Source organism: Bartonella sp. AC535YNZD (genome assembly GCF_042196625.1).
GTDB lineage: Bacteria > Pseudomonadota > Alphaproteobacteria > Rhizobiales > Rhizobiaceae > Bartonella.
This window is the reverse complement of sequence record NZ_JBHIQP010000011.1, coordinates 7,863-52,394: the sequence shown is the minus strand read 5'-3', so window position 1 is coordinate 52,394 and position 44,532 is coordinate 7,863. Positions and strand designations below refer to the sequence as shown.

At 40.0% G+C, this 44,532-nt stretch carries 33 protein-coding genes and 1 pseudogene; 11 read left to right on the top strand and 23 right to left on the bottom strand.

What is annotated here, in order from left to right; all coding sequences use genetic code 11:
* Positions 1-1,351 precede the first annotated feature (1,351 nt).
* The 11 genes from ACFIM8_RS07170 to ACFIM8_RS07120 form a co-directional block, all read right to left on the bottom strand.
* Positions 1,352-2,356, bottom strand: coding sequence for a phage tail protein (locus ACFIM8_RS07170; protein WP_375614718.1), 1,005 nt, complete (start codon positions 2,354-2,356; stop codon positions 1,352-1,354).
* Entirely contained in the window at positions 2,353-3,492 is a 1,140-nt protein-coding gene (locus ACFIM8_RS07165) for a tail fiber domain-containing protein (protein ID WP_375607021.1), read from the bottom strand. Before ACFIM8_RS07165 ends, ACFIM8_RS07170 begins: the two co-directional genes overlap by 4 nt.
* Positions 3,489-3,941 carry a hypothetical protein gene (locus tag ACFIM8_RS07160; RefSeq protein ID WP_375607088.1) on the bottom strand — a complete coding sequence of 151 codons (453 nt, stop codon included), beginning with the start codon at positions 3,939-3,941 and terminating at the stop codon, positions 3,489-3,491. The genes ACFIM8_RS07165 and ACFIM8_RS07160 overlap by 4 nt, the downstream gene beginning before the upstream one ends.
* A 370-nt stretch (positions 3,942-4,311) precedes the next feature.
* Positions 4,312-5,775 carry a hypothetical protein gene (locus tag ACFIM8_RS07155; protein WP_375608194.1) on the bottom strand — a complete coding sequence of 488 codons (1,464 nt, stop codon included), beginning with the start codon at positions 5,773-5,775 and terminating at the stop codon, positions 4,312-4,314.
* Between the two features lie 781 nt (positions 5,776-6,556).
* Positions 6,557-7,252, bottom strand: coding sequence for a hypothetical protein (locus tag ACFIM8_RS07150; protein ID WP_375607023.1), 696 nt, complete (start codon positions 7,250-7,252; stop codon positions 6,557-6,559).
* 83 nt (positions 7,253-7,335) lie between these two features.
* Positions 7,336-8,454, bottom strand: coding sequence for a N4-gp56 family major capsid protein (locus ACFIM8_RS07145; protein WP_375607024.1), 1,119 nt, complete (start codon positions 8,452-8,454; stop codon positions 7,336-7,338).
* 274 nt (positions 8,455-8,728) lie between these two features.
* The gene (locus ACFIM8_RS07140; protein ID WP_375614717.1) at positions 8,729-9,505 is read right to left on the bottom strand and encodes a hypothetical protein; all 777 of its coding nucleotides are present in this window, start codon (positions 9,503-9,505) and stop codon (positions 8,729-8,731) included.
* Positions 9,506-9,684: 179 nt separating this feature from the next.
* Positions 9,685-9,834, bottom strand: coding sequence for a hypothetical protein (locus ACFIM8_RS07135; protein ID WP_375614716.1), 150 nt, complete (start codon positions 9,832-9,834; stop codon positions 9,685-9,687).
* A 109-nt stretch (positions 9,835-9,943) separates the two neighbouring features.
* Complete coding sequence (locus tag ACFIM8_RS07130; protein ID WP_375614715.1) at positions 9,944-11,767, bottom strand: portal protein; 1,824 nt, start codon at positions 11,765-11,767, stop codon at positions 9,944-9,946.
* Complete coding sequence (locus tag ACFIM8_RS07125) at positions 11,767-13,128, bottom strand: PBSX family phage terminase large subunit (RefSeq protein ID WP_375607027.1); 1,362 nt, start codon at positions 13,126-13,128, stop codon at positions 11,767-11,769. Before ACFIM8_RS07125 ends, ACFIM8_RS07130 begins: the two co-directional genes overlap by 1 nt.
* A gap of 1,142 nt (positions 13,129-14,270) precedes the next feature.
* The gene (locus ACFIM8_RS07120; RefSeq protein ID WP_375614724.1) at positions 14,271-14,600 is read right to left on the bottom strand and encodes a hypothetical protein; all 330 of its coding nucleotides are present in this window, start codon (positions 14,598-14,600) and stop codon (positions 14,271-14,273) included.
* 795 nt (positions 14,601-15,395) lie between these two features.
* Here ACFIM8_RS07120 and ACFIM8_RS07115 point away from each other — a divergent pair.
* From ACFIM8_RS07115 to ACFIM8_RS07105, 3 genes are all read left to right on the top strand, one after another.
* The gene (locus ACFIM8_RS07115; protein ID WP_375614714.1) at positions 15,396-15,764 is read left to right on the top strand and encodes a helix-turn-helix domain-containing protein; all 369 of its coding nucleotides are present in this window, start codon (positions 15,396-15,398) and stop codon (positions 15,762-15,764) included.
* 550 nt (positions 15,765-16,314) lie between these two features.
* A complete protein-coding gene (locus tag ACFIM8_RS07110) occupies positions 16,315-16,683 on the top strand; it encodes a helix-turn-helix domain-containing protein (protein WP_375614713.1) in 369 nt (122 codons plus the stop codon).
* 1,387 nt (positions 16,684-18,070) lie between these two features.
* A complete protein-coding gene (locus tag ACFIM8_RS07105; RefSeq protein WP_375607029.1) occupies positions 18,071-18,442 on the top strand; it encodes a helix-turn-helix domain-containing protein in 372 nt (123 codons plus the stop codon).
* 1,274 nt (positions 18,443-19,716) lie between these two features.
* Here the strand turns inward: ACFIM8_RS07105 and ACFIM8_RS07100 are convergent.
* The 3 genes from ACFIM8_RS07100 to ACFIM8_RS07090 form a co-directional block, all read right to left on the bottom strand.
* On the bottom strand, positions 19,717-20,112 hold the full coding sequence (locus ACFIM8_RS07100; RefSeq protein ID WP_375607030.1) for a hypothetical protein: 396 nt from the start codon (positions 20,110-20,112) through the stop codon (positions 19,717-19,719).
* A gap of 271 nt (positions 20,113-20,383) precedes the next feature.
* Positions 20,384-20,515: a hypothetical protein gene (locus ACFIM8_RS07095; RefSeq protein WP_375607031.1), complete on the bottom strand. Its 132-nt coding sequence runs from the start codon at positions 20,513-20,515 to the stop codon at positions 20,384-20,386.
* Between the two features lie 263 nt (positions 20,516-20,778).
* Positions 20,779-22,014 (bottom strand): MFS transporter, encoded by a 1,236-nt coding sequence (locus ACFIM8_RS07090; protein WP_375607032.1) that lies wholly within the window; start codon positions 22,012-22,014, stop codon positions 20,779-20,781.
* Between the two features lie 1,155 nt (positions 22,015-23,169).
* Here ACFIM8_RS07090 and ACFIM8_RS07085 point away from each other — a divergent pair.
* Positions 23,170-23,541 carry a helix-turn-helix domain-containing protein gene (locus tag ACFIM8_RS07085; protein ID WP_375614723.1) on the top strand — a complete coding sequence of 124 codons (372 nt, stop codon included), beginning with the start codon at positions 23,170-23,172 and terminating at the stop codon, positions 23,539-23,541.
* 380 nt (positions 23,542-23,921) lie between these two features.
* Positions 23,922-24,294: pseudogene (locus ACFIM8_RS07080) on the top strand (helix-turn-helix domain-containing protein).
* Between the two features lie 186 nt (positions 24,295-24,480).
* Here ACFIM8_RS07080 and ACFIM8_RS07075 read toward each other — a convergent pair.
* Both ACFIM8_RS07075 and clpB read right to left on the bottom strand, forming a co-directional pair.
* Entirely contained in the window at positions 24,481-25,608 is a 1,128-nt protein-coding gene (locus ACFIM8_RS07075; protein ID WP_375607034.1) for a hypothetical protein, read from the bottom strand.
* A gap of 873 nt (positions 25,609-26,481) precedes the next feature.
* Positions 26,482-29,061 carry an ATP-dependent chaperone ClpB gene (clpB, locus tag ACFIM8_RS07070; protein ID WP_375607035.1) on the bottom strand — a complete coding sequence of 860 codons (2,580 nt, stop codon included), beginning with the start codon at positions 29,059-29,061 and terminating at the stop codon, positions 26,482-26,484.
* 457 nt (positions 29,062-29,518) lie between these two features.
* Here clpB and ACFIM8_RS07065 point away from each other — a divergent pair, with 457 nt between their 5' ends.
* Entirely contained in the window at positions 29,519-30,550 is a 1,032-nt protein-coding gene (locus tag ACFIM8_RS07065; protein WP_375614712.1) for a DUF3472 domain-containing protein, read from the top strand.
* 1,387 nt (positions 30,551-31,937) lie between these two features.
* Complete coding sequence (locus ACFIM8_RS07060) at positions 31,938-32,309, top strand: helix-turn-helix domain-containing protein (RefSeq protein WP_375614722.1); 372 nt, start codon at positions 31,938-31,940, stop codon at positions 32,307-32,309.
* 867 nt (positions 32,310-33,176) lie between these two features.
* Here the strand turns inward: ACFIM8_RS07060 and yacG are convergent.
* The 6 genes from yacG to ACFIM8_RS07030 form a co-directional block, all read right to left on the bottom strand.
* Entirely contained in the window at positions 33,177-33,389 is a 213-nt protein-coding gene (gene yacG / locus ACFIM8_RS07055) for a DNA gyrase inhibitor YacG (RefSeq protein ID WP_375607039.1), read from the bottom strand.
* Between the two features lie 83 nt (positions 33,390-33,472).
* On the bottom strand, positions 33,473-34,195 hold the full coding sequence (locus ACFIM8_RS07050; RefSeq protein WP_375614711.1) for a Maf family nucleotide pyrophosphatase: 723 nt from the start codon (positions 34,193-34,195) through the stop codon (positions 33,473-33,475).
* 269 nt (positions 34,196-34,464) lie between these two features.
* Positions 34,465-34,683, bottom strand: a complete 219-nt coding sequence (gene infA, locus ACFIM8_RS07045; protein ID WP_004857577.1) for a translation initiation factor IF-1 — start codon at positions 34,681-34,683, stop codon at positions 34,465-34,467.
* Positions 34,684-36,066: 1,383 nt separating this feature from the next.
* A complete protein-coding gene (locus ACFIM8_RS07040) occupies positions 36,067-36,306 on the bottom strand; it encodes a hypothetical protein (RefSeq protein WP_375607041.1) in 240 nt (79 codons plus the stop codon).
* Between the two features lie 877 nt (positions 36,307-37,183).
* The gene (locus ACFIM8_RS07035; RefSeq protein WP_375607042.1) at positions 37,184-37,759 is read right to left on the bottom strand and encodes a disulfide bond formation protein B; all 576 of its coding nucleotides are present in this window, start codon (positions 37,757-37,759) and stop codon (positions 37,184-37,186) included.
* A gap of 10 nt (positions 37,760-37,769) precedes the next feature.
* A complete protein-coding gene (locus tag ACFIM8_RS07030) occupies positions 37,770-37,922 on the bottom strand; it encodes a DUF5993 family protein (protein ID WP_273790835.1) in 153 nt (50 codons plus the stop codon).
* Between the two features lie 825 nt (positions 37,923-38,747).
* On the opposite strand from ACFIM8_RS07030, the gene purE reads away from it, so the two are divergent.
* Together purE and ACFIM8_RS07020 are read left to right on the top strand one after the other, a co-directional pair.
* A complete protein-coding gene (gene purE / locus ACFIM8_RS07025) occupies positions 38,748-39,245 on the top strand; it encodes a 5-(carboxyamino)imidazole ribonucleotide mutase (RefSeq protein WP_330168079.1) in 498 nt (165 codons plus the stop codon).
* A 1-nt stretch (position 39,246) separates the two neighbouring features.
* A complete protein-coding gene (locus tag ACFIM8_RS07020; protein WP_375607043.1) occupies positions 39,247-40,425 on the top strand; it encodes a 5-(carboxyamino)imidazole ribonucleotide synthase in 1,179 nt (392 codons plus the stop codon).
* Positions 40,426-40,869: 444 nt separating this feature from the next.
* On the opposite strand, the gene ACFIM8_RS07015 is transcribed toward ACFIM8_RS07020, so the two are convergent.
* On the bottom strand, positions 40,870-41,124 hold the full coding sequence (locus ACFIM8_RS07015) for a hypothetical protein (RefSeq protein WP_375607044.1): 255 nt from the start codon (positions 41,122-41,124) through the stop codon (positions 40,870-40,872).
* A 2,332-nt stretch (positions 41,125-43,456) separates the two neighbouring features.
* Here ACFIM8_RS07015 and ykgO point away from each other — a divergent pair.
* Together ykgO and ACFIM8_RS07005 are read left to right on the top strand one after the other, a co-directional pair.
* Complete coding sequence (ykgO, locus tag ACFIM8_RS07010) at positions 43,457-43,582, top strand: type B 50S ribosomal protein L36 (RefSeq protein WP_004863016.1); 126 nt, start codon at positions 43,457-43,459, stop codon at positions 43,580-43,582.
* A gap of 157 nt (positions 43,583-43,739) precedes the next feature.
* On the top strand, positions 43,740-44,525 hold the full coding sequence (locus tag ACFIM8_RS07005) for a tetratricopeptide repeat protein (RefSeq protein ID WP_375607045.1): 786 nt from the start codon (positions 43,740-43,742) through the stop codon (positions 44,523-44,525).
* Positions 44,526-44,532: the final 7 nt, after the last annotated feature.

The window sequence follows — 44,532 nt, the reverse complement described above, 5'->3', positions numbered from 1 at the left end:
GACAACCTCAGACAACCTCAGACAACCTCAGACAACCTCAGACAACCTCAGACAACCTCAGACAACCTCAGACAACCTCAGACAACCATATGAAAGGCTTTAAAAAAAATTTCCTCATCGAAAATTTTTACAAGGTATTTTTTTAGATTATACTCTATTTTCCACCTAAAATGTTGACTTTATCACCTGATAATCAAAGAAAAATGTTTGATCACCTTGCATGCTGTATCAACCTTTCCCAAAATGACAACGCCCACACCGGTCTTTAAATAATGCCAATCAATAAACAATAGTTTGTAAACAATCTGGCTTCTTATCTAACAGATTTAACTTGGCTTTCCCCTTCAAATGCCTCTTTGTAATGCGTCCCTATTTAGAGTTACTCTACAAAAAAAACACTGCTTTAGGAATACTCACAGACGAAAAACACCCTATGCATAAAATTTTAACCGCATCTCAAACAATGGTATTTTACAACACAACGAAACAAACTATTGTCTTACAGATTTTCTCGTATCACTCTCATCCTGTTTCAAGAAGTTTCCTGATAAGCACAAAATGCCATCTCAGAGAGTTCAATGCCTCACCATACGTTACAACGCATCACCAACCTGCTGCTTCTAGCCAACAGTACACCCATTTTGAAAGCAAAGAGGAGCCTTTTTTCCTACATGCTTTGCCAAAAAAGGGAGTGCTTCATTTTGCCTTTTCTCACTTTAAATAAACATATCCGTTGACCTCTTCCCACCACCCTCAAAGGACAAAGGTTTTAGCCCCACATCGGTTTGTAAACAATCCAACTCCTCTGAAGGAGCTCCATATCTGCTCATTATTTATATGATTCACTTGCATAATACTTAACCAAGCAAATCCTCCCCAGAACAGTTGCTAATGTATTAAATACTTTAAGCTATCTTACTGATATCACCACCTTCAATAATAGTGTTTTAATGACGGTACTTTACGCTATAATAGGATAAAATTATCTAGGGGCTTTTTGTCATCGCACAGCAGCGGTTTAAACCCAGCACTTGAAACAATGGATCACGATACCACAAGAGAGAGGCATTTGGGATAAAATCTTTATTCCTCAGCAAAAAACGCCATGAATAAAGAAAGTTTTTTGTTCTTTCCCTATCTTTAATAATCACTGTCTTGATCCTCTAAAGAACAATAGATAAACTCACCTTTAGGCATCCAACAAAGGCAGCACAAAAAATAAAAGAATAAAGAGAGTTGAGTTTTTTTTCTAAAGCGCCTCAAAACTTTCTGCACAATATATTCTATAAGACTTTTTTCATAACAAACATTTTGCAAGCATTTTTATCTTTCTCTCACACAGCTTTCATTCTCAGGCTTTGACAGCATAAACCACCGCCACATTGACAGGACGTGTTTCATCTCCCCCTGTTTTTTGCAACAAGACCTTATGTTCATGCTCTCCCGCAGGACCTGTCAACAAATTTTTATTGTAAATTTGAGCCAGATTTCTATAATATTCACCGTGATTCATATCCCAAACTACCTTTTCAATCATGGGGTAACTATGCTGGTGGTTACCTGTTGAATTTGTTTTTCCTTCATGGGTATGAGATTTAAAAGACTCTTCTTGTCGACTTCCCAAGCGACGTCCTTTATCAATTGCTTTTCCACTATCGAGCCCCCGTAAAAACATTCCACGCAAATCGGGAACATTGAATGTTGTTCTCCCATCTCCTTTTCCCCATGTTTCTCCCAAAACAGCAAAGAGATTAGCATAGTTCCTACGCGAATATTCTTTACCATCACACAGCAGCCATCCAGAGGGTATTTTTTCTGTAGCAAAAGTCCCAATAAATCCAGAAGAAAAAGTTTCAGGCAAAGGAGGAAAGGGAGGGATTTCAGGAAGTTTTATAGTAGGATTGGTTAAAAACCAGCCATCAGCATTTTTTCCGGCAATATCACGCGTATAGACGACTTCATAAAGCCCCCCCTTTTGAATTTCCTCCCCTTTTAAAGGCATGATACCCTCTGGCGTTGCCATATAAGTTGGTCGTGGAAGTAATTGATTCAAAGAAATATTTGTCTTTCCTCTATTGACGCCTTGTGCTTTAAAGCGCACAACAATGCCATCCATATAAGTCTCAAAAAAAGACTTTGTTGCCAAACGAAGTGATGTCCTCTCGTTTTCCACATCGACAGTAAACTGTGTTTCAATCCCGCCCCCATTATCCAACAAATATTCTTTAATGCGTTGCATCATAGCGCGAGCACTATCATTGACTGTGCTTGGCGGTTGCCCTTCTGCCCAGTTTATACTTTCATCGGCATAAGCATTTTCTGATGCAACAATTGACCAATCATAAATCGAACTCATAGAAGATACTCTTTTTTCAAAAAGGGAAAACGAGCAAAAAATGAAGAAAAGAAAGCCGCAACTTTATTTTTAGATGCCGGTATTTTTTCCATTTTCACTTTTTCCATTTTCAAACCTATTTTGTCATAATCAACATGCAATAACTTTGTTTTTGCATTGACATAAACAGCTTCAGGCTTCACACACAACACATCTTGCGCCATAACGCCCTGATAACGTTGTGGATTTCCTTTATAATTAAAGGTATAAAGTGGATATCCCTTTTTCTGCCCCACAGGGATAATATTTTCTTTTGCTCTTACGTCACAAAGCCCTAAAATTCCTCCGACCAATCCAAGCACTTGCTGCGCATCACGCAACGGATCTTTTGTCACAGAAGGTATTGTTGTAGATTTTCCTGAAGTTGTTCCGTAATTTCCAGCGGCCTGTGTTCCTACCTGTAACAAGCGTTCTAAGCGATTCCAATCTTGATTATCTTTTTCTGACCATTTTTGGCGCTCCGCATCTAAGACATTTTGACGATTCATATCTTGAATCATTCCTCCTTTCAAAGCATTGCTTTGCGCATTACTCTGTCCTTGATAATAGCTATTTGCTGCATTAACCTGATCCTGCTGAGAGCGATCAATCATCTGGTTCGCGTTCATCATATTATTAATATCTTGATTATACTGCTGTACCGCAGCATTTGTTGCCAAGGCGCCTAACTCATCGGCCAGCACACCAGTATGAGCGCCAGAACCATAACGTCCTGCCCCAGACATAGATTGATTAATCGCATCAGAAGTTTTATTCAGAGCATTTTGCAATGCAGTATTAAATTTACTATTGCTTCCAATCCAGCTTCCCTTAGCCATACCGGAAAGATTTGTAGCGCTGTTGGTTGGTGCATTCAACCATTGCGTTACCGTTGGATTATTATAGAGCCCTGCTGCTTGTTGTAAACCAGTTAGCGCATTTTTTGTCATATCGCTAAGACCGGCAACTCTCTCTCCCTGATAAACGTTTCCACCAATTCCTTTATTATAAAGTCCAAGCGCGTTAGCACTGGCTTGTTTAAGAATATCAGCGGCCCAAGCGGGTGGTGCATTTGTTTGTGTTGTTGTCTGTACTTGAGGTGTTTTTTTTCTACTCATGAACCCAGAACCTTTCTATATTGAATAAGATTACGAGAATATCCGTGATGAGCGAGCTTTTTCGCCCATCCAGTTCTTCCAAACATGTGCATTTCGTCCGCATTGATTGTTCGCGCCCATTTTTCGACTTCATCAATCAACTTGACCAATTTCAGCCCTCCCTCTCCCGCAAGATCTGAGAGAACGACGCATTTTTTTCCCGTATGGGTTATTTCAACTTTGGTAATTGCAAAAGCACTAAATTGGATTTTATTTTTTAAGACCAGCCACAATTGTGCTTGTCCTGTAGCGATTTCTTCAGCAATTTTTTCCAGACAAACATCATCCGGAAAGCGCTGCGCATATTTTTTCAATGCAGCATTGAGTGCCTCTTGATAGGGAGCTATTTTTTCCCATGGCCACTGCTCTGTCAGATGAGCAGAATATAAATCTTGACTCTCAAGCATCATAATTTGGGCTCTTTTAGCTTTGTCACCCCCTCTTTGAGCAATACGCATCCCCATGCATACTTCACGCATTCGTGCTTACCGCACAACTTTCAAAAAGAAGAAGAGAGACACCACAACAAAAAATAATCCCCCATCATCCCTTGTAACAAGAAATAGGGAATACGCCATTCCTACTTTATAGAAACCATGGTGCAGCCTATTTTTCCTTTATTGCAGAAAAGCATGAAACATAACGCACCACATTGTTCTTTGATATTATAAAGGCTTGGGAAGCCTATGGGGCATTTGTTCTTTAATAATAGAGGCTTTGAGCCTATCGCATGGTATTACAAAGGGCATGCCTATCGCATGGTATTATAAAAGGGCATGCCTATCGCATGCCGGCAGACGTCAATTCCACATCAAATCCGGTGACATGAGTCCAATTCACCCCTTCAGGAATACGCAATTTAAAGCGATAAAACCGTGCCCTTGCGCGACAATGAATTTGTCCAGTATTATAAGAGGGTTGTTTTTCTGGCAACCAAACAGTTTCCTCTTCAAGAGATTGTCGAAAGCGCATTCCCACAGACAAATAAAACTTTCCACTATTGACTTGAGGCATAATATTTTTCACGCGTGTTATCATGCCATTTGTCTGTCCCATTTCTTGTGATGTCACGACACAAGCCATAGGACACCCAGAAAACGACCCCAGTCTGCCCTGTTGATCAAATGCCCCCAGCATAGGTGATTCATTTCTCCACACTTTACTATCAAGAGAAAAGGACAAATCGTCAATATTCTTAGTCACAAAATCAAGACCTTCTAGGGTTGTTCCGGCTAAGAAAATAGGCAATATCATTTTGATATCGACGAGAGCTTTTGTCCATTTTTGCAATCCCCAATCATAAATGAGCAAGATCCGTTTATGAATGTTCTCATCAGAATCAACCATCCAATAAACACGATTATACACCCCATCGATAGCAGCCGACAGGGTGTACAGATTATCCTTCCTTGATTTTGCTGTCATCGTTCGATCCACTTTTTCGAACCCAATAGGGATAATCTGTCCCTCATTTGTTATTTGATAAAAACCGCCCTCATCGGCAAAGAATGCTAAATCGCCCCGACAAACGATTGATTCAGCATTTTTAGCGCCTCGTTTATCGTGGATTTTTTGGAAACTAAAAATAATCTTTGATCCAGGGATAAAAGAACCGGCATAGATTGCAGAACGCATAAAGATAATTGGATTTGTTGTCTCGGTTGCCCCTTGGACGAATCCGCCATCAGGAAAATCTTGATAATCACAACTTTTTTTCCCCACGGTCCAAAATTCAGCATCATTCAATCCAGACCAATGAACCCGTCTTGGATTTTCGGTTAATTTCATCAAACAAACGAAATCTCCCCAGATTCGAACAATCCCCGCTTGTGGCGGATTACCTCCTAAATTTCTAAATGTTTTATCATGGTTAATATCGATCACTTGTGGTCTATCATTGGCATTAACAGCAATGATCAAATCACCAAACAAAGCAAAAGACCACGGAGCATCGATATTAGCAAGATAAGATTTTCCTTTTTGGCTAATATCCCTCCACTTCATTGTTGTATTATCAAGCAAGTAGATTTTTTCTCTTGTCCCAGCAATAATAGAAACCCCATTTTTTGTTTTAACCGCAAGAGCGCCTAAAATTGGCTCCGGACAAGGCTCTGATAAAGGTTCAAAACTTGGCATAGGAATATAGGAGCCATCAGCTGGAAGCACATTAACAAGTTCATCGGTAAAAATTCCATTGATATCCGCCACATCGGGTCGATAATCAGCGATTGGGAAAAAAGCCATCAAGACCCCCATAAAATCTTTGAAGAGCCCAGTGCCATTCAAGACACCAAGGCTTATTAATAATAAAAAAAACTACAAAAGCCTTTAGAACAAAACTCTAAAGGCATAAAATTTAAGAAAATAAACAACCTTAGGTTGTTTAATGCATCAAAAAAACGATACCATCAATAATAGCCACCCCAACGCCATCCACCAGCGCCAAACCAAAATCAACTGCCCGCAATCACCCACAATGACGGGGGAAAAAGCCATTAAGGCCCCCATAAAATCTTTGAAGAGCCCAGTGCCATTCAAGACACCAAGGCTTATTGATAAAAACTATAAAAGCCCTTAGAACAAAACTCTAAAGGCATAAAATGCAAGAAAATAAACAACCTCAAGTTGTTTAATTCATCGAGCAAAATGTGACCATAAAGAATGGTGGAGCCCAACGCCATCCACCAGCGCCTAACCAAAACCAACCGTCGTCACCAATCCCCATGATTGGGAAAGAGCCTTAAAACCCTTCATAAAATCTCTAAAAGAGCCCAGTGCCATTCAAAACACCAAGGCTTATTGATAAAACTAACCATAAAAGCCCTTAGAACAAAACTCTAAGGACATAAAGTACCATAATACACAACCTCAGGCTGTCTCATTTATCGAGCAAAATGTGACCATAAAGAATGGTGGAGCCCAACGCCAAACACCAGCGCTTCACCATCAACACCCAACGCGCATCCAACCATAAAGGACAAACCAACCTTCAACGCCCGCCATAAACGATTTCGAAAAAAGCCTTTTAAAAACGCATTGGACGAATTTTTGAAGAACCTTTTCGACGCGATGTTTCAATACGCAAAGCTTGAAGCTGTTCTTGAAAATCTCTGAAAGAAACGGCGGCATATTCAGGATCTTTAAGGATATTTTTATACAATTCATATTTTGCCCGCGCTTTAATAAGATCAAAAGCATGAAGCAACCAAGGATTATCATCTTCTCTCAGCTGTTCATCCGCAATATGAATAGGAGCATACGAGAGCTTTACGGTTTCCACATGTTCTGGTGTTGGAAAGAGACCTATTTTTTGATCAAGGTACGTATAAAAGAATGGCGTTCCCAGTACAGGATGCGCGCCATATTGTTGATGCAACACTTCCAAGGGCTTAAAGAACAATTTTGTTGGTGTTTCATCGTTTGTTGCTAAAAAGACGCTCTCTAAAACCTTTTCTGATTTAATACAAATTCCCTCTTCTTGCCCATACCATGTTTTACCACTTTGTGTTTTAAACGTCCTTTCTCTTTTTTCATTAAAGAAAAAGGGTTCGCGTTCACACAAACGCAAAGCCGTAAAAATTGAATCTTGAATTTGCAGGGAATATTCCGCTGTTGTATCGTCAATTTCATCTTGAATAAGCGCGACCATATAAGCAAAAGTTTTAGAATGGTCTGAATGTGTAAGGTTTAGATTTTGGGGATCAGTGGATAAAGTGGTCATAAGCCTGTCCTTGTTTCTGGAAGCATTTTAAATTTTTCCCCCAACAGATCCCTCTTGTTGGGGGAAGAGAGCAAACATTCGCTTTAAGCGGGCGCTCCATAAGTTGGGATGACGATAGTGCCAAAATCCTGAGCCCCTTGCGTACTTCCTGGCAAGGTAAAGCAAGTTTTTTTCATACCGATAATGGTTTTTGCCGCGACCCCGAATTCTCTTTCATAGTCGAAGAGTTCTTCCACCAATTTATAGCGTGTTGCTCCTCGATCTTTACCAAAAGCAATCACAGCACTCTGCGCACCAAGCAGAACAGCCCGCCGCACATTTGGTACAGCTTTATTTGCCGTCCCAGATTCAACCCCTTCGGTAATATGTTCAGCTTCGCGTAAAACCACACCATTATACATGCCCAAAGACCCATCATAGAGCGGATTTTTGATACGACTTCCACTATAGATTGCCTTAGTAATGTCGAGCCATTGCCCCGCATCTGTATTGGTTCGCAATTGCGTCACTTGGGTTGGATGGAGATAAAGCACATAGACATTTTCGCCATCAATCCGCACAGGTCTAATTTTAGGATTTGCCAATTTAGCCCGTTCGACAGCTTTATCAATGAGCTTAAGATCAAAAACATCGCCTTCTTTTAAGTCCTCATCTTTTGCTTTATCGTTAGGACGTACCACGCGTTTATTGGTTGGTGCCGTTGGCGCATTAAACCCATAATGGACAGGTTTAAGAGTAATCGTACGTCCCTCAAAGTTAATAGCTTTTGCGGTATAACCACACACTTGAATGAAGAACATCATACTCAGACGATCTGCATACCAATCAACCAAACCATTTTTTGCCTCGGTGCGCAAATCATGGAGAATTCGTTGCTGATCAATTGTTCCCTCATTTTTGACACGCACAGCATGAACGAGTTCATTAATTGCCAAGCGATCATTGAGAAACTGTAAAGCTTCTTCATTGCCTTCCAATGTCTGCCCTTCACTCACCCCATCGCCTAGCAACTGCACACGCAAATTAAAGCTAATGGCATCCCCACTTGCTTTCGTGGTTTCATCCTTTAATTGTACGATACTGTTTGAATCATTTCCAATCAACGGTGCAATTGGAAGTGCTTTTGAGACTTCTTGGTTTAATAATTTAGACCATGTGCGCACTGCCATTGGGTCATTAAGTCCGATATAAGTTACAGTCATTTTGTCCTCTAAAAGTTTTATTGACATAAAAAACCCGGCAAAGCGCCGGTTGTTAAAACACCACATTTTATTTCAAATGGTGAATAGTTTGTTCGTGAGTTTTATCTAATTTCTGTTAGCGTCTGCCTCCTCCTTATAAGAGCTCTCCTCACCGCATCCGTGCTTTGAGAAATCCCCACTCCCCCCGCCCCTGTTCCCTCAAAAAACGCCTGCCACCTTCACGCCCCAAAAGCCGCTCCACGTTCCCGCAAAAGACCCTGCCACATTTTTGTTTTTAAAATTCTCTTCCCCCCATTAAACGATTAAAAGCAGCTTTATTTTTAGGATCAGCAACCCAAGCGCTAAATTCTGCTTCTGACATTTTATCAAGCATATCCAAAGAAATCGGCCCATTTGGCGTTAAACCGTTATAAGCAGCAAGAGTACGCGCAGAATTGTGTCTTTCCTGTAAATTTTCATCCATGTTATTGGGAACATTTGTGTAGCCAATTTTTTGTGCAATCGTGTAAATCACTTCAGCAGGGTTTTGATTTTTTTGCGCACAATCGTGCAAGATCTGCTTCAACTCATCACCAATTATCGCATCAATATTTTGGGGATCTGCCATCTCAGGATAGAGTGAAGCACAAGCAGCCAACTGTTTAGCCCGCGTTTCATAAATAAAATCGGCGGCTTGATCAAAATCATGATGTTTTTGTTTAACACTGGCAACAGACTGTTGATAGAATGCGTGCAACTGTTCTGCTTCACAAACAGTCGGTTTATCTTGGGGTTTTTCATGTAAAAGCCCTTGTTTTTGGAGTGTTTTTCCCAACCATTGCATATAGCCCATAAAGTCTTTTTGTGGATCTGGTGGAACATCTTCTCCTCCTTGAACCTCTTTTTCTACCTTTTGCGAAGAGGACTGTTTTTGATGCGTTTGCCCTTGGAAATTATCTTCAAGAGTTTTTTCTTCTCTTGCAATTTCACCATCTTCTCCCTCTTGTGTTGAGACCAGAAAATCTTGTTTTAATTGGTTTTGTTCTGCCGGCGTTAAGTGTTCTTGATCCATGACATTAGCCTTTTCTTTTTTTTAACAATAAAATTAAATTTTTCAGATAAAACAGCCTGTGAGCATTTATTCCCTCAATGCTCTCCCATCACTTGGGCTCCACCATTCCCCACCATATTCACCCCACATAACGGCAAGACTCCCTCTCTCCACCTCGATTTTTCCCCAACAATCCTGCCCTATAAAACAGTTCTTTTAAGAAAAGGGAGCCCATGCACACTATGGAAATCGATAAGCCCATTTTGCGCCCACCATTCCCCACCATATTCACCCCACATAACGGCAAAACTCCCTCTCCACCCTGTTTTCCCCAACAGGAATAGTCCCATAAAACAGCTCTTCGAAGATAAAGGAAGACGACATTATGCTATGGAAATTGTATCGATAAGCAATTTCTGGTAGATGGAATTTATCAGAAGTCGCGCATGACAAAGCGTCCTATTGTTGAGCCTTTACTGTCTGCAACATCTGCATTATCTGCTCTGTTCCCACATTACCCCCCATCTGTGCTGAGGCATTTTGCTCTTCTTGGAGAGCGTTTTGCGCCTTTATAGCGATTTTATGAATGAGTGAAGCGGGTAAAGGCGAATAGCGTAAAAGATCGAGCATAATCTCTGGCGTTGCAAAATTTTGCATCAAAGGAAGCAATTGCATGATCAATGCAAAAGTACGCTCTTTTTCATTAAGACTTGTTGGCGCATCATCCACGACAATATCATATTCCAAACTTGTCACCATTTCGCGTGTCAGTGGAACATATTGAGCATTTTCATCCCCGGCAATACGGACCAACCGCCCATCGGAGAGATAATTTTGAATAAGATAGAGAATAATTTTTCCCTGTCGTTGCCGATATCGACGCAACCCATCAAAAAAGGAAGCCAAAAGATTAAGTGACGATTGTCGCCGTTGTTGTTCAAGAATGCCAGGCTGATTGACAGCTCGTGTCCCAATAAATTCAGAAGACAACCCCGTCACCTGTTCGAGAGCACTCTTTGCTTCATTAAACAATTGAAAAAAACCTTGCGGAAATTGTGCCACGGGTTTAGGCTGGATTCTTCCGCCAGAGACAGCCCCACTTTTCAACCAAGTAATGCTATCGGCTCTAGCCCAACTCTCGACGGCTTGTCGATCATCATCAAAAGCATCGCGTTCTGCCATAATGCCGCCTTTTGATTGGCTATTGAGCAAATGCATCACTTGACTAAAATATTTGTTTGCCCACCGTTGCGGATCTTTTGTTGGCTTAACAATTCCGTAAAATTGTCGGCTTAACTTATCAAAAGTACCGGTAATACACTCCCATCCCAATTGATTGGGTGGAACCAAGGGCTTATCAGGCGCTTCGAGCAGCTTTCTGCCCAAAAATGCCCGTTTGACAATTTTTTTGGTCAACTTTGTTGCTTGAATATGAGGAAAGGTTTTGCTTAAATTTTGGAAATCCTGCTCTGAATAATCGATAAATTTTCCACTTTGCGGCTCAAGGACTTTATAAACCACCTCGCGTTCAAACCAGCGACATTCTGCCAATGTCACCATTTTAGGACGTTGATAACAGCTTGCCTCTTCTCCCTCTACCTGATAACTTTGTGTTATCCCATTGCTGGTTGGCTGTAAAAAGCTCTGATGTTTCACCCAATCAGCATGAAGATCGCTCCAATGAACATTGGGAAACATTTGCTGCGCTACGGCAAGAGGTTTTTCATCAATATACCATAAGCGTTGAGCATCAATGAGATTAGACTTAACAGCACTTGCATCCCACACCATTTTCATAGGGTCCAGCCGCGCAATGATTGGTTTTCCTTGTGGATCTTGTTCATAATCAAGGCGTGTATCTGTCCAGCCCATGCCGCAAATAATTGCATCTTGAAAAGCATCGGAATCTTCGTATTCGCCGTCGGCTTCATCGCGAAACCATTCGGCTGCTCCTGTCAGAATCTGATTAGCAAAAGCTGCACCTTCTTGTCGTGGAATAAATTGGACTTGTCTTTTATTATTGCGCTCAGCACCGATCACAGCATTAATTAAAGGTGCAATACGGTTAAAAGTCATCACCGGTCTGTTTTGTTCGTGCAAGACGGCAAGGTCTTGCTCATTCCATTGCCGCCCATTATAAAAATCGTAATCTTCTTGGGCATTTTTTCGCCATTTTTCGACATGGGTAATATCATCCTGATACCAACCCACGAGTTTTTTAAAAAGAGCTTGATTTTCAAGCGTTTCGATTTGATCAAAAGAAGAATTTGTAGACATATTCATTAAAAAGCCATCCATGAAGTTTGAGAATGGTGAGAAGAGCGATAAGTTTTTTTTCGCACTCTAGCATTTGGTTGTTCATAAGCCACACACATCAGTCCAAAGGCATCGGCCCCATGGCTAGCCCAATCATGTTCAGCCCCTAGACCAATATTGCGCTGTTCATCACGCTTTTCATGATACCAGGCGAGCGCTTTTCTCCCCGCAGATGTTGTTTCACGATTAAACCATAGTGCAGGAAACAACCGCCTTACGGCTTCGATACGCATTTTAACAGCGCCTGTTCCTTGATTAGGAATTATTTTGGTTTGAAAACCAGCTTGTTGAAGAGCACTTTCAAAACTCACATTATAGACACGATCTTTTGTTGCGCCATCATGAGGCAAGACCATAAGAGCCTTATCATATCCCTTTTGAAAGACCCACCCCACATGCTCTGAGAGAGGTTGTCCTTGGGCTTCATAATAATCGAGCACTCGGATTTCCCGTCCAACAAACTGCGCCACCCACAATGCGGTAGCATCGGCCTTTGCACCTGTTCCCCCAATATCCCAAAAGATTCTCACCTGCATCAAAGGGTCCCGTGGAACAGTGGTAATCCGCCCTTCCATCTCGGCTTCGAGCAGACATTTCTGATAATAAGCGCCTTGCACAGCTTGGAGATATTCTCCTTCCCAAATATGGTTATACTGCTCTGGTCTTTGCTGTAAATCGTCCATTCGATCACGATTGAGTTTTTCAGGAAATTGCGGATTATCGCGCCAATTGATTTCCACCCCTTTGATATGAGGATTATCGACATTTCGGAAACGTTTTTCCACGGGTGCATTTTCATGGCATGGGTTCCATGTCACCCATAATTCTGCATTCCAATCTTTTCCTTCTTCGCGCAAAGTTGGAATAAGTGTTTGCCAAGCGGTCTCGGTCACGGGCTCCGCCTCATCCACCCAACAAAGGAAGACGCGCCCCATTGATTTAATGCTTGCGATATTGCGATCAAGCCCAGCAAACACATAGACAATCCGTCCATCTTTTGACTTAATATATTTATCGCCGATTTCATAATAGTCTTGTAAAAAAGAATAAGCTTCGATAGCGCGTTTAATTTCTTCCAACGAACTTTCATTGAGAGAATTTTGAAATTGCCGTGCACAAAGGATAATACCGCGTTCTCCAGCCATTCCATGGCGATATCCCACCACGGCCGACATCAAAGCAAAAGAACGTGTTTTTCCAGAACCGCGTCCTCCCCAAGCGGCTCGCACATCGGCATTTCCAGTAAAAACAGGAATAAGCTTTGGAATAAGAGCTACTTGAGCCGTTTTCTGCTCAATTTTTTGAGAAATTTTCTGAACCGTTGTCATTATAAATTTTCATACTTTAGCAATAATTGCGCTGCACCCTTTTGCTTATCCCAAATTTCATTATCCCAGAGCAATTGAACAAAAAGAGCAATTGAACGAAAAACGCCCTTCTCAAAAGCAGCGCTTTATCTTTTCTTCATCGCACATGTTCAATAAATTTCACTTTTTTACATGAGATCCCCTTGACTCCACCTATGCGCCCCAAGCCCTCAAGGCACAAAAGCCCCCCCTCAAACACCGCGCCTGTCATCCCCCAACCACAAGCACAGTATCCCCCCAAATCATAGCCTCAGCACACGCTCTCAGGCATATCCAAAGCCCAACATCCTCCAAGACCATGCCTCTCAAGCATCACCAATCCTCACACTTTATCCCCCAAGATACCCCACCAAAACACATGCATCCCGCAAGCATAACACTTCTCTCAAGTTTCATGCCCCTCACCCATCAAAACACTGTTCCATATCCACCACACAAATACCCTGCACCAAACCCTCCAGCACACGGGCCCTTACGGCATCATTTACCAAAGCCCCTTCCCAGTATCACGAGCGCCTACAAGCACGATAGCCTCCGCTTCAATCCCCTCAAGATAGGCAATCACCAAAGCATCCCCCTTCCAAGACATCACCCCACATCATCCACCTCAACCTAACATTTTTCAATATCACAAACCTCAGTTATCGAGGTATCACACTTCTCCGGTTCAGTATTTTTGGGCTTCACTGGCACAATCTCGATACACGAAACTGCTTTAACATCTCCCCCATTTCAATAACGAGAAAAGACCAAACCTTCACCAGAAATCCAAAACAGCAAATATCATCAAGCACTCCCCAACATCTTTCAGGTATCGCGCCCCTCACACATCGCCATAAAAGCATCTTGCCCTCGCCGCTTCACACAGACCACCCCAGACACCATGTACCCCCCAAAAAACACCATATGCACCGAAGTCTCCTCCAGTCCACGCCCTCATGCTTCCCCCACCAAAGCCCAACAACTTCACAGCTCACACGCCTAAAGCACACGCCCCTCACCGCAATTTCAATCATAAGCTTTCAGACAAACACCTAGCATCCCCGTTCAAAGACTATATCCCTTAAACATCATATGCCCAACCCCAACATTTTCTCGTAGCTTCAAGCCTCAGTGACCAAAGGATCAGGCTTCTCCGGTTCAGTATTTTTGGGCTTCACTGGCACAATCTCAATACGCGAAACTGTTTTAACATCTCCCCCTGCTTCTCCCGTAACCTGAAGAGGCAAGACTTTTGCCAACAGCGAAAAAAAAGGAACAGGATTATTCAACGCATGATATTGAAGATAAGACACCAGCCCATCCTCACCATAGTGATATCCAGCCTGCTCAGCGGCTGTCAAAAGAGCTTCATTAAATCGCTTTGTTGTTTTATTCAAAGTTGTTTTTTTACGCCCTTTTCGACGTAAGGGAAGACAATGTTCACCTACCATCATCATGTTCCTTCCAACTAAAGAAAAACCAATACTTCAAACACAAAAAATGACATGAAAATCAGCAACAAAATTTAACAAGCCATCAACAATAAAAAATGAGACCACACCCTAAAAGACAAGAACCCACATAAAGCCCAAATCCTCCGCATAATTTTACAGATACACGTTTTTACGCTTTTCCATCTTTACAGAAAAAAACCAAATGAAACGCCCACATCACCACCCCGCTCTGCTCTATAAACACGGATTTGTCAACAACTCAGCTTCTCACTCTAACGGATTCCCCTGCTGATTATTTCATATGGCTATCTCACACTTCAAAGAATGGTGTTTCATCAAACACGCCAGATAAACTCTGATCTACAATTCGACTTCAGAAAGCAAATTTTCCTCTGCTAAATAAAGCTTCCACCCCGCACCGGTTTTAAACTATAATCCAACCTCTTACCCAATAAATTCCCCTACTAACATCAGATTACCGCCCCCAAACATCCCTATTTTACAGTATAACCGTACAGCAAACATTTTAATTGTTCTTGCCAATCTTCCGAAACTACTTTACTGATAGGCTTGTGTTTTTGATCGTCCACGCAACGGTCAAATAGGGAGTTGAAAACCCGAACGCTCGGTACATAAATTTATCCCGCTTTGCGGATATCCCGGAATTCCGGGAGTTTTTGCTATGTCCAAGTGCTTTTCAGCACTAAAAGCAAAAAGCTGATCCGAGTGTCAGCATTTTCAACCTCCCGGAATACTCATGCGAGGGCGCTCGCAACCGGAGGGGAGCTTGAAGTGCGAACTAAAAATTCACATTTCAATGATATTTCAATAGGCAAAAGAATCCGTCACAGACGCATTTCAATGGGGCTTTCTCAAAAGGAATTAGGAAGCCATTTAGGTGTCAGTTTCCAACAAATCCAGAAATACGAAAAAGGTTTAAATCGTGTAAGCGCGGGGTGTTTGCTCGAAATTGCCAAAAAACTAGAGGCTCCTATGAACTTTTTTTATGCGGACCTTTTAACAGCAGATATTCCCACAAAGGAAAATGCTCTCCCCCATGATCAAGACACCTATAGCGAAAAAGAACACGCCCTTTTAAAAAACTTTAGAGAACTCGAAGCGAAAAAACAGAAGGCAATCTTGTGGTTGATTTCTGATTAGACAAAAGCGCACCCGTCAACATCCCTCACCAATATATCCAACACCCTTAAAATATAAGCTTCAGATCACGACACCTCAAAGAAGGCAATTTTATCAAACACGCCAGATAAGCTCTGATCTACAATTCGACTTCAAAAAGCAAATTTTCCTCTGCTGAATAAAGCTTCCACCCCGCACCGGTTTTAAACTATCATCCAACCTCTTCCCCAGTAAATTCCCCTACTAACATCAGATTACCACCCCCCCCAAACATCCCTATTTTACAATATAACAGACTAGAAAATCTTTTAATTGTTCTTGCCAATCCCTTGAAATTACTTTATCACTCAAAGGATATTTTGATCGTCCACGCAACGATTAATAAGGGATAGTAAAGCCCTAAGCTCTAGCGTAAGAATGAACCCACTTTGTGGGTGTCCCGGGATTCCGGGAGTTTTTGCTATGTCCAGGTGTGATAAGCACTAAAAGCAAAAATGCTGACTAGAGCTCAGTACTTTACTACTCCCGGAATACCAATGCGAGGGCGCTCGCAACCGGAGGGGAGCTTGAAGTGCAAACTAAAAATTCACATTTCAATGATATTTCAATAGGTAAAAGAATCCGCCATAGACGACTTTCAATGGGACTTTCTCAAAAGGAATTAGGAAGCCATTTAGGTGTCAGTTTCCAACAAATCCAAAAATATGAAAAAGGTTTAAATCGTGTAAGCGCGGGGTGTTTGCTCGAAATTGCTAAAAAACTAGAGGTTCCTATGAACTTTTTTTATGCGGACCTTTTAACAGCAGATATTCCCACAAAAGAACATGCCTTACACCACGATCAAGACACATACAGCGAAAAAGAATACGCCCTTTTGAAAAACTTTAGAGAACTCCAGCCGAAAAAACAAAAAGCAATCTTGTGGTTGATTTCTGATTAGACAAAAGCACACCCATCAACATCCCTCGCCAATATATCCAACATCCTTTAAATATAAGCTTCAGATCACGACACCTCAAAGAAGGCAATTTTATCAGACACGACAGATAAGCGCTGCCCTAAAATATTCCCTCACACACTTTTCTCCAGTCAACGCGATTTATACCCCTCTTCATCCCAGCTTTCCCCGCTCCATTCACAAACGCGTCCCCTAGTTCTCCATATTCCATGCCAAGACAAAAGCATACAACACATAAATCCTTCACTTCAATTTTACAGATTCACGTTTTTACGCTTTTACATCTTTACAGAAAGAAGCCAAACGAAATTTTTCCCCCAGCGTCTTACACTGCGTTGTCAAGAATCCGACATCTTGTAGCAGTTTCCTCCTACCAAGCACTTAGACAGATCAGCACACCATACCCCTCAAACAACGGATTCAACAAGCAAGCCTTCTCTGAATATTCTTACACCCATCCCTCTCCAACACAAAGAGCGAAAGCTCCTACAAATACCGATCAATTCCGCTTCGAAGCAAAGACCCACCCAAAAGACAAAGCTTCACACACACACCAAAAAGCTTCTCCCACAGCGCCAATTTTCACATGCTTCATCCTAGCTTTCCACTTCATTTGCAGACTCGTTCCCCAGTCCTCTCACCCCATTCCATGCCAAGACAAAAGCATACAACACATAAATCCTTCACTTCAATTTTACGGATTCACGTTTTTACGCTTTTACATCTTTACAGAAAACAACCAAACGAAATTTCCAAACCAGCCCACCACTCAATAAACAAGAGTCTGTAAACAATTCAACTTTTATCGCGTATATTGCACTTGGGAAACACCCCTCACCACCCCTCAAAGGATATTGTTTCACCAGACACGGATAGATAACCCCTACCCTCAAATATCCAGACACTCTCACAAAAAGCACCTTATTGATATGCCCGAATTATTGATATGCTTGAAGATCCGTCGACGGCATATCCTTGCCTCTAATGCCCCCATCTCACCCTACCTCAAATGACAATATTTTACAGCATAAGGCATAAGGCATAAGGCATAAGAAGATAATGAGACAGTTTTTAAGATACAAAAAAATGCTCTCATTTTCCAAATCTTTTAATTGTTCTTGCCAATCTTTTGAAATTACTTTATCACTCAAAAGGTGCCTTGATCGTCTACGCAGCGATCAATAGGGAGTTGAAGCCCGAAAACTCAAACATTAATTTACCCCACTTTGTGGGTATCCCGGAGTTCCGGGAGTTTTTGCTATGTCCAAGTGCTTGTCAGCACTAAAAGCAAAAAGCTGATTTGAGTTCAGTGCTTTCAACCTCCCGGAATACTCATGCGAGGGCGCTCGCAACTGGAGGGGAGCTTGAAGTGCAAACTAAAAATTCACATTTCAATGATATTTCGATAGGCAAAAGAATTCGTCACAGACGCATTTCAATGGGACTTTCTCAAAAAGAGTTAGGAAGCTATTTAGGCGTCAGTTTTCAACAAATCCAAAAATATGAAAAAGGCTTCAATCGTGTAAGCGCGGGACGCTTACAAGAAATTGCCAACATCTTAAAAGTTCCCATTACCTTTTTTTATGCCGATATTGCGATAAAAGCAGATATTCCCACAAAGGAAAATGCTCTCCCCCATGATCAAGACACCTATAGCGAAAAAGAACACGCCCTTTTAAAAAACTTTAGAGAACTCAAACCGAAAAAACAAAAAGCAATCTTGTGGTTGATTTCTGATTAGACAAAAGCCCATCAATCGACATCCGTTGCCAATATTCCCCTCAGCCTAAAGCCTTGCCCGCCTGATACCACCAGATCTCAAAAAACGGTTCACGACACCGGTTTACGACATCATAGGATAACAAACTTCAAAATAGGATAACAAACACCAGAACCTTGGAAAAACACCCCCACCCCTCTCACAGAATCTTATCAAAAGATCTCATCTGATTTAAACGCACAATTCCGATTGTATCATTATGATACCTTTTTACATTTACCTTGTCAAGTTTTTATATTTTTCTTTTGATATTTTTGTGTTTTTCTTTAAGGGGAGCCACATCCCTCAAAACATCTTTCCTGCAAAATGCCCCTCATACAAAACACAATGTCTAAAACAACAAGAGCTAAAATAGGATTTCCCCTAAATAGGATTTCCCCTAAATGGGATTTCCCCTAAATGGGATTTCCCCTAAATGGGATTTCCCCTAAATGGGATTTCCCCTAAATGGGATTTCATTGTATTGCTCATTCATCCACTTATTAAAAAACACCTCTCAATTCTTCTCACACCCATTTCACGAATATCCCCCATAAAAATATAATTGTTAAGCTCCGCATAGAATATAAACGCCAACCACGATTTTTCTCTCTTCACATCTCTTTACACATCAGCTCTGCAATCTGTTCACAGCTATTCCCCACACACTCTTCTCCAGAAAACGCACTTCAACAACACTCTTCATCCCAACTTTCTCCTCCATTCACGAAGACACTTCCCCCAATCCTTCCCACCACACTCCATGCCATGATAAAAGCTCTCACAAAGCACAAATCCTCCGCTTCATTTTACAGATTCACATTTCTACGCTTTTACATCATTACAGAACGCAGCCAAAGGAAACTCCCAAACCACCACGCGATAATTTGATAAAAACAAAACACCTTTACAACAATCTCAAACAACAGATTTCTGTAAAGAGCTCATATGAATTTGATTGATCAGATCTGACTATTAGATTGGCATATAGAGCCGTAGAACAGAAAGTAATTTTCTATAAGACAGAAACGATAAAAGCGCTATATAACTGAGACAGAACATGAAGAATTGCAAACAGATAAAACGACATCTTTCTTCGTTACAACACTGAAATTGTAAACGAGACTACGAATAACTATCGTCTGAATATGCAATTTCACATCTGCAAATTTTTATTGATTAATTCAATCCCAACATTTTCCCTGAAACACATTTCTTCATTATCTACTTCTTTGAGACAAACCGGTAAAGGGGTTTCATCTATTATAAGTACGGACATAATAACGCGTTACTCCAACCTCATCATAAGAAACCATAGACATGATACCTGTCTTTATTGGCGTTATTTGATAAGTCAAGATTACACCATTTTGCTGTTTGTTTGGTTGATCTGTATAGATCACGTTATATCCATTCCGTCGCAAGAGATCAATAAATACAGGAGTAAAGTTGTCTTCTGTTTTATTTTTTTTCACAATAAGAGTTGTTGTAGCGGGCGGTAAAGGTTTTTTAAGATTACGAACAAAATCGTTAGCAATTAATTTTACATCATCTTTCGTAATATTTGGACTGACATAACTTGATGAATAATTACTGATAGATGCACAACCAGCCACCAATACAAGCGGTAACGGAAATAAATATTTTGACATCTTAACTCCCCTATTAATTGCATTCTCTTCTGAGAAGCTCCTACACCAGAAATAAGAGCCTCCTTTCAAAGAATAGCCTTAACAACATACTGCTTTACTATCAAGCATTAGTTAATCAATTTCTCACTTGTTAAAAAAACGCCACCATCCTCATAGTACTTAAAGCTTATGCTTAACACACAAAATATATATGTTAAAAGTACGAAAAAACACATGTAAAGCATGTAGTATACATATAGTATATGTATACTTACTTTCATGGTGTGTTGCATTACATAAACCAACGCACAGCACCCTTCATTTCCCCTCCATTCACGAAGACACTTCCCCCCAATCCTCGCACCACATTCCACGCCCCCAAAAGCCCAAAGTGACCAAAAACACGCACAATATATGAACCCATAAGTCCTTCACTTCACTTTTACAGATTCACATTTTTACGCTTTTACATCATTACAGAACGAAGCCAAGGAAAGGTTCACCGCCCCGTACCACTCTATAAACAACGGTCTGTAAAGAATTCAAATGCTTGCCTAGCAAGTTTCCACCACTGACCACTCATTCATTTCAGATTCCCCCTTCAAAGAGCTGTGTTTTTATCTCATGAATAAGATAATTAGCGAACCGTCTTTAGAAAAAAGAAAAGGCATGGAGATATCAAATATATCAATGGTCGTCATCGACTGTCGTGTTAAGAGGTGTTAACTCTTTATTTTTCTTAATTTTTACAACGCCAATAATTCCCGTGGAAATAATTAATGCGGACATAGCTAAAAAAGAGCTTAACAATCCCACGAGAGCCAAAAGTCCAGCAATAAAGCCAGAGATTGCTTCCGCAGAGTTCGCTAAAGTTGAAAAGGTTCCAAAACTTTTACCAAAATCTTCACGACGAGAATATAATTGAATAGCTGAGACTAAACCAATATCCACAAAGGCACCCATAAATCCTAAAACAAATGCTAACACGAGAAGGAGTTTTAAATAAAGTCCAGCAGCTAAAGGCATAACAAACAGAATAACCCCATAAAGAAGCCAAAATATCATGAGCTTCAACGATGTAATATTTAATATAATTTTACTATATAACAAACCACCAACAATAGTTCCAACAGCCATGAGAGAAAAAATATAACTAACAAAGTTTTCCTCTCCCCCTATAGAGAGAACAAAAGCTGGAATTAAAAATCTTAAAATTGCACCCGTAAAGAGAATAGCAAACGACGAGCCAACGAGCGTAATAAATAAATTATTATGTTCTGTAGAAATATATTTAAGATATGAAGCTGTTTCTCGATAAATTTTTATAAAATTGAATGATTTATTCTCATTTGAATTTAAATTCGTGAGATTAAATAACACGATAATAGATATAAAATAGGTAAAAAAATCAAAAATGAGTACTGCCGATTTATTTACTAAAAAAAGCAGTATGGAACAAACCAAAGGGCCAATGACGGATGCAGTTTCCATGATAATTTGAGCAATGCTATTGGCCTTTGTAAGATCTTTTATTGAAAACATTCTGGGAATAGCAGCTTGAAAACTTGGTTGGAAAATACTTCTTCCTATCGTTGTACATATTGCTGCAAAAATAAGAACAATGATATGTGCCGTACCTGTTATATAAGTTATAAAAACAAACAATGAAGCTAATAATCTAACAACTTCACTTAAGATGATATTTTTCTTCAAAGAAAAATTATCCGCTAACCAACCTCCTATAGGGCCAAAAAAGAGAAAAGGGATAAATCGAAAAAAATACACAAGACCTGTAAAAAAGGTGTTATCTGTTAATTCTAAGACAAGTAAAATAAAAACAACTTCATAAGCATAATCACCAACTTTAGAAATAAAGAGAGAGCAAAAAAGAGCTAATGGACTCTTTTTTAAAAACAAATTCATATCAACCATCCGATGTTAAACTTAGCTACACTTAAAATTACACTTCCTTCAATACAATTGGTGATATGAACTTCAGAAGAGTCTTTTATTCTAATAAATCGCTTAATAAGTTAAGTGAAAATTTTTAAAGAAATACTCCTATTGATATAAGCATTTACTCTAATATCAAGTAATATCTTTAAAAAAAGAAAGAATGTAAAAACTATTAGATCACAATCTTCCATATTATTACATTGACCTCCACCCCACGTCTCAAAGAATGAAAATTCCCAACCAGCACTAGTCTACAATCCCACTTCAAAAAGCAGCTTTCCCCACAAAATAAAGCTTGCACCCAACCACTCCTCAAGCGACAGCACTTCGTCAGGCTCAACAAATCAAGCCCTATCTCCAAAACCGCCCTCCTTCACGCATCTCTTTGCACCACCGGATTACCCACACTCTCCTCCTATCCATGCGCACTTTCTTCATTCTCCATTCCCCCCTTTTTCTCTCCCATCACACTCTCACAACTTAACAGCACTCTTCCTCCCAACTTCCATTCACGAAGACACTTCCCCCAATCCTCGCACCACATTCCATACCATGACCAAAAACACGCACAATATATAAATCTATAAGTCCTCCGTTTCACTTTTAAGGATATACATTTTTACGCTTTTACATTATTACAGAACGAAGCCAAGGAAAGGTTCACCACCCCGTACCGCTCTATAAACAACAGTCTATAAATGAACGCAGCTTTTTGCCTAGTACCCCCTTACAATCTTCAGTCGCCCCCCTCAAACGACAACACTTCATAAAGCTCAACAAATCAAGCCCTGCCCTCAAATATTCTAGCTCTTCACTCCCCCCTAAAAGAGCAATGTTTTACGGCATAATAGAATAGAAAATTCTTGATTTTTCTTGCCAAGCTTCTGAAATTACTTTATCACTTAAAGTGTAATTTTGGTCGTCTACGCAACGATCAATAGGGATTAAAAACCCGAAGACTTGACACATAAATTTATCCCGCTTTGCGGGTATCCCGGGATTCCGGGAGATTTTGCTATGTCCAGGTGCTTTGGCACTAAAAGCAAAAAGCTGAGTCAAGTCAGTGTTTTTAACTCCCGGAATACCAAAGCGAGGGCGCTCGCAACCGGAGGGGGGCTTGAAGTGCCAACTAAAAATCCACATTTTATCGACATTTTGATAGGCAAAAGAATCCGTCACAGACGCATTTCCATGGGACTTTCCCAAAAAGAATTAGGAAGCCATTTAGGTGTCAGTTTCCAACAAATCCAAAAATACGAAAAAGGCTTCAATCGTGTAAGTGCCAAATGTTTACTGGAAATCGCTCAAAAACGAGAAGTTCCCGTAAACTTTTTTTATGCAGACATTGCCACAAAAGAAAATCTTCCCACAAAAGAAACCCTCTTACACCACAATCAAGAAACCTATAGCGAAAAAGAACACACTCTGTTGAGAAACTTTAGAGAGCTCGAAGCGAAAAAACAAAAAGCAATTTTGTGGTTAATTTCTGATTAAGCAACAGCGCACTAATCAACATTATTCCATTCATATCCCCCTTAAGTCACATTCAAACCAACACACCACAGCCCCTTCAAAGAGCAATGTTTTACGGCATAATAGAATAGAAAATTCTTGATTTTTCTTGCTAATCTTCTGAAATTACTTTATCACTTAAAATGTAATTTTGGTCGTATACGCAACGATCAAGAGGGATTAAAAACCCGAAGACTTGACACATAAATTTATCCCACTTTGCGGGTGTCCCGGAATTCCGGGAGTTTTTGCTATGTCCAGGTGCTTCTCAGCACTAAAAGCAAAATGCTGATTCGAGGTCAGTGCTTTCAGGCTCCCGGAATACCAATGCGAGGGCGCTCTCAACCGGAGGGGGGCTTGAAGTGCCAACTAAAAATCCACATTTTATCGACATTTCTGATTAAGCAAAAGAATCCGTCATAGACGCATTTCCATGGGACTTTCCCAAAAAGAATTAGGAAGCCATTTAGGTGTCAGTTTCCAACAAATCCAAAAATACGAAAAAGGCTTCAATCGTGTAAGTGCCAAATGTTTACTGGAAATCGCTCAAAAACGAGAAGTTCCCGTAAACTTTTTTTATGCAGACATTGCCACAAAAGAAAATCTTCCCACAAAAGAAACCCTCTTACACCACAATCAAGAAACCTATAGCGAAAAAGAACACACTCTGTTGAGAAACTTTAGAGAGCTCCAGCCGAAAAAAAAAAAGCAATCTTGTGGCTAATTTCTGATTAGGCAAAAGCACAACGATCAACGTTATTTGTTAATATATCAAACAACAAAACATCCTTAAATCAAATTCAGATCAAGACACCACATCCCTTCAGAGAGCAGTGTTTTAAGGCAAATAGGATAATCAGCTGCATTTTTGTTGTCACTTATAATTTTCCAATGACTTTTGAATGCCTCAATTAATCTTTTTTATAGCACTTTCACTCTTTTTAAAGCTTCTTTCTCTGCTTCTTCTTTTAACTTCATGCCATTGGCGCCTTCGTACCTTTTTATTGTTTTTTCAATCTGATCATCAGTCCCTGCTTTAAAGACAATCATTGTTTCAAACGGACGAAATAATGACGATTGCGAAATATGAAAAAAGATATTCGTGCTCAAATTGCTTGGATCAAACTCGCTATACCCTGTACTTTTTAAGTCATGGATAGATATCGCTTTTTTTGACATAGCAAGACCAATAACATCGCTATTTTTCTCACCAAAATTTTGTACTTTTAAAAGGTTATTTTTAGCGTCATAAACTGTCGACATATCCATGACTTCGTTAAGAACTTGATCATTTATGTCAAATTGAGCATCTATGCCAAAAATGAATACAAGATCACGCAAAGAACAAGCTTTTTGAAAAAAACAAGCATTGTACAAACGTGAGGGAACCCCAAGACAGTTGACTGCTCGTCGAATGATTTTTATAGCGAGCTCATATGATTTTTCATCTAAACGATGATCACGAATGTCTGGAATGTAGATTTCTTGTGTTTCTTGTAACGGTGCATTTTCACTATTTAATGCACTATCAATAAGCTTTTCTAACCAATTGTAATTCTCAATATTATCCTGCTCTCGGACAGACGATCTGATCTCTTTTAAAAGATTGTCCAGCCCATACTCTTCTCTAAAAGCATGCTCTATTCGATCACACGTCATTAGAAATGTATAGTGATCTTCTCGTTTGTCCGGTATAGATGATGCTTCAATTTCTGGATCATTCACTTTAAATTGATCAACGCTTTCTCCACTTTTAACAGATATCGAATGCTCACCTCTAATAGTATCAAAAACTCTCGCCCCTTGCTCCTCCCTAAAAGAAAAGCCTTGTTCAAGAAACAACTTTAATGGATTGGAATCATCCGATGTTAACGACACATCTTGTATTAAAGAGTCCAAAATTTTCTTTTGAAGCTCAGCATCACTTATTAACGAATCTTTCCTATCCTCATAGAAATCCTTTAAGCTTTCTGGAATACGCCGATTATAACTCTTAACATCCTCTGCAAACCAGCTGTTAATTATTTCCTTGTTTGTGGCTAATTTCATAAGATTATGCCCCCCATTTAAATTTTACCCCGCTTAAATTTCAAATGATCCTTTTTATCAATAAATTCCAATACAGTTTTTATTAAAATCCTTGAAAAAAGTTCATTATCTTTTTATTTTACTTAATATTTACCATATTATAGTTTATTGGTAAATGTTAAGTAAAATCAATTAAGATATAGATGGTATTTTTAATATACACCTTCCACTTAAACTTGCCTTTGTAACACGAATAGCAAAAATTTTAACCAAAACAAGTTAGAGGTCTTGTTTTTCAAGTCTTTATCTTGATTAAAAAACTGCAAAATAGCAAACTTGATTGTGCAGATAATCATGCTTCATCATCTATTAGCCACCGACAAGAGTGCAATCAATCAAACAGTTTAAAAAAACTTTTAGCAAAATTTTAAAGCAGAAAAACGCACATCACCGAAAAAATGAGAGAGCAGCGCGTTTTACGCATCCTCCACCTTTTGCTTAAACAGCAAAACTCCAATCCATCGTCAAAATATCTTCGTCTAAAATTCCCATGCCACAGATCAGCCCCCTCAAAAAGCAATGTTTTACGGCGGATAAACGGCATTTCTCTTTAACGCTTCTACACACAAAGCAACAAAGCAACAAAGCAATCCTGCTTGTGACTTCACTTATAACATTGCAAGAAAATAGTTTTCACGACAAACAGAAGGAAAAGAATCCTACGATATTCGAGAACGCTCATTTAATATGCAAAAACACCGGCTACTCCCTTTGCTTTGCAATAAAACACCGCTGTCTCACAGTGAATTTTTCTAAATCAGCACGCCTCAAAGCGCGGTGTTTTATTGCACAATAAGATTATCACCGCCCTTTATACCATGAATTTCTCCAAACTTAATCTTCAGGCAAAAATTCCAACCGATCTCCTTGTTTTGTAATTTTCACCGTTGTCTCGTCGTGAATTTCTCCAAACAAGATTTTCTCTGCGAGAGGGTCTTGAATTTCTTTTTGAATAATCCGTTTAAGCGGACGAGCACCATAGAGCGGATCATAGCCCTTATCGGCAAGAAATTTTCTCACCTCTGGCTCGATTTGCAAAGTTATTTTGCGTTCATTGAGTAGATTTTGCAAATGTTCTATCTGAATATCGACGATAGCTTCCATATCTTGACGTTGCAGCCTTTGAAAGAGAATAATCTCATCAATACGGTTTAAAAATTCAGGACGGAAAGCGGCTTTGACGACATTCATAACATCATTTTTTGCCTGATCTGTTGCTTGCCCTTCAGGCAAAGCAGTTAAAAACTCAGCACCAAGATTAGAAGTCATAATCAGCAAGGTATTTCGAAAGTCAACGGTACGTCCTTGACTATCCGTCAAGCGTCCCTCATCCAACACTTGCAACAAGAGATTAAAAATATCAGGGTGTGCTTTTTCAATTTCGTCAAACAGAATGACCTGGTAAGGTCTTCTACGTACAGCCTCCGTCAGCACGCCCCCTTCTTCATATCCAACATATCCAGGAGGTGCCCCAATCAGCCGCGCCCCAGCATGCTTTTCCATATATTCCGACATATCAATACGCAACATGGCATTTGGGTCTTGAAAGAGAAAAGCGGCCAGAGCTTTGGTTAACTCGGTTTTTCCCACCCCCGTAGGTCCCAAGAACATGAAAGACCCCAGCGGACGGTTAGGATCTTGCAGCCCCGCACGCGCACGCCGTACAGCACGAGAAACAGCTTGAACAGCCTCTCCCTGCCCAATCACACGTTTGCTAATTTCATCTTCCATCCGCAACAGCGCCTCCCGTTCTGCCTCCAGCATTCGATCAACAGGAATACCGGTCCAGCGCGAAACAATCCGCGCCACATGTTCAGCTGTAACCGTTTCTTCAACGAGATGATTTTGTTGGTCATCATTTTCCGCGATACTCAATTGTTTTTCGAGTTCAGGAATGACACTATAAGCCAGTTCTCCAGCGCGTTGGAATTGTCCATCACGCTGTGCAATAGCCAAAGCATTACGGGCTTCTTCGAGTTGTTTTTTCAAATCAGCAGCATGCCCTAATTTTTGTTTCTCAGCCTGCCAAGCACTTGTCATCTCAGCGGACTGTTGTTCCAATGTTTTCAGTTCCTCCTGCACATTTTTCAAACGTTCTTTTGCTGTTGGCTCGACATCTGTTTTCAAAGCTTCCCGTTCGATCTTCAACTGTAAAATACGCCGATCAACAGCATCGAGTTCTTCCGGCTTTGAATCGACCTGCATACGCAAACGTGCCGCCGCTTCATCGATAAGATCAATAGCTTTATCCGGCAAGAAGCGATCCGTAATATAGCGGTTAGACAAACGCGCGGCCGCAATTAAAGCACTATCAGCCAAGCGCACTTTGTGATGTTGTTCATATTTTTCCTTAATACCGCGCAAGATAGAAATAGTATCTTCCAAAGAGGGTTCAGGTACAAAGACAGGCTGGAAGCGGCGTGCCAAAGCAGCATCTTTTTCGACATATTTTCGATATTCATCGAGCGTAGTAGCACCCACACAATGGAGTTCTCCGCGTGCAAGAGCAGGCTTTAACAAGTTAGACGCATCCATAGGACCATCAGATTTTCCTGCTCCAACAAGATTGTGCAATTCATCAATAAAGAGGATAATTTGTCCATTTTCGGCTTGCACCTCTGCCAGCACTGCTTTGAGACGTTCTTCGAATTCTCCACGATATTTTGCACCAGCGATAAGCGCTCCCATATCGAGCGCATAGAGTTGTTTATCCCGCAAAGTTTCAGGGACATCGCCATTGATAATGCGCAGAGCTAACCCTTCCACAATAGCTGTTTTTCCCACCCCAGGCTCACCAATCAACACGGGATTATTTTTCGTCCGCCGTGAGAGCACCTGAATAGTGCGTCGAATTTCTTCTTCTCGTCCAATAACAGGGTCGAGTTTTCCTTCGCGTGCATCTTTTGTGAGATCCCGGGCATATTTTTGCAAGGCATCATATTGTCCTTCGGCATGGGGGCTTGTTGCTGTTTTTCCTTTCCGCAGCGCATTAATTGCCCGATTAAGCGCTTGCGGGGTCAATCCTCCACTTGTTAAAATATCGGCTGTTTTTGCGGTCTTTTCCATGATCAGCGCTTGCAACATGCGCTCCACGGTCACAAACTGATCACCGGCTTTTTTCGCAATATCCTCAGCCAGCGCGAAAACTTTTGCCAATGGCTGTGAAAGATAGAGCTGTCCATTTCCCCCTTGCACTTTAGGCAAAGCATCAAGTGCTTCTTTTAGCGCCTTTTGAATAAGAGTAAGATCACCACCAGCGTTTTGGATAAGCGATGCAGCCAATCCTTGAGAATCGTCTAACAACACTTTCAGGAAATGCTCCGGCATAAACTGCTGATGATCAGAAGCAAGAGCGCTATTTTGTGCTGATTGTAAAAAACCCTGTACGCGTTCGCTATATTTTTCCAAGTTCATTTTTTTTCCTTAAACCTCAAGCCATCACCACACTTTAACCTCTCCAATATTCCACAAAAGAAACATCCAGAAAGGATTATCCAGCCTCTAAAAAACACCGCGGAAAAAGCAGCATGAAGAAGAACCGTAGTGCTAAAAAGAATATGGGTTTCTACAAGCCTCATAGCAAGAGGGAGAAAAAAAATACGCTATCATTTTAAATAAAAACCGCAACTTTTCTTATACCCCACATCATCACTCCCCTTTTTAAACTCTCACCCACAAACTCCACCATTAAAACTTAAATTTGAACAGCAAAAAAGGAGCATGCAAAAACATTTCAAACAAAGCAGTCTTTACAGTATATAGTTTAGAGTAAACATTAAAGTATTTCTATATTTTTACTTAACAAATCATTGAATATATGTTTTAATACTTATAAACTTACATTCTTTTTATTAAGATAGAGGATTTGAGTATGTACCATACTGTAAAAAAGGTTATTTTAATACTTTTATTCCTTCTGATAAGTAAACCAAGCTATGCCATCTTTGCCGGCAAAGTTATTACAATAGAGCATGAATGGCCTGAGAATGCATTATTTGATCTATTTGTTTTCACCCAGCAAGTAAACTACGATGGTGGGCCTAACTCCATCTATTTCTGGGGAAATAAATTTGAATTCCAAAACGGGAAAAGTGGACAAATTGGTTTTTTCAACAGGAGCGGCCGTACCATTCATTTTTCTATCTGGAATGCAACGGGATGGAAGGGTAATACATGTAAGCATTTTACTCAGGAAGGTTCAGGAGTACGATGTGAAATCAAGTTTCCATGGGAAATGGGACGCAGATATCGATTATATGTTGAAAAAAATGAGAATCTAGTTACAGCGAAAGTAGTCGATTTTACAACGGGTAAAAAAGTGAATATTGGGACCATAGAAGTACCAAATACATTTGGCAAACTCCGTAAATCTTCAAGTTTTGTTGAAGACCATTCTCGTTGGAAGAGACATCTTTCCTCCTGTTATGATTTAAGTCCGCAAAGTTCGATTTTTTTTGATCCTAATGGCTTAAAACAAAACAAGCTATACGAAGGGACTCTGAAAGTTTCTAATCAAGGAAAGTGTCGAGATTCTGACCTCATCCAAACATCATGTACGTTCACTTTTTGTATGACAAGTATAAGCGACTTTGGAGGTTTAGCCTCGCCTACAGCTAAACCAGAAGTCCCCATTTCCAATGGGAAAGATCTGTCTGCAGAAACAATTTCTAACATCTTGAAACAAAGAGAGCTTGTCGTTATTCGTTCAAAAGATCGTTCTTGGGCACCCAATATCTCTTTTCCATCTCCTGCTTCATTTAAGTGGAAATCAATCTTTATAGATCATCTAGCGGCTTCTAGTTCTACGCTTCACACCACTCACGGCACACAAAAGATAACCACAGGCCAAAAGATTATGTATATGTCTGATGGAAAAACTTGGAAAATTATGAAAAAAAACTAACTTTTTTCTTCTTGATAAGCCCCTCACTCCCCTTTAAAAATAAATGGGGGTGAGGAAGTTTTTTTCATTTCCCCACCACGGCTCCCTTTCCCAGTTATTTTTTCGAGCCCTGCTCTCATCCCATCGTCCCCTTTAGCTCACCTCATCACCATACTTTCAGGGCATTTTCTTCACCTTCACCTTCTCTCAAACCCCCACACCCTTTCCTCTCTATCTCCTCACCTCCCTCTTCTATCACCCTCACACCATCCTTTACCGCAAATCCTTTACACCACCCCGCCTCTTATCCACGCCCTCCCTTTGTCCATAGGCACTCTCTCCATTCCACGCCTCCCTTTTTCTTTCCCGTCACACACTTACAACTTACAGCACTCTTCATTCCAGCTTCCCTCCTCAATTCACAGTCTCTTCACCCCCCCATTTATTTCACCCCATCCATGCCAGACAAAAGCCCAACGTAACCCCAAAACACGCACAATGCATAAATCCATAAATCCTCCACTTCACTTTTACAGATTCACATTTTTACGCTTTTACACATTCACAGAAAACAGCCAACGAAAGATTCACCACCCCACACCGCTCGATAAACACTGGTCCGTAAACAATCCAGCTTCTTATCCAGGGAAGGACTACTGATCACTTCATATAATTATCACCACCCCTCAAAAGAGGCGTTATCAAACAAGACAAATAAGCCCTTCCTCCCAATATTCTCCACATACTCTTCTCCAGAAAATGCACTTAACACCCCTTTTCATCCCAGCTTCCCCGCTCCATTCACAAATGCATCCCCCTACTCTCACCACATTCCACGCCATGATAAAAGCATACACACAGTACAAATCCTCCGCATTATTTTACGGATATACGTTTTCACGCTTTTACATATTCACAGAAATCAGACAAATAAAATTTCCACATCACCACCCCGCACCGCTTTGTAAACACTGCTCTGAAAATGAATCCAGCTTTTTGCCTAGTCCCCTTACAGTCTTCAGACTACCCTCCTCAAACGACAGCACTTCATCAGGCTCAACAAATCAAAGCCCTATCATGAATATTCAAGCTCTTCACTCCCCCTTCAAATAGCGCCGTTTTACGGTATAACAGAATAGAAAATTTTTCATTTTTCTTGCCAATCTTCTGAAATTACTTTATCACTTAAAGTGTAATTTTGGTCGTCTACGCAGCGATCAAGAGGGATTCAAAAACCCTAAGCTCTAGCGTAAAATGAGCCCACTTTTGTGGGTGTCCCGGAATTCCGGGAGTTTTTGCCATGTCCAGGTGCGTTTCCGCACTAAAAGCAAAAAAACTGACTAGAGCTCAGTATTTTGACTCCCGGAATACCAATGCGAGGGCGCTCGCAACCGGAGGGGGGCTTGAAGTGCCAACTAAAAATCCAAATTTTATCGACATTCTGATAGGTAAAAGAATCCGCCACAGACGCATTTCAATGAGCCTTTCGCAAAAAGAATTAGGAAGCCATTTAGGCGTTAGTTTCCAACAAATCCAAAAGTATGAAAAAGGCTTCAATCGTGTAAGCGCAGGATGTTTGCTCGAAATCTCTCAAAAATTAGAAGTTCCCATAAGCTTTTTTTATGCAGACATTGCCACAAAAGAAGATCTTCCCACAAAAGAAACTCTCTTACACCACGACCAATACACCTATAGCGAAAAAGAACACACTCTTTTGAAAAATTTTAGAGAGCTCAAACCAAAAAAACAGAAGGCAATCTTGTGGTTGATTTCTGATTAAGCAAAAGCACAGGCACCGACATTATTCACCGATAGAGCCAATACCCTAAAGTATAAGCTTCAGATCATCCCCCTCCAAACAACGCTGTTTCATCAGGCACGATAAGCAAATCCTACCTCCTCACGTCATCTTCATCCCTTCATCCCACCACCTCTTGGACACACCATCCTAACCTATCCATACTCTCCTCCATTCCCTCTCTTCTCAAACTAACGCCTTCCCTCCTCTTCATCTCGGGCTTTCCATTCCATCCGCAAACTCTTCTCCCCTCTCTCTCTCCATCCTCCATTCTTTACACACCCATTCACAACATACTCCACCCCCTCACTTCTATCCTTTACGCCCCCCTTCCATCTTTCAAGTAACTGACGAAGATTTTTTTACTTCTATGATTTTCAGGATAATTGTCTCAAAAAATGTATTTATTACAGATCCAATTTGAACAAGTGATAATTTTTATTTAATATGACTGACAATTTACTGTTTTTTGTTGGTATTTATGAAGAGCTAAAAAGAAAATATTTAAAACTACATTTAACGCCAATGCCTTCAAATGCCTAAATGTCTTCTACTCAAAACAGCCAATCTTCTCGTATCCCCTCAGCAGCAAAACAACCAGACTAAGCATTATCTCCTCAGCCGCTCCCTATTTCTCACCACTCAATCTTTTCCCCAATTCTCTAAACAAAAAGGCTCAGATATTTCTTTAACCTCATCCCTCCTCTTCTCAAACTCAAGCTTCTCTCCAACGCCACACGCAAAATATCTCACTCAGACCTCCCCGCTAGAACAAACAACGCCCATCCCTTCAGCTTTCACACAAAAACGTTTTCTAAGCATTTGCTTCTCAAAAGACATGCCTCTTCTTTACTCTTCTTCATCACTTACTTGTGGTGGGGGTGGTAAGATATAAGCACCTGAAAGCCAACGATTAAGATCAATAGCTCGACAGCGTGTGGAACAAAAAGGATAAGAAGATTTTTGTGACATCTGACCACAAATAGGACAAGGATGTGGTGGGCGATGAGAGGTTTCTTTTTGTAAATTAGGCTCTTTTTGTTTTTGGGACACCTTTGTCATTGGCTCCTTCATTAATTTTGCTTCTATTTGTTTTCATATTTTCTTTTTGTTGTTTTTTACCTTGCATTAGCTCTACGGACCAATCAATCTCTCTCATGCGTTTGTTCAGCCCAGTGAGTAAAAAGTGGATAGTGATAAGCGGTCAAGAGATCGGTTGTTTCAGCCAAAGGCAATCCCACAACATTAGAATAAGAACCCGTGATATGAACAACAAAAGCCCCTGCTTTTCCTTGGATAGCGTAGCCCCCCGCTTTGCCTTGCCATTCTCCTGAAGCAAGGTAAGCCTTCATCATGGCAGAGGTTAAGCGTCTAAAACGAACACGACTTTCAACCAATTTTACGGTTATTTTTCCACGTTCATTGAGCGCACAAATGGCACCATAGACCTTATGCGCCCGTCCAGAAAGGAATCGTAAACATTCATAAGCCTCATCCTCGCTTTCTGGTTTTGGGAGAATGGTCCGGCCAACAGCCACCACCGTATCAGCCGCCAAGATAATCATTTTCTGCGCAGACAATTTTTGGGGAACATTCTGCAACTCGTCTTGACCATTCTGACTGTACCAGCGCAAAATTTTTTGGGCTTTCAGCGCTTTTTCTTTTGCCAAACGTTTGGCAAGGTTTGCAGGATGTTCTTTTAATTTTGGCGTTTCATCAATATCGCTTGCATAAACCTGCTGGGGATCAATCCCTATTTGTGCCAAGAGCGCCAAACGCCGTGGCGAAGCGGAGGCAAGCACCAAATAAATTTCTTCTGTAAGAGTATCTGCCAAACGTTTTTTCCCCCACTCTCTTATATTGCTCATTTCCACCCCTTCACAATCGACTTCCCTCTTCACCCCCTTTAGCGCCCCCTTTTAAGCGCCCCTTTAGCGCCCCCTTTTAAGCGCCCCTTTAGCGCTCCCTTTTAAGCGCTATTGATCTCCTTATCCTTTTTCCGCAACGATTTTACAGTTTTTCAAGGCTCTTCAAACACTCCCCTTTTTTCACTCATGAAAAGCAAACTAAAAAACTGTTAAAAAATAATAGAAATAATATGATAGCTTTTAGAAAAAAGTGCAAGCCACCCACGATGCTACTTATAGCGATATGTAATACGCCCTTTTGTCAAATCATAAGGTGTCATTTCCACCATGATTTTATCACCGGCCAACACCCGTATACGATTTTTCCGCATTCTACCAGCGGTATGAGCAATAATTTCATGGTCATTTTCCAGTTTCACACGAAACATCGCGTTAGGTAAGAGTTCAGTAACGATACCAGAAAATTCTAAAACTTCTTCTTTTGACATAAACAAACATTTCCTTTACAGTGCACATATTTTGTTAAGCTGCGCGTTATTTCCAGCGTTCATATCCTATTTTCTTAAGTTTGTGAATAAAAATTCCACAAAAAGGGAAAGGTTTTTCAAGTTTACTCTTCCATACTCTCAAAAAAACGGCCCCCCCACCCCTTAAGAATCAAAACTTTTTTCCACCAGTTTTACCCGCTAATTTCCTTCAGTTTTTATGATGATTTTGGTTTCAGTATGACAAGAAATTATGCTAATTTTTTCCCCTAAAGCATTTTCCCAACACCTCTGACTAATCCCTCCAAAACTTACTCACAATCATCCTCTCTCCAACTTTTCCTCACCTTCCACACTTTAAACATGCGCCCTTCAGATAAACACCACTCCCCCACGCCAGAAGCCCCTCCTTTTCTCAAAAACCTTCTCCATTCTTCACACACCATTCACAACATGCTTCACTGCCCCACACTTCATACTCTATGCATTTCCCATACAGCCTTCCCCATTTTCCCTCTCTTCACACACTTCCTCTAAGCCACTCCTTCCATTTATGTTGCTCTTCCTACCTTCGAAAACACAATCCCTATACATTGCGTATCATTAACCACAACGCCTCTAACGACATAAAGCCTTTTCCTTTTTTACGCATTTCCGTTTTTACGCTTCTCCACATTTACAGAAAGCAGCCAAACGAAACTTTCAAATTCCCCTCGCACCACTTTGTAAACATAGGTTTGTCAACAATACAGCTTCTTACTCTAGCGAATTCCCCTGCTGATTTCAGATCACGACACCACAAAGGATAATGTTGCATCAAACGCGACAGATACGTCCTATTTTAAAATATTCTTGCCCCTCCTTCACCACCCTAAAGTAAGATCACGCAAAGCATCGGTCAATCTCACTTCAAAAACAACTTTCCCCACACCCTCTCTCCTCTCTCGTCAACGCACCCACCTCTTCATCCAAACTTCTCCCCCCTTCATAAAACTCTTCATCCCCACACCGCAATCTTCTCTCCACATTCCATGCCATGATAAAATCATACACCCCACATAAAATCCCAGCTTCCTTTTTTACACATTTCTGTTTTTACGCTTTTACATATTTACAGAAAGCAGAAAATCTGTAAAAAATGCATTACACAATAACGTTTTCAACAACTGTCATTAAAAACTCGCCTCCCTTTTCATCTAAATCCCCCCTATTTTCACTTAAATCATAGATATAAACCGCCCTATTATTGTATTGAGCAGCATAAAATTTTTCGAAAAATTCTAACGATCAAAAAGGGTCATAAGAAGCATTTTACGACTTTTAAAAGAATTTTTATTTACACCCAGTGCTTTTTTGTAACGTAGAAGAGCACATTTAATTAATTGACTATAAGAAAGTTTGAAATGAGAGAAGCTCTTCGTTTTTCTCATTCAACATCCGCAACAATAACTTATCCTTATAAGTCAATATTTTTTCGTAATACAAAACGTGCCAAAAGGAATATACTTGTGTTGCATATTCACGCGCTTGTTTTAAAGAAAGATCTCTCAACGCTCCATCACACCCATTTTGCAAAACGCTACCCGTAAAGGAATGGTAAGCTCCCATGAAGGATATAAAATCCATTCAGCCCCCCCTATCTTTACGCTTATGGAAAAACAAGTTTACGCTTATAGAAGAACAAGCCGGCATCATCACAAAAACTCTGCCAGCTCCCAATGTTGCAGACAGCCTTCGGTTCAAGAGACACTTCATTAAAGGCATGCCTTTCTTGTACAGTTTTGACCCACATGGCCCACTCACTTATGATATACAAGCAAGTAATTTTAATTGATTCAATATAAGAGAACTGGTGATGAGCAACTTTATTATATTCAGCAACGCGCTTCACTTTAAAAGGGTTATTTATCATTATAAATCAATATATTAATAAATAAGAGAGTCATCATCAAGCCGCTTACCTTTTTCTAAAAAAAAGCTTCACACTGAGAGAAAACATCTAAACGTTAGATAAAAAAAAAGGTTTGCCTCTAATAAACAAACCTCTACAGAAAATTATTCACATAACTTTCAAAATTTTAAATTAATCCCTCTAGAAGCAATAAAAACGCTTTAGAAGCACCAAAATGAATACAAAACTTTATTTAACACAATGTTAAGAAAAATCAAGAACAAAAATTTTTTATCGTTAATGCACCTTTAAAAACGAGGCTTCTTAACCCACGCAGCTCAACAATCTGGGGCTTTTCTACAAACTCCTCCAAGCCAATCAATCCCTTCATCTCTCTCAAAAGACAGCATAAAAGGTTCACAGTACAAGTCTTCGCTAAAAAAATATCAATCGCTATCGCTCATAAAAGCCAGCATTGGTATAAAAGATCAGATTATCGAACAATTTTTCTGAAATGTCTTCCAAATAAATAAAAAAGAAGCGGTTTCTTAAATATTTCCGCCTCTTTTAACAATAAAAATTATAATGAGGGATTATTAAAAAAATTCAAGACTATGAAGGGAACCAATTTGATAACAATTCATACCTTACAGGATCATCGGCACACTGTCCACCACCACATTCCAGTATGGTAGAAATCAAATTTGCCGCAATCAAAAATACAAATAAGAAACTTGCCGCTTTACTCAAGACTGGAAAAGGAGAAAATTCTTTGAACTTGTGTGCCAATTCGCCTAAAATCATGACAAATGAGACAGCAAAGATACAAAGGACAGAAATAATGAAAGCCCAAGTATAAAAATGCAATCCAAAGAACGTTGAACCATATCCTAAATCATCAGGTGTGATATGCAAAAACACTTGGCGTGCTGCCACAGCACTGGTTACCATACAACCGAGAATAACCATACCATAATGGGTATTTTTCACCTTATGGTGAATATTGAGCAAGAACCCACAACCTGCCAGCATCAATCCAACGCGCTGCAGCAAACAAAGGGGACAAGGTAACTCAAACTTTACCAATTGATAATAAAAAGCCACCACCAAGACAACGGATAATCCAAAGAGTCCTAGCGTATTCATAAAGATAACGAAGTGAGGATTTTTTTGTTCAACATGTTCCATGGCTATTCTCTCAAAAAGATAAATTTAAAGTGGAAGTTGCGTGATGATTGAAAGTGAGAAGAATGACAACGAATAAAATTGCCCACAAAGCATAACTTATATTTTTTTTACCACACATAGTCGTTACTGCAGTACCTAAAGCGATTAAAAATGGAAGAAACATAGCTTTTAAATCTCCTTTACATCCGTTGTTTAACTCTTATTTATTTCAGCGTTCACCATATTACAAAATTGGGCAAAAAAGAGACCATGGATTTATTATTCACAATTCGTCACTCGCGATTGATATTACCATTATATTTAAGTGAAAAAACAAAGAACGATATAATCGCTCAGAAGCACATCTCAACAAAAGCGTTAAAAGCACAAAAGCGTTGATTATTCGCTTCCCCTTATATCGGCCATTGTTAAAGATATATCGACAATTATAAAGATTATATCCCCTATAAAGATTATATCCCCCACTCACAAAAGAATCACTTGAACAACAAAATAAATAGGCTTTGAAATCGAGAGATATACATCTCTTTTTTTCTCATAAGAATATCCTCATTTTGCAACACATTTTTGACATAAAAATCTCTTTTCTCATAAGTAATGTTTCAAATTGCAACAGATTTTATATCATATGGTGATCTTGTTTATTTTAGCAAATAAAAAATAAGACATTTTTTTAAAAAACTTATAATCAATGGCTTTTCCTCAATGCATTTTTCCCTCTTATCTTAAATAAAAGACAATGCCGCAAGCTCAACAGCCTCATGGGTCCCACACCACCCCGTTGCATTCCCCTCCCCCCTCACAAGAAGTGCTTCATGCCTTCAATACTTTAGTTTTTCATCTCTCGAGATCCCCTTTAAATTTTTAGCTTTCCACCTTATTTGAAAAATAACTGTTTCTCTGTCATCAATTGGCTTTGCAAAAAGAATATAAAACTTTAAAAAAATAATGATAAAGAATCGCATTGAACCTTTGAAAAGGATAGAGAATGATGAAAAAATCATGTGATGTCGCGATTTTAATGGGGAGCCAATCGGATTGGCAAACGATGTGCCATAGTGCAGATATTTTGACGAATCTTGGTATTTCTCATAGTTCGCATATTGTCTCAGCACATCGAACTCCTGAACGCCTTTATCAATTTGCCAAAGAAGCAAAAGAAGCAGGGTTTAAAGTTTTAATTGCCGGTGCAGGGGGTGCAGCGCATCTTCCAGGTATGTTAGCAGCCCTTACTCCTCTTCCTGTTTTTGGCGTTCCAGTGCATTCTCACTCTCTTTCTGGTCAAGATTCTTTGCTTTCAATCGTGCAAATGCCAGCAGGGATACCCGTTGGCACATTAGCAATTGGCAAAGCAGGCGCAATTAATGCAGCACTTTTAGCCGCGGCCGTTATGGCCGTTTATGACCATGATCTCGCCCAACGATTACAAGATTGGCGTCAACAACAAACAGCCAATGTCGCCCAAACGCCTGTAACGGAGGTTTAAAATGGCACCGTTTTCCACTCCCCCCTCAGCCAACACCACCCCCTCCAACACCACCCCCTCAGCCAACACCTCCTTAGCCAACACCACTCCCTTCACCATGTTACCTCCAGGCAGCGTCATTGGTTTAATCGGGGGCGGCCAATTAGCAAGGATGCTCGCCATAGCGGCCGCAGAATTAGGATTTCGAACCGTTATTTTTTGCCCTGAAGCCAATTGCCCAGCCGCTCAAACAGCAAACAACCATATTGTTTCCTCCTATGACGATATATCAGCTTTAGATCATTTTATTTCTCAGTGTGATGTTGTCAGCTATGAATTTGAAAATCTTTCGCTTCAAACGGTTCAATATGTAGAAAAGAGTAAGCCTGTTTATCCTTCTTCCAAAGCATTAGAGATCACGCAAGATCGACTTTTTGAGAAGCAATTTTTGCGTGATCAAGGGATTGGCACCGCGTTATGGCATGCTGTTGACAATTCTTCTTCTCTTCTTTCCGCTCTTGATACCTTAGGCGGACGTGGTCTTTTAAAGACGCGTCGTTTTGGTTATGACGGAAAAAACCAGATCAAGCTTGATCACCCAGATGAACAAACCCTTGACGAAGCCTTAAGGACTTTTCAGGAACAGCCTTGTATTTTGGAAGAAATAGTTCCTTTTTTATCGGAAATTTCGGTTCTTTCGGCACGTACAAAACAAGGGGAACATATTTTTTATGATTGCCCTGAAAATCAACACAAAAATGGTATTCTTCATAAATCCTTTGTTCCATCACATATTCCACCTGAGGTGCAAAAAGCAGCACAAGAAATCAGCTTAACAGTTATGGATGCCCTCAATTATGTTGGTGTTCTTTGCATTGAATTTTTTGTCTTAACGAATGGTCATCTTTTAGTGAATGAATTAGCACCGCGTGTCCATAATTCTGGTCATTGGACACAAAAGGCATGCATAACTTCACAATTTGAACAGCATATCCGCGCTATTTGCGGACTTCCCTTAGGCAGTCCCTATCGCCACAGCGATTGCCAAATGACCAATCTTATTGGTAACAATTTTAGCACGTTAAAATATTTCCTCACACAAGAGCGCACCTCGATCCATTTATATGGCAAAAGCACTGTTCACCCCAACCGCAAAATGGGGCATATCATCCAATTACTGGGACCAGCCAACAAATCTTAAGCCCACATATATATAAATACTTTTTCACACTTTTCTCCAAAATGAACTGAAAAAACAACCTCTTCCCCACACCGATATCCAGCGGCTTCAAAAGCGCTCCCCTAACCTTTTAATTTGCCCCTGAAAGGGCGTGAAGCCCTCCTACAAGCCCTGCCTCTTTTAAAAACATCACCTCTTCCTCCTCCAAACCGCTTCATCCTACACGAACATCTCATCCGCCCTCAAAAACAAAGCTTCACTCCACACCGATATCCAAGCAGCACAACAAGCGCTCCCCCCCTTCAACTCCACCCCCTAGCTCTTCTCCCCTTCCTTTTCTCAAAAATATCCCCCCACAGCTCAAAACAATCCACAGCCCCTAACTTCACCACCCCTCCACCTTCCACAGCATAAATATTCCCCATAACATACGCAGCCCCTTCATTTTTCTTTTAATGCCAACCTTTAAGAAATAGACTGATTTATTGCACCCCCATAGATACCAATCCCCATGATTGCGTTTTTATTGTCTCTAGCTTCTCTTCTTATGTTCATTTTTTCACAAAAGCATCGTTTTGTTTTCCATAAAATTGCTGCAAAGAGGTAAAACGTATTACTCTCCCAAAACAACTCTCGAGAATTCGGCCCAATATCGGCCAGACGATAGCCCTCTCCAGCATAGCAACTTTCTTCTTTTTCTCCTCTCTCTTTTTCCTTCAACGGATAGAAGATTTTCTTCTTTCATTAATTCCCCCAACACATTCCTCGAAAAGGTTTCCTGAACTTCTCCCCAAAGGCTTAAGTTTCTTCTTTTCAGATCAATTTTTCTTCTCTCACAAAATCCTCCCCTTTTTTAGTGCATCAATTTTTCCACCTTTTAATCCTGTTAAGACAATGAATTATAAGGCACATCATCACCGTATAATGCGCATTGATTTTATTGCATCTCGCACAATTCTTTATGAACTCCCCTTATCGTAAACGCACTTTGTTTACGCATATTCTTAACCACCCATAAGAGATTGTCTGTAACTCTCTAATCCTGCTCAGCAATGACATTCGTCCCCCCCAACAGACCAGCGCTTCATGAAGTTCTCACAATTTTTCTCAATCCAAGCTTCTTTCAAGAGCACCTAATAATTTATAAATATAAATGTTTATTTTATTATCCTGATAAAGCTAAACTATACTTTTTAATACGATCATTTTAACACTATCATTGCCTTTAAAACGCTTATTGTGGCAAAAAACACTTCATTTCTAACAATAATAAAACTTTAAATGAGGTACAGTCTGTTCTTCCCCAAAAACGTAAAGGGGGTCCATTTAGACACATGTTGTTCCTTTTTCTTTTAACTTTTCGTAAACCCATTGTTTTCGTAACGAAAATCCTGTCGATAGGCTTTTTATTAATGACAGGAATTCTTTGTCTAATATACCTCACAGGAGGAAGAGAAACACTGCCCCTATTGATCGGGATACCAATGATCATTACGTCAGCTCTCTTTGGCATTTGCAACATGTATATAAATTGGTATTATGACATACTTTTATTACGTCTATCGCCAGACAATGTGAAGCTTTCACTCTTTCAATAAACATCATCATAGACCACCCTTGGGAAGGTCAAATTTTTTCTGCAACATGGATATTAAAAAGGATTCAAACTATCCACATTCAAGAGCCAAAGTGTATTCTCAGTATACTGGCTCCCTTATTGGATAATTTGAATTCCCCATCTGCTCGACAATATCCAGCACTCCACCCACGTAGAAATAATTGGGTTGCAAAGAATCATAAACTATTGCCTTAAAAGAGAAATTTATGCATAATCTTTCACTCTAACCACACAGATTTAATCCCTCATTAAAAGTACCGAGCGCTCCGCTCCGTCCCTGATCTCCACATCAAAGATATAATTACAGGATATGATTACAGCACTAAGCTTATCCATTCCCAAACCAAATATCCTCTCACCCCTCACGTAAAATAAAAAGCCTCAAACAGAAGACACTTGTGTTGCCAATTTACGCACTTGTTTTAACACGCGCTTATTTTAAAGAAACATTTTGCCAATGCACATTGCCCCACCACTTCACAACAGCAGCCCCCGTCATAGAGCATAAAGCTCTCGATAATAGCTTAAACATTTATAGTGCACCACCCTCTTTAAACTTATGAAGCGTAAACACCAACGCCATCACACCGCTTTGCCACCCCCCAATGTTACAACACTCTTAGCATTTGAAAGCATTCATAAAAGACCGTTTTATTCCTTATCTTCAAGTATCTTTACCATAGATCAATCCCGCTTGTGATATGCAAGAAGCGAATGCTATGCTTAAAGCTACACAAATTTGCAATGAGAAAACCTTAAGACTATGCAAAACTCTTATTTTACTATGTTTTCTCTGAACAATAGAAATTTATCCTTATCAATTCATCATCTTTGTCATCATCATGCGGTTTATTTTTTAGGTTTTAAGAATAAGCCTTAAGAATATCCTCACACACGAATAAAAAACACCTCATGTTATAAATTTTACATGAGCCTTACTTAACGATGATATTTTACGAAAAAACAGGATTATTTTCTCACAAATAGGAAGCTTTTACTTTTTTCCACTCTTTGTGCTTTTTGGTGTCCTTCTTTTTACGAGAAAATTTTTACCTTCAAGGCCAACCGTTAACACACTATAGGAATTTGTAAGGGATATACCCTTGACAAGAATAAGACTTCTTGTTAGATTTCTCCTACTTTTTTGCAATTTTCACTTATCGTTGTGCTAATGAAGTGTATTAATGCGTACCTTAAGAGTGCGCTTTTCTTTTTGTGATCACAGTGAAAAAGTGTATCGTGTGATGTTATGATGCAAGTACGATATCGCAATGCAATGCTCATTAAAGTGAGCAGTCTATTGGGGTTGTAATATTGTATTTTCGTGTTTTAATATTGTGTTATAGTATTGTGTTATAGTATTGTGTTATAGTATTGTGTTATAGTATTGTGTTATAGTATTGTGTTACGTAAACTATTTAAACGGTGAATATGATGAAAATTAAAAATTCGCTTAAAGCACTAAAAGAGCGCCACCGTAACAATCGTTTGGTGCGTCGTAAGGGTCGTGTTTATATTCTTAATAAAACGAATCCACGTTTTAGAGCACGTCAGGGCTAATTCTTTTAGGGATAATTTCTTTAGGATCAATGTTTTTATGCCTACTTTAATTGTAGGCTTAAAATTTTTTTTCTTGAGTTTTTTTGTTATAAGTCCGTTGATTACAAGTCTAGTATTTGATAATATTTGGTGATTTATCTTTTGGGGGCTTGTTTTTATGGATTCTTCTATTTTTTTAAAAGCCTTTCGATTTTTCCAGTTGCGTTTTTTCTGTATTTTCCAGCGCGCGTTTTTTCTTTCTTTTGTTGGCGTTTTTTGTTTTGTTCCCTCGAGCTATGGGCAAAATCCTCCTTCTCTTCCTGAAGATCGGCCTTCTCCACAATCGCTTTTACCGTTAGATGATCTTATTCCCAATTCTCCTCCCCCTTCCTCAACGCCCTCCGATTCTGATTCCTCGGCGGTTATTCTTGAAGATCTTGACAAAGAGCAGCTTTCCCATGTTGACAGAGTTAAGCAGCGCAAAGAAGCAGAAATTTCACGTTTACTCAAAGAATTGAAATATTGTGCTGATGTTGCTAAAGCGAAAAAGATCAGTCAACAACTTCAACATTTATGGTCCCAATCAGGGAGCGAGACGATCGATCTTTTGATGTCATGGGCTGAAAATGCACTCAACAGCGACGATTATGGACTTGCGCTTGATTATATTGATAATGCTCTTGCACTTTTGCCTACTCATGCTGAAGCTTGGATAAGACGCGCTTGGATTCACATTCAACTGAACGATTTCAAGCTTGCCATGCTTGATCTCAACCACGCTCTTGAACTTGAGCCGCGCAATTATAGTGCTTTTTTTGAACTTGGCGTTGTCATGGAAGCAACGGAGCGTCCCAAACTTGCTCTTAAAGCTTATAAAACAGCATTGGTTTACTATCCACAAATGCGCAGGATTCAAAAGCGCGTGCAAGCTCTGTTAGACGAACAATCACCACAAGCTCTTTGAAACCATT

What these genes read in the sequence shown, in the direction of transcription:
- ACFIM8_RS07170 (WP_375614718.1), bottom strand. Translation starts at nt 2,356, where the DNA reads ATGAGTTCGATTTATGATTGGTCAATTGTTGCATCAGAAAATGCTTAT.
- ACFIM8_RS07165 (WP_375607021.1), bottom strand. Translation starts at nt 3,492, where the DNA reads ATGAGTAGAAAAAAAACACCTCAAGTACAGACAACAACACAAACAAAT.
- ACFIM8_RS07160 (WP_375607088.1), bottom strand. Translation starts at nt 3,941, where the DNA reads ATGATGCTTGAGAGTCAAGATTTATATTCTGCTCATCTGACAGAGCAG.
- ACFIM8_RS07155 (WP_375608194.1), bottom strand. Translation starts at nt 5,775, where the DNA reads ATGGCTTTTTTCCCAATCGCTGATTATCGACCCGATGTGGCGGATATC.
- ACFIM8_RS07150 (WP_375607023.1), bottom strand. Translation starts at nt 7,252, where the DNA reads ATGACCACTTTATCCACTGATCCCCAAAATCTAAACCTTACACATTCA.
- ACFIM8_RS07145 (WP_375607024.1), bottom strand. Translation starts at nt 8,454, where the DNA reads ATGACTGTAACTTATATCGGACTTAATGACCCAATGGCAGTGCGCACA.
- ACFIM8_RS07140 (WP_375614717.1), bottom strand. Translation starts at nt 9,505, where the DNA reads ATGGATCAAGAACACTTAACGCCGGCAGAACAAAACCAATTAAAACAA.
- ACFIM8_RS07135 (WP_375614716.1), bottom strand. Translation starts at nt 9,834, where the DNA reads ATGGGACTATTCCTGTTGGGGAAAACAGGGTGGAGAGGGAGTTTTGCC.
- ACFIM8_RS07130 (WP_375614715.1), bottom strand. Translation starts at nt 11,767, where the DNA reads ATGAATATGTCTACAAATTCTTCTTTTGATCAAATCGAAACGCTTGAA.
- ACFIM8_RS07125 (WP_375607027.1), bottom strand. Translation starts at nt 13,128, where the DNA reads ATGACAACGGTTCAGAAAATTTCTCAAAAAATTGAGCAGAAAACGGCT.
- ACFIM8_RS07120 (WP_375614724.1), bottom strand. Translation starts at nt 14,600, where the DNA reads ATGGTAGGTGAACATTGTCTTCCCTTACGTCGAAAAGGGCGTAAAAAA.
- ACFIM8_RS07100 (WP_375607030.1), bottom strand. Translation starts at nt 20,112, where the DNA reads ATGTCAAAATATTTATTTCCGTTACCGCTTGTATTGGTGGCTGGTTGT.
- ACFIM8_RS07095 (WP_375607031.1), bottom strand. Translation starts at nt 20,515, where the DNA reads ATGGGTTCATATATTGTGCGTGTTTTTGGTCACTTTGGGCTTTTGGGG.
- ACFIM8_RS07090 (WP_375607032.1), bottom strand. Translation starts at nt 22,014, where the DNA reads ATGAATTTGTTTTTAAAAAAGAGTCCATTAGCTCTTTTTTGCTCTCTC.
- ACFIM8_RS07075 (WP_375607034.1), bottom strand. Translation starts at nt 25,608, where the DNA reads ATGAAATTAGCCACAAACAAGGAAATAATTAACAGCTGGTTTGCAGAG.
- clpB (WP_375607035.1), bottom strand. Translation starts at nt 29,061, where the DNA reads ATGAACTTGGAAAAATATAGCGAACGCGTACAGGGTTTTTTACAATCA.
- ACFIM8_RS07065 (WP_375614712.1), top strand. Translation starts at nt 29,519, where the DNA reads ATGTACCATACTGTAAAAAAGGTTATTTTAATACTTTTATTCCTTCTG.
- yacG (WP_375607039.1), bottom strand. Translation starts at nt 33,389, where the DNA reads ATGACAAAGGTGTCCCAAAAACAAAAAGAGCCTAATTTACAAAAAGAA.
- ACFIM8_RS07050 (WP_375614711.1), bottom strand. Translation starts at nt 34,195, where the DNA reads ATGAGCAATATAAGAGAGTGGGGGAAAAAACGTTTGGCAGATACTCTT.
- infA (WP_004857577.1), bottom strand. Translation starts at nt 34,683, where the DNA reads ATGTCAAAAGAAGAAGTTTTAGAATTTTCTGGTATCGTTACTGAACTC.
- ACFIM8_RS07040 (WP_375607041.1), bottom strand. Translation starts at nt 36,306, where the DNA reads ATGGATTTTATATCCTTCATGGGAGCTTACCATTCCTTTACGGGTAGC.
- ACFIM8_RS07035 (WP_375607042.1), bottom strand. Translation starts at nt 37,759, where the DNA reads ATGGAACATGTTGAACAAAAAAATCCTCACTTCGTTATCTTTATGAAT.
- ACFIM8_RS07030 (WP_273790835.1), bottom strand. Translation starts at nt 37,922, where the DNA reads ATGTTTCTTCCATTTTTAATCGCTTTAGGTACTGCAGTAACGACTATG.
- purE (WP_330168079.1), top strand. Translation starts at nt 38,748, where the DNA reads ATGATGAAAAAATCATGTGATGTCGCGATTTTAATGGGGAGCCAATCG.
- ACFIM8_RS07020 (WP_375607043.1), top strand. Translation starts at nt 39,247, where the DNA reads ATGGCACCGTTTTCCACTCCCCCCTCAGCCAACACCACCCCCTCCAAC.
- ykgO (WP_004863016.1), top strand. Translation starts at nt 43,457, where the DNA reads ATGAAAATTAAAAATTCGCTTAAAGCACTAAAAGAGCGCCACCGTAAC.
- ACFIM8_RS07005 (WP_375607045.1), top strand. Translation starts at nt 43,740, where the DNA reads ATGGATTCTTCTATTTTTTTAAAAGCCTTTCGATTTTTCCAGTTGCGT.